This window comes from Amycolatopsis sp. NPDC051758, from assembly GCF_044453095.1.
Taxonomy (GTDB): Bacteria; Actinomycetota; Actinomycetes; order Mycobacteriales; family Pseudonocardiaceae; genus Amycolatopsis.
Map to the genome: position 1 here is coordinate 446,457 of NZ_JBITCJ010000005.1, position 55,101 is coordinate 501,557.

General features: G+C 71.1%; 56 protein-coding genes, 1 tRNA gene and 1 pseudogene (2 of these 58 running past the window's edge). 31 read left to right on the top strand and 27 right to left on the bottom strand.

The features are described from left to right. On the top strand, positions 1-571 hold the 3' end of the coding sequence (locus tag ACIA5G_RS25595; RefSeq protein ID WP_395927384.1) for a DUF222 domain-containing protein. 659 nt of this gene lie to the left of the window's left edge; only the last 571 of its 1,230 coding nucleotides appear in the window; its start codon lies beyond the left edge, outside the window; its stop codon occupies positions 569-571. A 135-nt stretch (positions 572-706) separates the two neighbouring features. On the opposite strand, the pseudogene ACIA5G_RS25600 reads toward ACIA5G_RS25595, so the two are convergent. The 7 genes and pseudogenes from ACIA5G_RS25600 to ACIA5G_RS25630 form a co-directional block, all read right to left on the bottom strand. Continuing rightward, positions 707-1,576, bottom strand: a pseudogene (locus ACIA5G_RS25600) (UDP-N-acetylglucosamine--N-acetylmuramyl-(pentapeptide) pyrophosphoryl-undecaprenol N-acetylglucosamine transferase); the annotation flags it as partial. Next, positions 1,539-2,156, bottom strand: coding sequence for a D-Ala-D-Ala dipeptidase VanX (gene vanX / locus ACIA5G_RS25605; RefSeq protein WP_395927386.1), 618 nt, complete (start codon positions 2,154-2,156; stop codon positions 1,539-1,541). The pseudogene ACIA5G_RS25600 and the gene vanX, both read right to left, overlap by 38 nt. Further along, a complete protein-coding gene (gene vanA / locus ACIA5G_RS25610; RefSeq protein ID WP_395927388.1) occupies positions 2,153-3,184 on the bottom strand; it encodes a D-alanine--(R)-lactate ligase in 1,032 nt (343 codons plus the stop codon). The genes vanX and vanA overlap by 4 nt, the downstream gene beginning before the upstream one ends. Next, entirely contained in the window at positions 3,181-4,218 is a 1,038-nt protein-coding gene (locus ACIA5G_RS25615; RefSeq protein ID WP_395927390.1) for a D-isomer specific 2-hydroxyacid dehydrogenase family protein, read from the bottom strand. Before ACIA5G_RS25615 ends, vanA begins: the two co-directional genes overlap by 4 nt. Positions 4,219-4,305: 87 nt before the next feature. Further along, the gene (locus tag ACIA5G_RS25620; protein ID WP_395927392.1) at positions 4,306-4,800 is read right to left on the bottom strand and encodes a polyketide cyclase; all 495 of its coding nucleotides are present in this window, start codon (positions 4,798-4,800) and stop codon (positions 4,306-4,308) included. A gap of 84 nt (positions 4,801-4,884) precedes the next feature. Next, positions 4,885-5,751, bottom strand: a complete 867-nt coding sequence (locus tag ACIA5G_RS25625; protein WP_395927394.1) for a hypothetical protein — start codon at positions 5,749-5,751, stop codon at positions 4,885-4,887. A gap of 62 nt (positions 5,752-5,813) precedes the next feature. Then, the gene (locus tag ACIA5G_RS25630) at positions 5,814-6,440 is read right to left on the bottom strand and encodes an HD domain-containing protein (RefSeq protein WP_395927396.1); all 627 of its coding nucleotides are present in this window, start codon (positions 6,438-6,440) and stop codon (positions 5,814-5,816) included. Positions 6,441-6,511: 71 nt separating this feature from the next. Between ACIA5G_RS25630 and ACIA5G_RS25635 the strand changes: the two genes are divergently transcribed. From ACIA5G_RS25635 to ACIA5G_RS25690, 12 genes are all read left to right on the top strand, one after another. Further along, entirely contained in the window at positions 6,512-7,465 is a 954-nt protein-coding gene (locus ACIA5G_RS25635) for a GlxA family transcriptional regulator (protein ID WP_395927398.1), read from the top strand. Between the two features lie 40 nt (positions 7,466-7,505). Further along, positions 7,506-8,678, top strand: a complete 1,173-nt coding sequence (locus ACIA5G_RS25640) for an ROK family protein (RefSeq protein WP_395928006.1) — start codon at positions 7,506-7,508, stop codon at positions 8,676-8,678. Positions 8,679-8,907: 229 nt separating this feature from the next. Further along, positions 8,908-10,080, top strand: coding sequence for an ROK family protein (locus ACIA5G_RS25645; protein ID WP_395927400.1), 1,173 nt, complete (start codon positions 8,908-8,910; stop codon positions 10,078-10,080). Beyond that, positions 10,077-11,579 carry a sugar ABC transporter ATP-binding protein gene (locus ACIA5G_RS25650; protein WP_395927402.1) on the top strand — a complete coding sequence of 501 codons (1,503 nt, stop codon included), beginning with the start codon at positions 10,077-10,079 and terminating at the stop codon, positions 11,577-11,579. Before ACIA5G_RS25645 ends, ACIA5G_RS25650 begins: the two co-directional genes overlap by 4 nt. Next, entirely contained in the window at positions 11,576-12,586 is a 1,011-nt protein-coding gene (locus ACIA5G_RS25655) for an ABC transporter permease (protein WP_395927404.1), read from the top strand. Before ACIA5G_RS25650 ends, ACIA5G_RS25655 begins: the two co-directional genes overlap by 4 nt. Before the next feature lie 21 nt (positions 12,587-12,607). Further along, positions 12,608-13,663: a substrate-binding domain-containing protein gene (locus tag ACIA5G_RS25660; protein ID WP_395927406.1), complete on the top strand. Its 1,056-nt coding sequence runs from the start codon at positions 12,608-12,610 to the stop codon at positions 13,661-13,663. Positions 13,664-13,694: 31 nt separating this feature from the next. Continuing rightward, on the top strand, positions 13,695-14,837 hold the full coding sequence (locus tag ACIA5G_RS25665) for a Gfo/Idh/MocA family protein (protein ID WP_395927408.1): 1,143 nt from the start codon (positions 13,695-13,697) through the stop codon (positions 14,835-14,837). Beyond that, positions 14,834-15,838, top strand: coding sequence for a sugar phosphate isomerase/epimerase family protein (locus tag ACIA5G_RS25670; protein WP_395927410.1), 1,005 nt, complete (start codon positions 14,834-14,836; stop codon positions 15,836-15,838). The genes ACIA5G_RS25665 and ACIA5G_RS25670 overlap by 4 nt, the downstream gene beginning before the upstream one ends. Before the next feature lie 9 nt (positions 15,839-15,847). Then, positions 15,848-16,702 (top strand): TIM barrel protein, encoded by an 855-nt coding sequence (locus tag ACIA5G_RS25675; RefSeq protein WP_395927412.1) that lies wholly within the window; start codon positions 15,848-15,850, stop codon positions 16,700-16,702. 19 nt (positions 16,703-16,721) lie between these two features. Beyond that, positions 16,722-17,699: a multicopper oxidase domain-containing protein gene (locus ACIA5G_RS25680; protein WP_395927414.1), complete on the top strand. Its 978-nt coding sequence runs from the start codon at positions 16,722-16,724 to the stop codon at positions 17,697-17,699. 11 nt (positions 17,700-17,710) lie between these two features. Further along, entirely contained in the window at positions 17,711-21,655 is a 3,945-nt protein-coding gene (locus ACIA5G_RS25685; RefSeq protein ID WP_395927416.1) for a ThuA domain-containing protein, read from the top strand. Between the two features lie 57 nt (positions 21,656-21,712). After that, positions 21,713-23,536, top strand: coding sequence for an OmpL47-type beta-barrel domain-containing protein (locus ACIA5G_RS25690; RefSeq protein ID WP_395927418.1), 1,824 nt, complete (start codon positions 21,713-21,715; stop codon positions 23,534-23,536). A 4-nt stretch (positions 23,537-23,540) separates the two neighbouring features. Here the strand turns inward: ACIA5G_RS25690 and ACIA5G_RS25695 are convergent, their stop codons facing one another. Further along, a complete protein-coding gene (locus ACIA5G_RS25695) occupies positions 23,541-23,948 on the bottom strand; it encodes a hypothetical protein (RefSeq protein WP_395927420.1) in 408 nt (135 codons plus the stop codon). A 53-nt stretch (positions 23,949-24,001) separates the two neighbouring features. Then, a complete protein-coding gene (locus ACIA5G_RS25700; RefSeq protein WP_395927422.1) occupies positions 24,002-24,586 on the bottom strand; it encodes a TetR/AcrR family transcriptional regulator in 585 nt (194 codons plus the stop codon). Positions 24,587-24,662: 76 nt separating this feature from the next. Between ACIA5G_RS25700 and ACIA5G_RS25705 the strand changes: the two genes are divergently transcribed. The 5 genes from ACIA5G_RS25705 (at position 24,663) to ACIA5G_RS25725 (ending at position 29,899) form a co-directional block, all read left to right on the top strand. Next, positions 24,663-25,526 (top strand): SDR family oxidoreductase, encoded by an 864-nt coding sequence (locus ACIA5G_RS25705; protein WP_395927424.1) that lies wholly within the window; start codon positions 24,663-24,665, stop codon positions 25,524-25,526. Between the two features lie 86 nt (positions 25,527-25,612). Then, positions 25,613-25,996 carry a DoxX family protein gene (locus ACIA5G_RS25710; RefSeq protein WP_395927426.1) on the top strand — a complete coding sequence of 128 codons (384 nt, stop codon included), beginning with the start codon at positions 25,613-25,615 and terminating at the stop codon, positions 25,994-25,996. A gap of 25 nt (positions 25,997-26,021) precedes the next feature. Beyond that, positions 26,022-26,915 (top strand): RNA polymerase sigma-70 factor, encoded by an 894-nt coding sequence (locus ACIA5G_RS25715; RefSeq protein ID WP_395927428.1) that lies wholly within the window; start codon positions 26,022-26,024, stop codon positions 26,913-26,915. Between the two features lie 164 nt (positions 26,916-27,079). Next, positions 27,080-27,502, top strand: coding sequence for a hypothetical protein (locus tag ACIA5G_RS25720; protein WP_395927430.1), 423 nt, complete (start codon positions 27,080-27,082; stop codon positions 27,500-27,502). Between the two features lie 66 nt (positions 27,503-27,568). After that, on the top strand, positions 27,569-29,899 hold the full coding sequence (locus ACIA5G_RS25725) for an ATP-binding protein (RefSeq protein WP_395927432.1): 2,331 nt from the start codon (positions 27,569-27,571) through the stop codon (positions 29,897-29,899). Here ACIA5G_RS25725 and ACIA5G_RS25730 read toward each other — a convergent pair. The 8 genes from ACIA5G_RS25730 to ACIA5G_RS25765 form a co-directional block, all read right to left on the bottom strand. Further along, positions 29,896-31,494 (bottom strand): esterase/lipase family protein, encoded by a 1,599-nt coding sequence (locus ACIA5G_RS25730; RefSeq protein WP_395927434.1) that lies wholly within the window; start codon positions 31,492-31,494, stop codon positions 29,896-29,898. The two genes, ACIA5G_RS25725 and ACIA5G_RS25730, sit on opposite strands and share 4 nt — an antisense overlap. A 99-nt stretch (positions 31,495-31,593) precedes the next feature. Beyond that, positions 31,594-32,412, bottom strand: coding sequence for a hypothetical protein (locus tag ACIA5G_RS25735; RefSeq protein WP_395927436.1), 819 nt, complete (start codon positions 32,410-32,412; stop codon positions 31,594-31,596). Further along, the gene (locus tag ACIA5G_RS25740; protein ID WP_395927438.1) at positions 32,409-33,038 is read right to left on the bottom strand and encodes a hypothetical protein; all 630 of its coding nucleotides are present in this window, start codon (positions 33,036-33,038) and stop codon (positions 32,409-32,411) included. The genes ACIA5G_RS25735 and ACIA5G_RS25740 overlap by 4 nt, the downstream gene beginning before the upstream one ends. Before the next feature lie 47 nt (positions 33,039-33,085). Further along, positions 33,086-34,051: a hypothetical protein gene (locus ACIA5G_RS25745; protein WP_395927440.1), complete on the bottom strand. Its 966-nt coding sequence runs from the start codon at positions 34,049-34,051 to the stop codon at positions 33,086-33,088. A gap of 286 nt (positions 34,052-34,337) precedes the next feature. Continuing rightward, positions 34,338-34,892 carry a GTP-binding protein gene (locus ACIA5G_RS25750; RefSeq protein WP_395927442.1) on the bottom strand — a complete coding sequence of 185 codons (555 nt, stop codon included), beginning with the start codon at positions 34,890-34,892 and terminating at the stop codon, positions 34,338-34,340. Between the two features lie 16 nt (positions 34,893-34,908). Next, complete coding sequence (locus tag ACIA5G_RS25755; protein WP_395927444.1) at positions 34,909-35,280, bottom strand: DUF742 domain-containing protein; 372 nt, start codon at positions 35,278-35,280, stop codon at positions 34,909-34,911. Beyond that, positions 35,277-35,702, bottom strand: coding sequence for a roadblock/LC7 domain-containing protein (locus ACIA5G_RS25760; RefSeq protein WP_395927446.1), 426 nt, complete (start codon positions 35,700-35,702; stop codon positions 35,277-35,279). The genes ACIA5G_RS25755 and ACIA5G_RS25760 overlap by 4 nt, the downstream gene beginning before the upstream one ends. A gap of 53 nt (positions 35,703-35,755) precedes the next feature. Beyond that, positions 35,756-38,173, bottom strand: a complete 2,418-nt coding sequence (locus tag ACIA5G_RS25765; RefSeq protein WP_395927448.1) for a nitrate- and nitrite sensing domain-containing protein — start codon at positions 38,171-38,173, stop codon at positions 35,756-35,758. Positions 38,174-38,729: 556 nt separating this feature from the next. Between ACIA5G_RS25765 and ACIA5G_RS25770 the strand changes: the two genes are divergently transcribed. The 4 genes from ACIA5G_RS25770 (at position 38,730) to ACIA5G_RS25785 (ending at position 41,355) form a co-directional block, all read left to right on the top strand. After that, on the top strand, positions 38,730-38,978 hold the full coding sequence (locus ACIA5G_RS25770; protein ID WP_395927450.1) for a hypothetical protein: 249 nt from the start codon (positions 38,730-38,732) through the stop codon (positions 38,976-38,978). A gap of 163 nt (positions 38,979-39,141) precedes the next feature. Beyond that, a complete protein-coding gene (locus ACIA5G_RS25775) occupies positions 39,142-40,542 on the top strand; it encodes a fatty acid desaturase (RefSeq protein WP_395927452.1) in 1,401 nt (466 codons plus the stop codon). After that, positions 40,542-40,733 carry a ferredoxin gene (locus tag ACIA5G_RS25780; protein WP_395927454.1) on the top strand — a complete coding sequence of 64 codons (192 nt, stop codon included), beginning with the start codon at positions 40,542-40,544 and terminating at the stop codon, positions 40,731-40,733. The genes ACIA5G_RS25775 and ACIA5G_RS25780 overlap by 1 nt, the downstream gene beginning before the upstream one ends. Positions 40,734-40,743: 10 nt before the next feature. After that, positions 40,744-41,355, top strand: coding sequence for a TetR family transcriptional regulator (locus tag ACIA5G_RS25785; RefSeq protein ID WP_395927456.1), 612 nt, complete (start codon positions 40,744-40,746; stop codon positions 41,353-41,355). Positions 41,356-41,358: 3 nt separating this feature from the next. Here ACIA5G_RS25785 and ACIA5G_RS25790 read toward each other — a convergent pair whose 3' ends face one another. The 4 genes from ACIA5G_RS25790 to ACIA5G_RS25805 form a co-directional block, all read right to left on the bottom strand. Next, positions 41,359-42,195 carry a haloalkane dehalogenase gene (locus tag ACIA5G_RS25790; protein WP_395927458.1) on the bottom strand — a complete coding sequence of 279 codons (837 nt, stop codon included), beginning with the start codon at positions 42,193-42,195 and terminating at the stop codon, positions 41,359-41,361. 12 nt (positions 42,196-42,207) lie between these two features. Beyond that, entirely contained in the window at positions 42,208-42,654 is a 447-nt protein-coding gene (locus ACIA5G_RS25795) for a MarR family winged helix-turn-helix transcriptional regulator (RefSeq protein WP_395927460.1), read from the bottom strand. A gap of 74 nt (positions 42,655-42,728) precedes the next feature. Next, a complete protein-coding gene (locus tag ACIA5G_RS25800; protein WP_395928008.1) occupies positions 42,729-43,955 on the bottom strand; it encodes a kynureninase in 1,227 nt (408 codons plus the stop codon). After that, positions 43,952-44,323, bottom strand: coding sequence for a DUF5997 family protein (locus ACIA5G_RS25805; RefSeq protein ID WP_395927462.1), 372 nt, complete (start codon positions 44,321-44,323; stop codon positions 43,952-43,954). The genes ACIA5G_RS25800 and ACIA5G_RS25805 overlap by 4 nt, the downstream gene beginning before the upstream one ends. A gap of 42 nt (positions 44,324-44,365) precedes the next feature. Here ACIA5G_RS25805 and ACIA5G_RS25810 point away from each other — a divergent pair, with 42 nt between their 5' ends. Continuing rightward, positions 44,366-45,076, top strand: coding sequence for a LysR family substrate-binding domain-containing protein (locus ACIA5G_RS25810; RefSeq protein WP_395927464.1), 711 nt, complete (start codon positions 44,366-44,368; stop codon positions 45,074-45,076). A 3-nt stretch (positions 45,077-45,079) separates the two neighbouring features. On the opposite strand, the gene ACIA5G_RS25815 is transcribed toward ACIA5G_RS25810, so the two are convergent. After that, positions 45,080-45,361, bottom strand: a complete 282-nt coding sequence (locus tag ACIA5G_RS25815; protein ID WP_395927466.1) for an isoamylase — start codon at positions 45,359-45,361, stop codon at positions 45,080-45,082. A gap of 206 nt (positions 45,362-45,567) precedes the next feature. Here ACIA5G_RS25815 and ACIA5G_RS25820 point away from each other — a divergent pair, with 206 nt between their 5' ends. Next, complete coding sequence (locus ACIA5G_RS25820) at positions 45,568-46,083, top strand: hypothetical protein (RefSeq protein ID WP_395927468.1); 516 nt, start codon at positions 45,568-45,570, stop codon at positions 46,081-46,083. A 64-nt stretch (positions 46,084-46,147) separates the two neighbouring features. Beyond that, a complete protein-coding gene (locus ACIA5G_RS25825; protein WP_395927470.1) occupies positions 46,148-46,366 on the top strand; it encodes a hypothetical protein in 219 nt (72 codons plus the stop codon). A 587-nt stretch (positions 46,367-46,953) separates the two neighbouring features. Here the strand turns inward: ACIA5G_RS25825 and ACIA5G_RS25830 are convergent. Continuing rightward, entirely contained in the window at positions 46,954-47,949 is a 996-nt protein-coding gene (locus tag ACIA5G_RS25830; RefSeq protein WP_395927472.1) for a hypothetical protein, read from the bottom strand. Between the two features lie 177 nt (positions 47,950-48,126). Here ACIA5G_RS25830 and ACIA5G_RS25835 point away from each other — a divergent pair, with 177 nt between their 5' ends. From ACIA5G_RS25835 to ACIA5G_RS25845, 3 genes are read left to right on the top strand one after another with little or no spacing between them, the layout of a single operon-like run. After that, the gene (locus tag ACIA5G_RS25835) at positions 48,127-49,086 is read left to right on the top strand and encodes a hypothetical protein (protein ID WP_395927474.1); all 960 of its coding nucleotides are present in this window, start codon (positions 48,127-48,129) and stop codon (positions 49,084-49,086) included. 45 nt (positions 49,087-49,131) lie between these two features. Continuing rightward, positions 49,132-49,932 (top strand): metalloregulator ArsR/SmtB family transcription factor, encoded by an 801-nt coding sequence (locus ACIA5G_RS25840; RefSeq protein ID WP_395927476.1) that lies wholly within the window; start codon positions 49,132-49,134, stop codon positions 49,930-49,932. After that, positions 49,929-50,528, top strand: a complete 600-nt coding sequence (locus tag ACIA5G_RS25845) for a dihydrofolate reductase family protein (RefSeq protein ID WP_395927478.1) — start codon at positions 49,929-49,931, stop codon at positions 50,526-50,528. The genes ACIA5G_RS25840 and ACIA5G_RS25845 overlap by 4 nt, the downstream gene beginning before the upstream one ends. A 184-nt stretch (positions 50,529-50,712) precedes the next feature. On the opposite strand, the gene ACIA5G_RS25850 is transcribed toward ACIA5G_RS25845, so the two are convergent. After that, positions 50,713-50,786: transfer RNA gene (locus ACIA5G_RS25850), tRNA-Ile, on the bottom strand. 186 nt (positions 50,787-50,972) lie between these two features. Between ACIA5G_RS25850 and ACIA5G_RS25855 the strand changes: the two genes are divergently transcribed. Beyond that, the gene (locus ACIA5G_RS25855) at positions 50,973-51,263 is read left to right on the top strand and encodes a hypothetical protein (protein ID WP_395927480.1); all 291 of its coding nucleotides are present in this window, start codon (positions 50,973-50,975) and stop codon (positions 51,261-51,263) included. A 25-nt stretch (positions 51,264-51,288) separates the two neighbouring features. Here the strand turns inward: ACIA5G_RS25855 and ACIA5G_RS25860 are convergent, their stop codons facing one another. After that, entirely contained in the window at positions 51,289-51,747 is a 459-nt protein-coding gene (locus ACIA5G_RS25860) for a hypothetical protein (protein WP_395927482.1), read from the bottom strand. Between the two features lie 119 nt (positions 51,748-51,866). Between ACIA5G_RS25860 and ACIA5G_RS25865 the strand changes: the two genes are divergently transcribed. Next, positions 51,867-52,847 carry a teichoic acid biosynthesis protein C gene (locus tag ACIA5G_RS25865; RefSeq protein ID WP_395927484.1) on the top strand — a complete coding sequence of 327 codons (981 nt, stop codon included), beginning with the start codon at positions 51,867-51,869 and terminating at the stop codon, positions 52,845-52,847. A 98-nt stretch (positions 52,848-52,945) separates the two neighbouring features. Here the strand turns inward: ACIA5G_RS25865 and ACIA5G_RS25870 are convergent, their stop codons facing one another. Continuing rightward, positions 52,946-53,920, bottom strand: coding sequence for a bile acid:sodium symporter family protein (locus ACIA5G_RS25870; RefSeq protein WP_395927486.1), 975 nt, complete (start codon positions 53,918-53,920; stop codon positions 52,946-52,948). A gap of 96 nt (positions 53,921-54,016) precedes the next feature. On the opposite strand from ACIA5G_RS25870, the gene ACIA5G_RS25875 reads away from it, so the two are divergent. After that, positions 54,017-54,850 (top strand): LysR family transcriptional regulator, encoded by an 834-nt coding sequence (locus ACIA5G_RS25875; RefSeq protein WP_395927488.1) that lies wholly within the window; start codon positions 54,017-54,019, stop codon positions 54,848-54,850. Here ACIA5G_RS25875 and ACIA5G_RS25880 read toward each other — a convergent pair whose 3' ends face one another. Beyond that, on the bottom strand, positions 54,851-55,101 hold the end of the coding sequence (locus tag ACIA5G_RS25880; protein ID WP_395928010.1) for a sigma-70 family RNA polymerase sigma factor. 343 nt of this gene lie beyond the right edge of the window; only the last 251 of its 594 coding nucleotides appear in the window; its start codon lies beyond the right edge, outside the window; it ends in the stop codon at positions 54,851-54,853.

Genomic DNA, 55,101 nt, shown 5'->3' on the forward strand with positions numbered 1-55,101 from the left:
GCAGGAACGCTACGGCGACGCCTTCTCCGACGCCATCGACCTGGCCTTGAACACCCCGGACCTGCCGACGCAGGCCGGTGAACGAGCCCACGTCATGGTCGCGATCTCACTGGAGGACTTGAAGTCTGGCGTCGGCCGGGCCACTCTCGGCGACACCGGCCGCATCTCGGCGGCCGAGGCCCGGATCCACGCCTGCGACTGCAAACTCCTCCCCGCGGTGTTAGGCAACAAGAGCGAACTGCTTGATCTCGGCCGCTCACGCCGCTCGGTCCCGACCAGCCTTCGCCGCGCCCTCTATCTACGCGACCGCGGCCGTGCCTTCCCCGGCTGCCACCGCCCACCCCGGCACTGTCAGGGTCACCACATTCGCCACTGGGCTGATGGCGGCCCCACCGACCTGGGCAATCTGGTCCTGATGTGCGCCCATCACCACCGGCTGCTGCATCGCTCCGGCTGGGAAGTCCGCATCGCCGCTGACGGCCTACCGGAGTTCCTGCCGCCGGTGTTTCTGGACAAGCGCCGAAAACCTCGGCGCAACAACCTTCACCAACCCTTGCCGTTCGCGGCGTGAACAACCGAACACGGGAAAGGCCCGCAGCCAACCGGCTACGGGCCTACACCCACGTCGCGAGCCGTTGAGCCGGTTGAAACACCGTTCGACCACATGCGTAATTTCCAGGGGGCAGCGGCTTGAGTGCCACAGGACACGTCGCTCGGCGATTGTGGTGAGCACGTGCCGGGCCAAGACGATGTCAGCGTCGGCCGCGGACGAGTGGGCCGACATCGCCGCGAGGCACGTGGGATCCGTGAGCAGCGGGATCAGCTTGGTCTCGACCCAGGCCGGGTCGAGGGCGGCGTCGTCGACGAGCAAAGCGCCGCTGGCTGCGACGACCGGTTCGGCGCACGTCATTGCGCCCGAGCGGCAAAGCGCGGCCCGGTGATGTGCAGCACCTGGACGCCGGCCGCTCGCAGTGCCGGGGCCGCGCCGGACACTGCGGTGTTGATCGTCCGGGCGCCGCTGTGAACCGCCGGTGACCATCAGCACCCGGCCGTCGGGGTGCAGGCCGAACCGCTGCCGGGCGGTGTTGCGCAGCGCGTGGCGGTCGAGTCCGGTGATCGCTGTGCGTCGTCAGCCGGGCCGCGAGCCGGTTGGCCATGCCGAAACGGGCGTTCGCCTTATGGACGAGGATCGGCAGGCCGCGCCGGCGGGCGGCGAGGTGGGCGGGCCCGGCCGTGTAACCGCCGAAGCCCACCACGACCTCGGCTCGCACGCGGTCGAGCACCGCCCCGGCCGCCGGCACCGACTCGCGCAGCCGGCCGGGTGGCCGCAACAGGGCCCGGTTCAGCTCACGTGGCAGGGGCACCGGCGGGATGAGCTCGAGAGGGTAACCGCGGGCGGGACGAGCGTGGTGTCCAGGCGGAGGGCGTTGATCTCCGCCGTCGGCACCACCCGGCGCAGTGCGTCGGCGAAGTTCATCGTGGGCTCGATGTGCCCGGCCGAATGGCCGCCGGCGACCACTATGCGCGGCGTTCGTGGGTCAGGCCCTTCCGACGATGGGAAAGTCGAAGTAGTCATCCGGGTGCGGCTCGTCCTTCAGCGTGTAGTGCCACCATTCGAAGTTGTACGCGCGGAAGCCGCAGTCCTCCATGACGGAACGAAGGTGCTGCCGGTTCCTCGCTTCGACCGGGGTGATCCCCGGGGCGCCGTGGTGGGAGATCGGATCCATCAGGTCGTGGTCGCCGCCCATCGGGGCGAGCTCGCCGGTGGCCAGGTGGTAGAGCGTCAGATCTACGGTGCTGCCCCGGCTGTGGCCCGATCTGGTGGCCACGTAACCCCTTGCGAACATGTCGGCCTTGGTGATGTTCGGGTAGTGCCGCGGCTTCGTCCGGCCGTCCTCTGGCTGCGCCGACCAGCGCAGGAAGCAGTCCACGGCGCGCTGTGGGCGATAACCGTCCCAGATCAGCAGGCCGAAGCCCAGGGAAGCGGCCTTCTCCTGCGCGTTCTCCAGGGCCGCGCACAACGCCCTCGTGCCGACGATGCGGTTCACGACGTAACCGTCCACGGGCTTGCCGGTGAAGTTGTCCCAGGTGGCGTACTTGGCGTCCCAGCGTATGCCGGGGGCGAACTCGTCCAGGAAGACGAAGTCGTCCTTCATCGGGCCTTCTCCGGCACGGCCAGCGCCACGATCCGGTCGATCACCTCGGCGAGCGGCAGCCCGGCGGCGGCCATCATCGCCGGGTACCGGCTGTAGGAGGTCAGGCCGGGCAATGTGTTGACCTCGTTGAGGACCACGGTGCCGTCGTCCTTCAGGAACATGTCCACACGGGACAGTCCCCGGCAGCCCAGGGCGCGGTAGATGGCCTTCGCCGTTTCCTGGACGAGCTCGCGGGTCTCCGCCGAAACGCGGGCGGGCACCGTGATCGTCGAGTTTTCGGAGCCGCTTTCCGGCTCGCTCTCCTGGTGGATCCGGAAAAAGCCGTGGGACAGCGAAATCTGGTCCAGCTCGCCGGCGATCAGGTCCTGGTTGGTGCCCAGGATGGCGCAGCCGACCTCGCTGCCGGCGACGGCCTCCTCGATCAGCACCTTCGAGTCGTACTGCCTCGCGGTCGCCACCGCGCTCGGCAGTTCTTCCGCGCGGGACACCTTGCTGACGCCGAACGACGACCCCGACCGGGCAGGCTTGACGAAGACGGGGTAGGTGAATTGGCCGGGATCAGGATCTTCGTTCGCTGTGAGAGTCCAGAAGTTCGGCGTGGTGATGCCTGCGCTGCCGGCGACGACGTAAGTCAGGGACTTGTCCATGCACAGTGCGGAACTGGAGATGTCGCAGCCTGCGTAGGGAATGCCGGAGAGCTCGAGCAACCCCTGCATCGCGCCGTCCTCGCCGAGCTTGCCGTGCAGGACGGGGAGCACGACGTCCAGGCTGATCGTTTTGTAGCCGCCCTCTTCCAGGACCAGCAGCCCGTGGACGCTCCGGTCCGGGGACAGCACGGTCGGTCGGCAGTTGCCGCTTTCCCAGTCGTCGTCCGGGTTGTCACACAGCTTCCAGTCGCCGGACTTCGTGATCCCGATCCAGAACGGTTCGTACTTCTCGGGGTCGAGGTGCTTCGCGACCTCCTGGGCGGACTTGACGGACACGGGGTGTTCTTCGGAGGTGCCGCCGAAGATGAGGCCGATCTTCATATCCAGTGCTGCTTTCCGCTCGCGAATTTCCGGCAGTTGACGATGGAGTTTTCGACGGTGTCGCTCAGGGCGCGGTCCGTGTGGTAGGCGGTGTGCGGGCTGATGAGCACGTTCGGCAGCGCTTGCAGCCGCAGCAACTGTTTGTTTTCAAGCGGTTTGTCCCGGTGGTCGGCGTAGAATATTCCTTCTTCCCCTTCGACGACGTCCAGCGCCGCGCCACCCAGGCTGCCGCTTTCCAGCGCCGAAATGAGCGCCTCGGTGTCCAGCAGGGAGCCGCGCCCGGTGTTGACGATGAACGCGCCGGGCTTCATCCGCGTGATGCGCCGGCGGTCGAGGAGGTGGTGCGTGTCCGCGGTGAGTGGCGTGTGGAGCGTCACGATGTCGCTCTGTCCCAGCAGTTCGTCGAGCGGGACGTAGTCCACAAAGGGCTTGGGGCGGTTGTCGTGGGCCAGGATGCGGCAGCCGAAACCGCGCAGCCGGTCCATGACCGCGGAGCCGATGCGTCCGGTGCCGACCACTCCGACGGTCAGATCGCGCAGTTCCTTCCCGCGGACCGCGTTCAACCGGTAGTCGTGGACGTCGGCGCGCCTGATGACGGACTTGGCGTGGCGCACCGCCATCAGGATCAGCATCAGGGTGTAGTCGGCGACGCCGTCGGGCGAATAAGCGACGTTTTCGACCGAGATGCCGACGCTTTCCGCGTACGTCACATCGATGTGGTCGTACCCGATGCTCCTGGTGGAGATGTACACGACGCCCGCTCGGCTGAGCGCAAGGAGAGTGGAGTTCGTGATGGGGTTCTTGTGACCGACGCTGAGGCAGCGGTTTCCGGCTGCCAGCGCGATGGTGGCTTCGGACACCGGTGCCTCGGTGAGGGTCGGCACCACGCCGAACCGCGGCGCCGTCTCCCGGAACAGGGCGGCTTCGTCCGGCGTGCAGCCGTACACCGTGATTCCCGTGGCCGGGTCCGCCGGACCGGACCAGGGTGCTCGGGTCCGGCGGACCGCGGTCCGTGCCGGTTCGCTGGGGGGCATGCCGCCAGTCAAGGCGGTGCGGTGTTGCCGGTGCGTATGCGGATTCGGATATGCCGACGATATGTTACTGGCGGGTAATGAGTGGGCTCAGGCGTGCTGCGGGGACGGTGCCGCGGCGAGCTCGGCCAGGTGCCGCAGCGAATTCGGGAGGTGCTCGGGGCCGAACGGCGGGAACTGAATGCCGCGGTCGCGGACGAACTGCGGCACCGCCGACCAGTCGTAGGTGTGCTTGACCTCGGTCTCGGCCGGACCGCGCGGCGTGAGGTCGTACCGCCAGGTCCAGCCGCCGAACTCCAGCTCGCCGTTGTCCTTGCGGTACCCGGTGAGCCAACAGATGGCCCGCGGCGCGTCGAGCACCTGCACCTTGTTGACCACCTGGTAGTCGCCGTCCGGGTGAGCACCGTGGTGCATGTCCATCCGGAAGAGCTGCCCGACCTCGGCCAGCGGCGCCCGGTCGGCGGCTTCCTGGACCCAGCCGGTCCCGTCGATCGCGGCGTGCGTCGCCGGGTCGGCCAGCACCGCGAAAACCCTGGTGACGGGCGCCGCGACGATCAGGGTGGCGCTCACGTTCTCCTCGGCCATGGTGTGCACTCCTCGTCATCCGGGGGCCTTGCACTGACTCGACGAACGCGCCGGCGCCATTCCGACAGGGCGCTCGAAAGATTCTCAGTCGCGCCGGGCGGGCAGCCAGTCGGCGCGGACCGGATGGCGCCGCAGGGCGACGAAGACCGACTTCTCCTCCGCGGGACGGGCCGGGTCGAAGAGGACTTCCGCGCCGCCGGGGCCGATCGTCAGCTTCGTCTCCCGGCTGCGGCGGGTCGCCCAGCGCCGGACGCCTGCCGCATCCGGGTAGGTCACCGTCACCGTGGAGGCGACCACTCGGGTACCCGACTCGTCACCCCCGAGGTGGAGCTTGACGTCGACGACGTCGGCCGGGATCCGGTAGCCCTGCGTCAGCAGCCGCTCGAGGGTCCGGGCCAGCTCGGCGTTCCGGCGGGTGGCCGCCACCGCGTACGCCAGCGCCAGGAGGGTCAGCCCGAGCAGCAGTGCGGGGCCCCACCAGTCGGCGTAGTAGAACGTCCACGCCCAGAAGCCCCACGGCTCGTCGTGGTGGAACACCGGGTCGACCGCCGTTCCGACGGCGAGGGGCGGGAGCCAGTCGCGGGCCGAAACCCCCGTGCCGACCGTGCTTCCCGCGAGCGCCAGGACGGCGGGGAACGCCGGTCCGGACGAGCGGCCCTGGTAGCGGCGCACCGCGGCGCCGGCGAGGGTGGCCGCGAGGATGCAGCCGAAGACGCCGAAGGTGCCCCCGACAACGATGTACGGCGGCTCCCCGTCACCGCGGTCGTCGAAGACGCTGTCGACCGCCATGGTCCGGAACTGCTCCAGGAACCCGCCGAACCCCAGGCCGGCCAGGCCGCCCAAAAGGACCGTCGCGACCGAGGCCACCACCGCGCCCGCGAGCAGCCACGGGTGCCCGCGCCACCGTTCGAGGCGCTCGTGCCGGGCCCGGGCCGGATCCACTGTGTTCACCACGTCCACCTCCGTTCGGTAGCACCCAGCCTGCGGGCGGCCGGGCGCTACCGAACCCGGGTTCAGCCCTCCCAGGGTGAGCCGGCGCGTTCCAGCTCGGTGACGCCGGCCGCCCGGCGTTCGCGCAGGAGCTCACCCGCGATCGAATACCGCGGTGCGGCCGCTTCGGCGCGGGCGGCGTGCTCGACGATGGCGTCGACCAGGGTGCTGACCATCGAGAGCCGCGGGTAGGCGGCGTGGATGTCCTCGTGGGAGCCGGCGACGACGTGGGCGTTGCGGCCGAAGTCGATTCCCACGCCTTCGCGGGTCAGGTAGGCCAGCAGCCCGCGGCGTTCGGCGATGCCGGGTGAGGTGTGCAGCGCGATCGCCTCCCAGACCCGGTCGACGTCGGCTGCTGCGACGCCGTGGCCGGTCAGCAGTTCGGCGGCGAGGTCGGCGCCTTCGACCTCGAAGCGCGTGCGGCCCGGGGCCAGCGTGCCGACGCCGAGGTCGTGCAGGACCGTGGCGGCGAAGAGGAGTTCGGCGTTGTAGGCGGGGTCGTCCAGGCAGCCCTCGTGCTCGGCGAGCTGCCGGGCGAACAGGAAGCTCCGGATGCTGTGGTGGGCCACGGACGGGCTCTCCGTGCTGTGCACCGTGGAGAGGATCTTGTCGGCCAGCGGCCCGGTCGGCAGCGCGAGGATGTCGGTCACGGCACCGACGCTAGGAGCGTAGAACCGCGAGCGACAGTGGCCCGTAGGACGGTCACCGCTAGGATCGTGCCATGAAGCGGCGCAACGTCACGGTGCTGGCCCTCCCGGGGGTGATCGGCCTGGACGTCGCGATCCCGGTGCAGGTCTTCGGCTCGGACCCGCACTACGAGCTGACGGTGTGTGCGCAGCAGGGCTCGGTGCCGGTGACCGGCGGCGGCTTGACCGTCACCGCGGACGCCGGGCTCGAAGCGCTCGAGGGTGCCGGCACGGTGATCGTCCCGGGCTACGACGACGTCGGCACACCACTGGCCTCCGAAGTCGTGGATGCGTTGCGGGCCGCGCACTCCCGGGGCGCGCGCATGGTTTCGATCTGCACGGGAGCGTTCGCGCTCGCCGCCGCCGGCCTGCTCGACGGGCGGCCCGCGACCACGCACTGGCAGCACACCGCCGAGCTGAGCGCCCGGTACCCCCGCGTGCGCGTGCTGCCCAACTGCCTGTATGTCGACGACGGGGACATCCTCACTTCGGCCGGCGTGACCGCGGGAGTCGACCTGTGCCTGCACCTCATCCGCGGGGACGAAGGGGCCGCGGCGGCCAACTCCTGCGCCCGCGCCCTCGTCGCCCCGCCGAGACGCGCCGGCGGCCAGGCGCAGTACATCGAGCGGCTGCGCCCGGAAGCGACCGGCGACCTGCTCGGCCCGCTGCGGGAGTGGATGCTCGGCAACCTCACGCATCAGCTCGACGTCGACACGCTCGCCGGCCGCGTCCACCTTTCGCGGCGCACCTTCCTGCGGCGGTTCCGCGAGGAGACCGGGACCTCGCCGATGGCCTGGCTGACCAGCGCGCGTCTCGACCGGGCGCGGGAACTGCTGGAGACCACCACCGTCCCGGTGGAACACCTCGGCCGGCACACCGGGCTGGGCAGCACCGCCACCGTGCGGGCCGCGTTCCACCGGCACCTCGGCACCTCACCGCGGGAGTACCGGGCGCTGTTCCGCCACCGCGGCGAAACCGCGGGCCCGTAGGCTCACGCGAATGAGCGCGGTATCCACCCCGGAGCAGTCGATGGTCGAAACCCGGCACCAGACCCGGTTGCTCACGCTGCTGCGGGACGAGGGCCCGATGTCGCGGGTCGAGCTGGGCGAGCGGCTGGAGCTGCCGCGGGCCCGGGTCGGCGCCGAGGTGTCGCGGCTCGACGAGGTCGGCCTGGTCGAGACGGCGGGGCCGTCGGCCAGCCGCGGCGGGCGCCGGTCGACGCTGGTCCGGCTTGCGGGTGACCTGCGGGTGCTCGCGGTGGACGTCGGCGCGACGTCGGTCGGTGTGGCGGTGACCGACGCCTCCTGCGAGGTGCTCACGCACACCGTCGAAGACTGCGACGTCCGGCAGGGGCCGCACCCGGTCCTGCGCCGGGTCGCCGAACTCGCGGCGAAGGTCCGGGACGAGGCGCCCGGCAAGCTGGTCGCCGCGGGCATCGGGCTGCCGGGGCCGGTCAGCTTCGCCGAGGGTATGGCGGTCGCCCCGCCGATCATGCCGGGCTGGGACCGGTTCAACGTGCGGGACCACCTCGGCGGGCTGTGGGGCTGCCCGGTGGCGGTGGACAACGACGTCAACGCGATGGCGCTGGGGGAGCGGCACGCCGGGGTCGCGCGCTCGACCGACGACCTGATGTTCGTCAAGATCGGCACCGGGATCGGCTGCGGGATCGTGCTCGGCGGCAAGGTCTACCGCGGGGTCGCCGGCACGGCGGGCGACATCGGGCACATCCGGCTCGACGACTACGGCCCGACCTGCGCCTGCGGGGAGGTCGGCTGCCTGGAGGCCTACTTCGGCGGGGCCGCGCTGGCCCGTGACGGGCTGGCGCTGGCGCGCAGCGGCCGCTCGGCCCACCTCGCCGAGGTGGCCGCCGAACGCGGCATCGTCACCGCCCGTGACGTGGGCCGGGCCGCCGCGGCGGGTGACTTCGGCGCCGTCAACCTCATCCGGGACGGCGGGCGCCGGCTCGGCCAGGTGGTTGCGTCGCTGGTCTCGTTCATCAACCCGGGGATGGTGGTGATCGGCGGCGGGGTGGCTCAGCTCGGCCATCAGCTGCTCGCCGAGCTGCGCAGCGCGGTGTACCGGCGCTCGCTGCCGCTGGCCACCGGGAACCTCCCGATCGTGCTGTCCGAGCTCGGTGACACGGCGGGTGTGATCGGCGCCGCCTGGTCCGCGACCGACCGGGCCTTCACGCTCAGCAGCTGAGCGGGTCTCCGTCGTAACGCTCGATCCGAGCAGACTTTCGCACTTTGAATTCGAAAGTCTGCTCGGATCCGTGCGTCTATCCGGGTGAAACCGGGCCTTAACACCTCTCCATCACCTTGACGGGTGATCGGTGTCACCCTACTTTCGCTTTCTGCGTGACAAAGTCTGTTCCGCGCGCATCACCCGTGGGGGCATCGTGGCCGTGACCGGTACCAGGCGAGCCGATCCGGTGAGCCCGCGTACGGCGAACCTGGCCGCGGTCCTGCGAGCACTGCGCGCGGGTCCCCTCTCGCGCACGCAGCTGGCTGCCCGCTGCGGGGTCGCGAAGTCGGCGGTCCCCGGCCTGCTCGCCGAGCTCGCGGACCGGGGCCTCGTCCGGCCCGCCGGTGTCCTCCCCGGCAACGGCCGGCCGAGCCGGCTGGTCGAACTGGACGGCGAAGACGCGTACGCGCTGGCCCTGGGCATCGAAGCCGACCGGCTGTCGGCGGTGGTGACCGACCTGTCCGGCCGCGTGCTCGCCGAGCACGCGGAGACCGTCGACGTCGCCGCGGCCGGGCTCCAGCGCGGCATGGACGAACTCGCCCACCTCGCGCACCGGGTGCTGCCCGGCCCGCCGGTCGGCGTCGCGATCTCGGTGCCGGGCCTGGTCGATTCGGCCGCCGCGGTGCTGCGGTTCGCCCCGGCCCTGCGCTGGCGCGATGCGGAGATCGCCGGCCTGATGGCGGCCCGGCTGAACCTCCCCGTCGACGCGGTCGCCGTCGACAACGAAGCCAACCTCGGCGCAGTGGCGGAAACGGTGGCCGGGGCCGGGGCCGGGGTGAGTGAACTCTTCTACCTCAGCGGCGGCACGGCGGTCGGCGGCGGGCTCGTGTCCGGCGGCGCGGTCCTGCGCGGCGCGCGCGGTTTTGCGGGCGAGGTCGGGCACATCGCCGTCGACCCGTCCGGGGAACGGTGCACCTGCGGCCGGACGGGGTGCTTGGAGACGAAGGCGAACCTGGCCGCGGTCGCGCGGGCGGCCGCGGCGCCCGGCGATCCGCTGCAGGATCCCGCTCTCGGTGTGGAAGGCCGGGTCGCGCTGCTCAAGGAACGCCTGCGGCGCGGCGACCAGCGAGCGGCCACGGCGGTGCACGAACTCGGCGTCGCGCTCGGCATCGCCCTGTGCTCGGTGGTCGACGTGCTCGACCCGGACGTCGTGGTGCTCGGCGGGTACTTCGCGGAGCTCGGCGACTGGCTGGTGGAACCGGTCCGCGTCGAACTCGCCGCCCGCCCGCTCGGGCACGCCCGGGTGGTGCCGTCCGAACTCGGCCTCGAAGCCCCGCTGCGCGGCGCCGCGCACGTCGCCGCCGAACGGCTCTTCGCCGACCCGACCCTCGCCCCCGGCACCGAGGAGGCCTCGGTATGACCCTGCTTTCCGTACGCGGGATCGTGAAGTCCTTCCCCGGTGTGCGCGCGCTCGACGGCGTCGACCTCGACGTCGAACCCGGCGAGGTGCACTGCCTGCTCGGGCAGAACGGCGCGGGGAAGTCGACGCTGATCAAGGTTCTCTCCGGCGCGCACCGGCCGGACGCGGGTGAGATCACCTGGCAGGGTGAGCCCGTCTCGCTCGGTTCGCCGGTCGACGCGCTGCGGCTCGGCATCGCCACCATGTACCAGGAGCTCGACCTGGTGCCCGGGCTTTCGGTGGCGGACAACATCTTCCTCGGCCACGAGCGCGCCCGCCTCGGGTTCACGCGGATCTCGCAGGCGCGGGACGAGGCGGCCCGGCTGATGGCCCGGCTGGGCCACGCGAACATCCGGCCGTCGGACGAGGTGGGCAAGCTGTCCGCGGCCGGCCAGCAGCTGGTGTCGATGGCCCGCGCGCTGGCCCACGACGCCCGGCTGCTCGTGATGGACGAGCCCACCGCCGCGCTGGCCGGCGAAGAGGTCGACAACCTCTTCCGCATCGTCGGGGAGCTGACCGCGGACGGCGTCTCGGTCGTCTACATCTCGCACCGGCTCGAAGAACTGCGCCGGATCGGGCACCGGGTGACCGTGCTCAAGGACGGCCGGACCGTCGGCACCGGGCTGCCCGCCCGCACCACGCCGACCGCGGACCTGGTCGCGCTGATGGCCGGGCGCAAGGTCGAGACGGTGTTCGGGCCGCGCCACGACGGGCACGCGGACCGCACCAAGCCCGTGCTCGAGGTGGACCACCTCTCCCGGGCCGGGGAGTTCGAGGACGTCGGCTTCACCGTCCACGCCGGCGAGGTCGTCGGCATCGCCGGGCTGGTCGGGTCCGGCCGCAGCGAGCTGCTGGAGACGATCTTCGGCGCCCGCCGGGCGGACAGCGGAACCGTGACGATGCAAGGGAAACCGCTGAGGCCCGGCAGTGTGCTCGCCGCCGTCAAGGCCGGGATCGGCCTGGCGCCCGAGGAGCGCAAGAGCCAGGGGCTCCTGCTGGACCTGCCGGTGGTGCACAACGTGACGCTGGCCAGCCTCGGCCGCTACGCGAAGTTCGGGTTCACCGAGCGCGCCAAGGAGCTGGACGACGCCGGCGCGAGCCTGCGACGCCTCGACCTGCGGCCCGCCGATCCGCGGCGGATCGTGCGCACGCTGTCCGGCGGCAACCAGCAGAAGGCGGTGCTGGCGCGCTGGCTGGTCCGCGGCTGCCGGGTGCTGCTGCTCGACGAGCCGACCCGCGGGGTCGACGTCGGCGCCCGCGCCGAGCTTTACCAGCTGATCGACGAACTGGCCGCCAGTGGTGTGGCGATCGTGCTGGTGTCCAGTGAAATCCCCGAAGTGCTCGGGCTGTCCGACCGGGTGCTGGTGCTGCGCGAGGGCCGCGTCCTCGCCGACCGGCCGTCGGCCGGGCTCACCGAAGCCGGGGTGCTCGACGTGATTCTCGAGGGGAGCGCGGCATGACCGACACCGAAGCACCACCTGGGCAGGCGCCGAGAGCGGTGTCCGAGCCGGGCCGGCGGCGGTTCGCCTTCCGCGCCGACCCGCGGCTGCTCGGCCTGGCCGGCGTGCTCGTCGTGCTGTGCCTGGTCGGCCAGCTCACCCGGCCCGAGCTGTTCTTCACCGAAAGCAACATCTCCACGATCCTGCGGCTGGCCGCGGCGATCGGCGTGGTCAGCGTCGGGATGACGTTCGTGATCATCAGCGGCGGCATCGACCTGTCCGTCGGCTCGATCGTCGCGCTGTCGAGCGTCTGGCTGACGACCCTGGCCACGCAGTCCTACGGGCCGTGGGTGATGGTCCTCTGTGGACTTGCGGTCGGGCTCGGCTGCGGGCTGGTCAACGGTGTGCTCGTCTCCTACGGCAAGGTCGTGCCGTTCATCGCGACACTCGCGATGTACGTCTCGGCCCGCGGGCTCGCCGAGCGGCTCAGCGGCCGCCGCACCCAGGTCGTCGCCGACCAGGACTTCCTGACCTTCTTCCGCGGCGACCTGCTCGGCATCCCGGTGCTGATCTGGCTGTTCGCGCTGGTGTTCGCGGTCGGCTGGGTGGTGCTCAACCGCACCACCTTCGGCCGCCGGACCTACGCGGTCGGCGGCAACATCGAGGCGTCGCGGCTGGCCGGGATCAACGTCAAGCGCCACCTCGCGCTCGTTTACGGCGTCGCCGGGCTGTGCTGCGGGATCGCCGCGCTGATGGTCGTCGCGCGGACGACGGCGGGCGCGTCGACCAACGGCATGTTCTACGAGCTCGACGCGATCGCGGCGGTGGTCATCGGCGGCACGCTGCTCACCGGTGGCCGCGGTTCCCTGATCGGCACCCTCATCGGTGTGCTGATCTTCACGGTGCTGTCCAACCTCTTCACGCTCAACAACCTGGACACCGACATCCAGAACATCGCCAAAGGCGTGATCATCGTGCTCGCCGTGCTCTTGCAGTTCCGGGCCAGGAAAGCCAGGACCGGGTCGTAGTAGTCACCTCTGGAGGTCGTCATGACCGAACACCCCTTCCTCGGCCGCCGGGGATTCCTGCTGGGCGGTGCCGCGGTCGGCGCCGGCGCGCTGCTGGCCGGCTGCACGTCGAACACGCCCGCGAACTCGGAGTCCAACGCGCCGGTCGCCAACGCGGGCAACAACGCCCAGCCGGGAAAGCCGATCACGATCGGCTTCTCCGCGCCGGCCGCCGACCACGGCTGGATCGCGGCGATCACCAAGAACGCCAAGGCGCAGGCACAGAAGTTCAGCGAGGTGAAGTTCAACGCGACCGAGGGCACCAACGACGTCAACCAGCAGATCTCCCAGGTGGAGACGCTGATCAACGCGAAGGTCGACGTCCTGGTGATCCTGCCCTTCGACGGCAAGGCACTCACCTCGGTCGGGCAGCAGGCGATGGACGCGGGGATCCCGGTGATCAACCTGGACCGCGTCTTCGACACCCCGCTCGCGTATAGAACCTGGATCGGCGGCGACAACTACCGGATGGGTGTCAACGCGGGCAACTACATCGCCGCGGAGCTCAAGAAGAAGAACGCCGCGAACCCGATCATCGGCGAGGTCGCCGGGATCGACTCGCTGCCGCTGACCCAGGAACGCAGCAAGGGCTTCGCGGACGCGCTCGGGCGGGCCGGGTTCAAGGTCGGTCCGCGCGTCTCGGCGCAGTTCACGTCGGAGTCGGGTGAGCAGCAGACGGCGAACCTGCTCCAGGGCGCGCCCAAGCTGGACGCCCTGTGGAACCACGACGACGACCAGGGCATCGGCGTCAACGCCGCGATCGACACCGCGGGCCGCAAGGAGTTCATCATGGTCGGCGGGGCCGGCTCGAAGAACATGATGAACCTGATCAAGGCCGACGCGTCGCCGATCAAGGCGACCGTGCTCTACAGCCCGTCGATGGCTTCGACGGCGGTCGCGCTGGCCCGCCTGCTCGGGCAGGGCAAGGGGATCGGCGACCTCGCCGAGCACGACATCCCGGCCGAGATCACCACGTACTCCGCGGTGGTCACCAAGGAGAACGTCGACCAGTACCTCGACGTCGGCTTCGACTCCTGACCGGACTGTTCAGGGAAACCAAAGGAGGGGTATGAGCCCGGCACGGGAAACCATCGGGATCGGGATGGTGGGCCACGCGTTCATGGGTGCGGTGCATTCGCACGCCTGGCGCAGCGTCCACCGGTTCTTCGATCCGCCGCTGGTGCCGAGACTCGCCGTCCTCGCCGGCCGCGACGAGACCCGGGCGAAGGCCGCGGCGGAGCGGTTCGGCTGGGAAGCCGTCGAGACGGACTGGCGGAAGCTGATCGCCCGCGACGACGTCGGCCTGGTCGACATCTGCACGCCGGGTGACAGCCACGCCGAGATCGCGATCGCCGCGCTGGAGGCCGGGAAGCACGTGCTGTGCGAGAAACCCCTGGCCAACTCGGTCGCCGAGGCCGAAGCGATGGCCGAGGCGGCGCGGAAGGCCCGTGACCGCGGGGTGCGGGCCATGGTCGCCTTCAACTACCGCCGGGTGCCCGCGCTCGCGCACGCCAGGAAACTGGTCGCGAGCGGGGCACTCGGGGAGATCCGGCACGTGCGGTCGGTCTACCTGCAGGACTGGCTGTCCGATCCGGAGGCGCCGATGACCTGGCGCCTGCGCAAGGAGTCCGCCGGCTCGGGCGCGCTGGGGGACCTCGGCGCGCACATCGTCGACGCCGCGCAGTTCGTCACCGGTGACGTGATCACCGGCGTCTCGGCGCTGACGAACACGTTCGTGAAGCAGCGGCCGGCCGAGAATGGCGGGACGGACGACGTGACGGTCGACGACACCGCGTTGTTCCTGGCCCGGCTGTCCGGGGGAGCCGTGGCGAGCTTCGAGGCGACCCGGTTCGCGCTGGGCCGCAAGAACGCGATGCGGCTGGAGGTCAACGGCTCGAAGGCGAGCCTGGCGTTCGACTTCGAGTCGATGAACGAACTGCAGTGGTACGAGGGCGGCGGCACCGAGGCCGGCTTCCGGCGCATCCTCGTCACCGAACCGGAGCATCCGTACGTCGGGGTGTGGTGGCCGCCGGGGCACCTCCTCGGTTACGAGCACACGTTCACCAACGAGGTCGCCGACCTCCTGGAAGCCATCGGCGCGGGCACCGATCCCGAGCCGAGCTTCGAGGACGGCCTGCGTGTCCAGCGCGTGCTGCACGCTGTGGAGGAAAGCGCTTCCGCGAAGGCCGTGTGGACCGAGGTGTCCCGATGAGCCGTCCGGTCACCCTGTTCACCGGCCAGTGGGCGGACCTGCCGTTCACCGAAGTCTGCAAGCTCGCCGCGGACTGGGGGTACGACGGCCTCGAGATCGCCTGCTCCGGTGACCACTTCGAGGTCGACCGCGCACTGTCCGAAGAGGACTACGTGCCGGGACGGCTGGCGCTGCTCGCCGAACACGGGCTCAAGGTGTGGGCGATCTCGAACCACCTCGTCGGGCAGGCCATCTGCGACGACCCGATCGACCACCGGCACCGCGCGATCCTCCCGTCGCGCATCTGGGGTGACGGCGAGCCCGAGGGTGTCCGGCAGCGGGCGGCCGCGGAAATGGCCGACACCGCGAGGGCGGCGGCGAAGCTCGGGGTGGACACGGTGATCGGGTTCACCGGGTCGAAGATCTGGAAGTACGTCGCCATGTTTCCGCCGGTCACGGCCGATGACATCGATGACGGTTACGCGGACTTCGCGCGTCGCTGGCACCCGATCCTCGACGTCTTCGACGAGGTCGGCGTCCGGTTCGCGCACGAGGTGCACCCGTCGGAGATCGCCTACGACTACTGGACGACCAAGCGGACCCTCGAGGCCGTGGACCACCGGCCCGCGTTCGGGCTGAACTGGGACCCGTCGCACTTCGTGTGGCAGGACCTCGACCCGGTGGGGTTCATCCTCGACTTCGCCGACCGGATCTACCACGTCGACTGCAAAGACACGAAGAAGCGCTTCGACGGCCGCAACGGCCGGCTCGGTTCGCACCTGGCCTGGGCGAACCCGCGGCGGGGCTGGGACTTCGTGTCCGTCGGCCACGGCGACGTCCCCTGGGAGGACTGCTTCCGGGCGCTGAACTCGATCGGGTACACCGGGCCGGTTTCGGTGGAGTGGGAGGACGCCGGGATGGACCGCCTCCGCGGCGCGGCGGAGGCGGTGAAGTACCTGCGCGAGCACCTGTTCGACCAGCCGTCGGCGGCTTTCGACGCGGCTTTCAGCAACCAGAAATGAGGGAGTTCCATGTGCGGTGACCTGCCAGAACAGCACTCCCGGCGGACATTCCTGAACGTGGCGACGGCGGCGCTCACGGTGGGCGCGGCGGCGATCGTGCTGCCCGGCACCGCGGACGCTTCCCCGGCTCGCCGGCGCGTTCCGCTCGACAAGATCAGCATCCAGCTCTACTCGCTGCGTTCGCTGCTGCAGAACGACCCCGAAGGCACGCTCTCCGCGCTGGCCGACATCGGCTACCGCAAGGTCGAGCTGGCCGGCACCTACGGTCGCAGTGCCGCCGAATTCCGCGCCATCCTCGACCGCAACCACATCAAGGCCTCCTCGACGCACGTGGGCATCGACGGCGACCTGAACCAGACGATCGCCGACGCGAAGATCCTCGGCAACCGCTCCGTCGTAGTGCCGTACGCGAACTTCGGCACCATCGCCGAGTGGGAGGCTTTCGCGGGCCGCATGAACACGGCCGCGGTCGCCTTCAAGAGGGCCGGGCTCGCGCTCGGTTACCACAACCACGACCACGAGTTCGCCCCGATCGGCGGGGTGGTCCCGTACGACGTCCTCACCAAGAAGACGGACAAGCGGCTCGTGCACCTGGAAATCGATCTGTTCTGGGCGGTGAACGGCGGGGCCGACCCCGTCGAGCTGTTCCGGCGCAACTACCCGCGCGTCACGCAGTACCACGTGAAGGACCGGACCGCGGACGGGCAGATGGTCGACCCCGGCACGGGTGTCATCAACTTCCCGCGCATCTTCGCCGCTTCCTGCCACAACATCGGCGAGTACATCGTTGAGCACGACCAGCCGACCGACCCGTTGAACACCGCCAAGGTCGGTTTCGAGTACCTCCGCACCGTTCGGTTCTGAGACCCCGGGGGAAATCCACATGCGAGTGTCACGTCGGTCGATGCTGGCCGGAACCGCCGCGGGGGTGCTCGTCCCCGCCATCGGCGCCGCCGACACGGCGTCGGCGGCGGGTCTGACCCGCAAGATCACGATCTACGCGGAAGCGCTTCCCGGCGGCCTCTACGGCTACGGCCTGGAGCCCGGCAAAGCGACGATTCCGGGGCCGCTGCTGGAGATCTACGAGGCCGACACCCTCGAGATCGAACTGGTCAACCGGACCGACCAGCGGCTGTCGATCCACCCGCACGGCGTCATCTACGACACCGCGTCCGACGGCGCCCCGCTCAACGCGTCGTTCAACAAGCCGGGCGAGACCCGGACCTACACCTGGAAGACGCGGACCCGCTACGAAGCGAGCGGCGGGTTCTGGATGCCGGGCAGCGCCGGGTACTGGCACTACCACGACCACGCGATGGGCACCGACCACGGCACCGGCGGTCTCGCGCGCGGGCTCTACGGCGGGCTGATCGTGCGCAAGCGCGGCGATCTGCTGCCCAGCAGGCAGTACACCGTCGTGTTCAACGAAATGATGATCAACCACGAGATGGCGCCCGACACGCCCATGTTCGAAGCGCGGCTCGGCGAGCGCGTCGAGTGGGTCTGCATCGGGTACGGCAGCCTGCCGCACACGTTCCACCTGCACGGGCACCGCTGGGCCGACACCCGAACCGGGATGCTGAGCAGCGCCACGGACAACGCCCAGATCGTCGACAACAAGAACCTCGACCCCGGCAGTTCGTTCGGGTTCCAGGTGATGGCCGGGGAAGGCGCCGGGCCGGGGGTGTGGATGTACCACTGCCACGTCCAGACCCATTCCGACGGCGGGATGGTGGGCCTGTTCCTGGTCCGCAACCCCGACGGCAGCCTGCCCGACGGAGCACAGGAAGCGATCGACCGGTTCAAGGAGCACGGCCACGCCGGGCACGACATGAACCCCGACGGCCGGACACACGCATGAGGAGGGGAGCCATGAAGAGACGATGGTTCGGCCGGCGCGGGGCGCTGGTGCTCGCGATCGGGGCGGTCCTCGCAGCGGGGGCCCCGGTGATCACGATGCCGGTGGCCCAAGCGGCGCCGGCGGCGAACGTCGCGGTGAACGTGCTGGTCTTCCACGGCGCGGCAGCCGACCAGAAGGACCCGGTGCTCCGCGCGGCGGACGCGATCGCGCGGCTCGGCCAGGACAACGGCATCACGGTCACGGCGTCGTCCGACCCCGCCGTGTTCACCGCGGCGAACCTCGCCCGCTACCGCGGTGTGGTGTTCCTGTCCGCGCAGGGTGTGACGCTCGCGCGTGAGCAGGAAGCCGCGCTGCAGGCCTACATGAAGGCCGGCGGCGGGTTCCTCGGCATCTCCGACGCCGCCCGCGCGCAGGACTCGTCCCAGTGGTTCACCGGCTTGATCGGGGCCCGCCCGGTCGGCGCCCGGCCCACCCCCGAGGCTGTGGCGGCGGTGACCGCGAGCGCGGAGAACCCGCCGAACGAGACCAAGGAAAAGCTGGCCGACAACAACGAAAACACCAAGTGGCTGACGTTCGCGACCACCGGCTGGGCCGCCTACAAGCTGACCACCCCGGTCGCGGTCAGCAGCTATTCACTGGTGTCGGCGAACGACTTCCCCGGCCGCGACCCGAAGAGCTGGACCCTGCAGGGCTCCGCCGACGGGGCCACCTGGACCAACCTGGACACCCGCACGAACGAGACGTTCACCGACCGGTTCCAGACCCGGACCTTCACCTTCGCCAACACCACGGTCTACCCGAACTACCGGCTGAACATCACCGCGAACGCCGGTGAGCCGCTCATCCAGCTCGCCGACCTCAAGCTGTTCAAGGACACCTCGACGACCCCGCCGCCGCCCGAGCCCGCGCCGCAGCAGGCCGTCGTCGACGTGCTCGACAACCAGCACCCGGCCACCGCCGGGCTGCCGCAGAACTGGACACGCACCGACCGCTGGCTCAACTGGGAGTCCAACCCGGTCGGGACCGTCCACACGGTCGCGCAGGTCGAGGAGAAGGGTTACAACCCGGGGGTCGGCGCGAACGGCGCGTTCCACCCGATCTCGTGGTGCCGCGACTACGACGGCGGCCGGTCCTTCTACACCGGCATGGGCCGCACCGAAGCGTCGTACGGCGAAGACCAGTTCCGCAGTCACCTGCTCGGCGCGCTGCGCTGGACGACCGGCATGGTGCGCGGCGACTGCCAGGCCGGCATCGCCGCGAACTACAAGATCGAACGGCTGACGGGCAAGAACGCGGCCGGCCAGCTCGACCAGATCGGCGAGCCGCACGGGCTCACCATCGCCCCGGACGGCAAGATCTTCTACATCGGCAAGGCGGCCTGCCCGACCGGGCCGATCGTCAGCTGGGACGACCCGAACGTCGGCCTCGGCTGCGGCACGGTCCACCAGTGGGACCCCGTCACCAAGAAGGTCAAGCTGCTCACGACGTTGCGCGTGATGGGCAACCGGGGCAGCGGTGACGAGCTCGTCAAGAACGAAGAGGGCCTGCTCGGGCTGACGCTGGACCCGAAGTTCGCCGAGAACGGCTTCATGTACGCCTACTGGATGCCGCACGACTCGATCGACCGCGACAAGCGGATCGGCAAGCGCACGATCTCGCGGTTCACCTACAACGCCACCGCGCAGACGCTCGACCAGGCCACGCGCAAGGACCTGCTGTCCTGGGACGTGCAGATCCACAGCTGCTGCCACGCGGGTGGCGGCATGGCGTTCGACAAGGACGGGAACCTGTACGTCGGCTCCGGGGACAACAACTCCTCGGGCGGTTCGAACGGCTACTCGGGCAACAACTGGACGCTCGACTACAAGGGTCTTTCGTTCCAGGACGCGCGCCGCACGGCGGGCAATACGAACGACCTCGGCGGCAAGATCCTGCGCATCCACCCGGAGGCGAACGGGACGTACACCATCCCGCAGGGCAACCTCTTCCCGAACGGGCCGGCGGACAAGACACGCCCGGAGATCTACGTGATGGGCGTCCGCAACATCTCGCGGCTGCAGATCGACCCGGTGCACAACTGGATGACCGCGGGCTGGGTCGGCCCCGACGCGTCGTCGCCGAGCCCGGAACTCGGGCCGGCGAAGTACGAGACGGCGACGATCATCACCGAGGCGGGCAACCACGGCTGGCCCTACTGCATGGGCAACCGGCAGCCCTACCGCGACCGCAGCAGCACGAACGCCGCGGAGCTGACCGGCTGGTACGACTGCGACAACCCGGTCAACACCTCGCCGCGCAACACCGGCCTGGTGAACCTGCCGCCGATCAAGGACAACATGATCTGGTACTCGCCGGACGGCGGCGGCCCGGTCTTCCCGAAGCGGCCGGGCAGCTCGATCCCGACGTACAACGCCGCGGACGCCACCTACACCCAGCCGTACCTGCGGGGCGGCGGCCAGGCGGTCATGTCCGGGCCGACGTACCACCGTTCGCTGGTCAACCCGAACAGCGGCGTGGCGTGGCCGGCGTACTGGGACAACAAGTGGTTCATCGGCGACGAGTCGAACTCCCAGAACCGGGTCGCGGTGACCGTGGACCCGGCGGGCGTGCCGACGCACCAGCCGCCGGTGTTCGCCGAGACGTTCCGGCAGATCATCCCCGGCGGTGCGGGGGACAACCGGGTGCAGAGCTGGATGGACGCCAAGTTCGGGCCGGACGGCGCCCTGTACGTGCTCGACTACGGCAACGGCTTCTTCTCCTTGGACGCCAACCAGAAGCTGCTGAAGATCAGCTACACCGGCGGCGCGCCGACCCCGGCGCCCGCGGCGTCGTCGACGATGGTGCAGAACAAGGCGCTGACGGCGGCGTTCACCGGCTCGAAGTCCGGCGGGGTGTCCTACCGCTGGGAGTTCGGCGACGGCTCGGTGTCCACCCAGGCCGACCCGCGGCACACCTACCCGCGGACCGGGATCTTCACCGCCAAGCTGACCGTGACCTACGCGAACGGCGAGGCGGTGACCACCCGCACCGCGGTGAACGTCGGTTGTGTGGTGGCGGATCCCGGTCCGGTGGTGACCTTGGGTGACGCCATCACGAAGGTGCCCAACCGCAACGCCGGTGGTGGCTGCACGGTCGACGACTTCATCAACGACGAAGGCACGTGGAGCACGCACGCCGCGTTTGTCAACCACGTCGAGCAGGCCACCGAGACACTCGACGAACTCGGGGTGCTCAGCAGCGCCGAGGCGGCCGAGCTGAACGCGGCGGCGGCGGCGTCACCGATCGGGAACCCGGGGACCACCGGGTACGAGGCGCTCTTCGACGGCACGGCCGACTCGCTACGAGCCTGGGAACAGGCGCCGTCCGGGCAGTTCACGTTGCAACCCGACGGGTCGATCCGCTCGGCCGGCGGGCTGGGCATGCTCTGGTACGCCCAGCGGCAGTTCGGCGACTTCTCGGTGAAACTCCAGTTCAAGGACATCGCCCCGGATCCGAACCGGGCCAACAGCGGGGTCTTCGTCCGGTTCCCGGACCCGCGGACCCCGCTGGACCAGCGGCCTCCGGGCAGCTGCGGCACGGTCGGCTCGGCCCGGACGTCGCAGGCGTGGGTCGCGATCTACTGCGGTCACGAGATCCAGATCTACGACGGTGACACCGGTGAACCGCAGAAGACCGGGTCGGTCTACAACTTCGACCCGCGCCCGCTCGACCAGGCGGGGGCGCGGCCGAAGGGGACATGGAACGAGTACGAGATCAAGGTGGTCGGGCAGCACTACACGATGACCCGCAACGGCGTGGTGATCAACGAGTTCGACAACACGCCGGGTCAGCAGTCGTCCCGGGCCGGTGATCCGCCGACCGATCTGCGGCAGTTCGTCAGCGGGTTCATCGGGCTGCAGAACCACAGTGACAACGACCTGACCGAGTTCCGCAACATCCGGGTGCGGCAGCTGTAGCGCGACGGGGGCCGGGCACGCGCCCGGCCCCCGTTCCTCCCAGGAAGGTTTCCCGCGATGTCCCCACGCCTGATCGCTGTGCTGCTGGCCGCTTTCCTGGCCTTGCTCGGGTTCGCCACCCCCGCGGTGGCCGCGCCGGTCCAGACCCTGACCTGGACCGGGAACAACAGCACCACCGAATACGCCTCCGCGCCGACGGGCGCGCTGCCCGGCGAGACCACGATCGTCTTCGAGAACAGCGAAGCGACCGGCAACACGACGGGGATGTCGCACACCCTGACGTTCGACACCTCGACGCCGGGCTACAACCACGACGTCTCACTCAACATCCTGGCCAACCCGTTCGACCCGCAGAACGGGCGGCACGAAGCGGTCGTGACGCTCACCCCGGGCAAGTACCGCTACTTCTGCACCATCCCCGGTCACACCGCGATGGTGGGGGAGTTCGTCGTCTCCGACGGCACCGGCGACACCACCGCGCCGACGGTGACCGCCGCCGTGACGGGTGACAAGGACCCGGCCGGCAACTACGTCGGGTCGGCGACGGTCGCCTTGACCGCGACGGACGCGGGCTCCGGGGTCGCCTCGGTCGAGTACCAGCTCGACGGCGGGACCTGGACGCCCTACTCGGCGCCGGTGGTGGTGTCCTCACTCGGCATGCACATGCTCCACTACCGGGCAACGGACGTCGCGGGGAACGAGTCCGCCGAGGGCATGGAACACTTCACGATCGTCGAGCGGCAGGGGGACGGCACCCCGCCGACGGTGACCGCTTCACTTGCGGGCACGCAGGACTCGTCGGGCAACTACGTCGACGTCGCGACGGCGACGATCACGGCCACCGATGCCGACTCCGGGGTCGCCGCCGTTGAATACAAGCTGGACAACGGCGCGTGGACCGCTTACACTGCACCGGTTCCGGTGACGGCGGCGGGCATGCACATGCTCTCCTACCGTGCTCGTGACGTCGCCGGGAACACCTCACCGGAGGGGATGGCCCACTTCACGGTGGTGAAGAGCGACACCACCGCGCCGGTCGTCACGGCTGCCGTGAGCGGCACGCAGGACGACGACGGCAACTACGTCGGCAAGGCGGTCGTCACGGTCACGGCTTCGGACACCGGATCCGGTGTCGGCGCGGTGGAGTACCGGGTGGACGGCGGGGCGTGGACCGCATATGCCGCACCGGTCCAGGTGACCACGCCGGGAGCGCACACGGTGGACTACCGCGCTCGGGACGTCGCCGGCAACACGTCTGCGGTGGGGAGTGTGTCCTTCACGGTGGTCGCCGGCGGGGACACGACGGCGCCGACCGTGTCCCTGGCGGTCAGCGGTAAGCAGAGTGGTGATTGGTCGTACGTCGGCCAGGCGACGGTGACGCTGACCGGCACCGACGCAGAGTCCGGTGTGGACTTCGTCGAGTACAAAGTGGACAGCGGCGCGTGGACGCGGTACGCCGCGCCCGTGGTGGTGTCCGCGCTCGGCGCGCACACGGTCCGCGCGCGGGCCACGGACGTCGCCGGGAACGCCTCGGCGGAGGTGTCGGGGGCGTTCACCGTGGTCGCGGCCCCGCCGCCACCGGACGCCTGCCCGAACTCGGACCTCCGCGACACGGTGGTGATCGGCGGGATCGACAGCCAGGTCGAGAACACCGACATCGGCAACGGCTGCACGCTCAACGACGTCATCGACGAGAACGCGGAGTACGCGTCGCACGACCGGTTCGTGAAGCACGTGAAGGCGGTGACGCAGGAGCTGGTCGGCAACGGCGTGCTGTCCTCGGGTGACCGGAACCGCATCGTGACGGCGGCGATCGAGTCCGACATCGGTGGTGCGCCTGCCGCTGCCGGCCGTGGGCCCGATGTGAAGAAGAAGCTGTAGCAGCTCAGGGGAAGGTCTTCCGGAGCAAGGTGACGTCCTTGCTCAGGACGGCGAGCTCGAGGCGGTGGCCGCCGGCGTCCAGGACGGCCACCGTCATCGCCGTTGCGAGGAACAGGCCGTGGCCCGGCTCGGCGGAGTGCGTGCCGAGCCACGAGACGGACCGCGGGGACAGGGTGACGGGGTCGCCCCGGTTCAGGCGTGGCCGCCAGATCGCGCCGTCCGGGGCCAGGCGCAGGGTGCCGTGGGCCCAGCTGCCGGAACCGGGCGGCCGGCGCAGCGAGCAGGGCAGCTTGACGTCCGCCCCGGCGGCGAAGTCGCGCTGCCGCCGTTCGGCCTTCTTGCGGGCTCTCCGGCGCGTGGTCGCGCCGTCGACCAGGCCGCCGAGCAGGCCGTCGATGAGGACATCCAGCATGTCCGCAGGATAGTGCGGTTCAGCTCACCAAGTCCGTGAGACGGGCGTGGCCCCTAGGGAGCCGTCCCGGTGCCGGACCGGATCGCGCTGACCAGCATGTGCACCAGCTCGTCCCCGCCGACCTGCCACTTCTCCTTCGCCAGGTGGCCGCTGAGCTCCAGGCCCGCGATCCCGTGCGCGCTCGACATCAGCAGTGCGCCGTAGCGGCGAGCGTCGGGTTCGCCGACCAGGCCGCCGACGATGGCGAGGAACAGGTTCTCGACCCGGCTCGCGGCTTCGACCGCTTCCGGGTTGTCCGCCGGGGTGCTGAACATCAGCGCGTACAGGTGCGGCCGGCGCCGGCCGACCTCGATGAGCTTCACCAGGGCTCGTTCGAGCCGGGTGCTCGGGGTGGCACCCGGCTCGGCACGCAGCTGTTCCACGTCGTCCGCGAGTGAGCTCCAGGCGTCGACGGCGAGCTGGGTCAGCAGGTGCGCCTTGTCCTCGAAGTGCCCGTAGGGCGCGCCGCGCGAGACGCCGGCGCGGGCCCCGACCGCGCGGAGCGTCACCGCCTCGGGCCCGCCCTCGTCGAGCAGTTCGGACGCGGCACGCACGAGGGCGCTCCGGGTCGCTGCGGCGGCTTCGGCTCGTGTCACCATGCGCCGATCGTAGTTGACAGTGTCATATGAAGTCGCCATAGTGGTTAATATGACAATGTCACATGAAACTGAGATAATGGTGGTCACCGGCGCTTCGACCGGCCTGGGCACCGCCACGGCCCGCGAGCTCGCCGCCCGCGGTTACCACGTCCTCGCCGGTGTCCGCCGCGAACATGACGCCGACACGATCCGGGCCGAGGGCATCGAGCCGGTCATCCTCGACATCACGCGGCCCGAGCACATCGAAGCGCTCGTCGGCCGCATCACCGCCGACCCGCACGGCCGCCCGCTCCGCGCCCTCGTCAACAACGCGGGCATCTCGGTCAACGCCCCGGCCGAAGCCCTGCCCCTGGAAGAGTGGCGGCGGCTGTTCGAGGTCAACCTGTTCGGGCACGTCGCGATCACCCAGGCGCTGCTGCCGTTCCTCCACCGCAGCCACGGCCGGATCGTGAACATCAGCTCGGTCGGCGGAAAGGTCGCGCTGCCCACGTACGGCGCTTACGCGGGCGCGAAGTTCGCGCTCGAGGCGGTCAGCGACTCGCTCCGCCGCGAACTCGCCCCGCACGGAGTCCAGGTCGTCGTGGTCGAGCCCGGCGCGGTGAAGACCGAGATGGCCGACCGCGGCGCGGCCACCGCCACCGGGCTCGCCGAGCTGATGAGCCCCGAACACCAGCAGCGCTACGGCAGACTCGTCCAGGCCGTGGTCGCCCACTCGCTGGCGTTCACCCGGAAGGGCCTGCCGGCGGACAAGGCCGGCGCCATCGTCGCCGACGCCGCCACCGCACGGCGGCCCCGCACCCGCTACACCGTCGGCCGCGACGCGGCTTTGCTGGTGCGCCTCGCGCGCGTCCTGCCCGATCGGGTCCTCGACCGGGTCGCCGCGGCGAACCTCCGGTCGTACCTGCCGAAGGACGGCCGGGTCGTCAGTCCCGTGCGGTAGGCCCGGGGAGTGACGTGGCTCATGCCCTGTCACAGCTTCCGGGCCGGCGGTGTCTTGAGGCCGAACCTGGGAAGAAGGAGAACCTCATGGACCTTGCACTGTGGATCGCCGCCGGACTGCTCGCAGTCGTCGCGCTGGCCGGCGGTATCAGCAAGACATTCGTGCCCAAGGAAAAACTGGCCGCGGCGCCGGGCGGGGAGTGGACCGGAGACGCCGGCGCCGGCTTCGTCCGGACCCTCGGCGTCCTCGAGCTCCTGGCCGCCGTCGGCCTGATCCTGCCCGCGGTCGTGGGCATCGCGCCGGTCATGGTGCCGGTGACCGCCACCTGCTGGGTCCTGCTGATGATCGGTGCGATGATCACGCACGCCCGGCACGGCGGGTACAAGCTGGTGGTGCTGAACCTGGCCTACCTCGCGGTGGCGGCGTTCGTCGCCTGGGGCCGCTTCGGTCCCGAGTCCTTCACGGCCTGAGCGACGACGAGCGAAGGGGACACCAATGAGCGAGCACGCCGACGCGGCGACCGAAGCCTTCGTCGCCCACCGCAACCTGCTCTTCACCGTCGCCTACGAGATGCTCGGCTCGGCGGCCGACGCCGAGGACGTGCTCCAGGAAACCTGGCTGCGGTGGGTGAAGGTCGACCCGGCCGAGGTGCGCGACCAGCGGGCCTACCTGGTCCGGATCACCACCCGGATGGCGCTCAACCGGCTGCGCACGATGAAGCGCCGCAAGGAGGCCTACGTCGGGCCCTGGCTGCCGGAGCCGCTGCTCACCGCGCCGGACGTGGCCGAGGACGTCGAGCTGGCCGAGAGCGTGTCGATGGCGCTGATGCTCGTCCTCGAGACGCTGTCGCCGACCGAACGCGCCGTCTTCGTGCTGCGCGAGGTCTTCGAGGTCGGCTACGACGAGATCGCGGACGCCGTCGGCAAGACGCCCGCGGCCGTCCGCCAGATCGCCCACCGCGCCCGCAAGCACGTCGACGCCCGGCGGCCGCGGGAGGCGGTCTCCGCGAGCGAGACGCGGGCGGTGCTCGAGTCGTTCCAGCGGGCGCTCGAAGGCCGCGACCTCCAGGGCATGCTGGACGTCCTCGCGCCCGACGTCGTCCTGCTGAGCGACGGCGGCGGGGTCAAGCAGGCCGCGCTGCGCCCGGTGACCGGCGCGAGCAAGCTGGTCCGCTTCGTCCTCGGCGGCATCGGCCGGACCGAAGCCGCGCTGACCAGCGAACCGACCGTCGTCAACGGCAGTCCCGCGCTGGTCCTGCGCCTGGACGGCGAGATCGACGGCGTCATGGCCATCCAGCTCGAGAACGCCCGCATCACCGGCGTCTACTACGTGCGCAACCCGGCGAAGCTGACCCGCGTCGAGTCGGAGACGCCGCTGACCCTCCGGTGACCGCGGACGGTGCCCGGCCCGGCGCGCCGGGTGAGGACAGGTATGGAGTCGGGTACTTGTACGGGTGCGCCCGGCGGTGCCGCGGACCAGGCTTGACCGGCCGTCGTTGACCGTGGGAGGTCGGAGAACACATGGTGCCAGGCCGGTCGCGTCCCGTCCTCCGGGTGGTCGCCCCAGCGGATGTCCCGGAGCCGCGACCGGCGCCTTCCCGGGGTCGTGATCGCTACGCCGACCTCGAAGACCGGCGGCTCGCGGCCATCCTGGCCGCCGAGGACACCGCCGAAGAGCACGGGCTCAGCCCGCACACCCGGAGCACCTGCTACGTCCACCGGTGCTGGGTCCACCAGTGTGTCGCCGACGTGCTGCACGTCCTCGTCGTCACCGGTCACCGGTGGTGCCGCCGCTGCGAATGCCCGGTCGACGTCGCCGTCGACGAGACCCCGCCCGGCGCGGTGCACCTGTTCTGCCCGCGGTGCGGCCAGGCCGGGTCGGCGGCCAACCGCGAGGTCCGCAAGGCCTGCCTGGCGAGCCTGGCCGCGATGCACGGCGGCGCCGCGCCGACGCTCTACCGGCTCCCCGATGCGTGACGCCATCCGGGGGACGACGGCGCGGTCGGATTGACCCGTCCGCGCGGTCGTCCTTACGGTGCACCCGTGGGCAAGCCGGGTGCGACGTGCGGGAAGGGCAACCTGCCCGCGGACACCACCAGCTTCATCGGCCGCAAGCCCGACGTCGCCGAGGTGAAACAGCTGCTGACCCGGGCGCGGCTGGTCACCCTGACCGGCGTGGGCGGGGTCGGCAAGACGCGGCTGGCCGTGCAGACCGCCGCCGGGCTGTCCCGCGCGTTCCCGGACGGCGTCTGGCTCGTCGAACTCGCCGGGCTCCAGGACCCCGCGCTGGTGGCGCACACGGCGCTCGAGGCGCTGGGCGTGCACGACGAAACCGGCCGCAGCCCGGCCGCCGTGCTGGCCGAGCACCTGCGCCACCGCCGGCTGCTGGTGATCCTGGACAACTGCGAGCACCTCCTCGACGCCTGCGCGGCGCTGGCGCACGACCTGCTGCGCGCCGCGCCCGGGCTGCGGCTGCTCGCGACCAGCCGGGAGCGGCTCGCGCTGGCCGGCGAGCACCTCTGGCCGGTTTCCCCGCTGCCGCTGCCCGAGCCCGGGCAGCCGCTGCTGGACGGGGCGTGGCTGCAGTACCCGGCGTTGACGCTGTTCGCCGAACGCGCGAGCTCGGTCGACCCGTGGTTCGCCGTCACCGAGGAGAACCAGGAGCGCGTCGCCGAGGTGTGCCGCCTGCTGGCCGGCATCCCGCTGGCCATCGAGCTCGCCGCGGTGCGGCTGCGGGTGCTGACGCTGGCGGAGCTGGAGTCCGGGCTGGCCGACTGCTTCCGGCTGCCGGGGACGGTGAAACGCGGCGGGGAGGCCCGGCACCAGACCCTGCTGGCCTCGATCGACTGGAGCTACGCCCTGTGCGGCCCGGCCGAGCGGCACCTGTGGGCGCGGGCGTCGGTGTTCCTCGGCGGCTTCGACCTGCCGGCGGCCGAGCGCGTCTGCGCCGGCGCCGGGCTGCCCGCCGGTGAGCTGCCGGCCCTGCTCGCCGGGCTGGTGGAGAAGTCGGTGCTGCTCCGGGAGGCCGACGGCGACCGGCAGCGGTTCCGGCTGCTGGAGCCGTTGCGGCAGTTCGGCCGGGACAGGCTGGCCGATGCCGGGGAGACCGGCCCGGTCCGGCGCCGGATGCGGGACCACTACCTCGACCTGGCCGAGCGGAGCGAACGCGCCTGGTTCGGCCCGGAGCAGCCGGAGATCTTCCGGCGGACCCGGCTCGAGCACGCCAACCTGCGGGCCGCGCTGGACTACAGCCTGACCGTGCCGGCCGAGCTCGAAACCGGCCTCCGGCTCGCTTCGACGCTCTGGTTCTACTGGGCGGGCTGCGGGGTGTTCGGCGAAGGCCGCCACTGGCTCGACCGCGCCCTTGCCCTCGCCCCCGAACCGAGCGGGGAACGGGCGAAGGCGTTGTGGGTCAACGGTTACGTCGCGACGCTGCAGGGTGACCACGACGGCGCGGTCACGATGCTGGAGGAGTGCCGCGCCTACGCGAGGCGGACCGGCGACGACGTCGCCCTCGCGTACGCAACGCACCGGCTCGGCTGCAACCTGCTGGTCGGGGACTACGTCGGTGACGCGAAGACGCTCTTCGAGGAAGCGCAGATCCGCTACCGGAAGCTCGGCGAGCTCAACAGCAACGTGATGCTGGCCGGCATCGAACTGGCCATCGCCTCGATCTTCCTCGGTGATCTCGACCGGGCGGCGGAACTGTGCGAAGAGGCGTGCCAGACCGGTGTCGCCCACGGTGAGCAGTGGGCGAGCGCGTATGCGATCTACGTCCAGGCCCTGGTCGCGCTGAGCCGCGGCGACCTCGACCGCGCGGCCGAGCACGGGCGGCACTGCCTGCGGGTCAAGAGCACGTTCCACGACCTGCTGGGCATCGTGCTCGCGATCGAGGTGCTGGCGTGGAACGACGCCGCGCGGGAGCGGTGGGAACCGGCCGCCACCATGCTCGGCTCGGCCCACCCGATCTGGCAGGCGGTCGGCTTCCCGATGTTCGGGTCCCGCTACTTCGGCGCCCCGCACGGCGAATGTGAAGCGCAGGTCCGCCGGGCACTCGGCGACGGGCCGTTCGAAGCGGCGTTCCGGCGCGGCCGCGAGTTCGGCCTGCCGGAGGCGATCGCCTACGCCCTCGGCGACGTCACGCCGTCGGCCGCGGCCGAGCAGGCCCGGCCGTCGCCGCTGACGGACCGCGAAGGCGAAGTCGTGGCCCTGATCGCGGACGGCCGGTCGAACCAGGAGATCGCCGACCGGCTGGTCATCTCCCGGCGGACGGCCGAGGGGCACGTCAACCGGATCCTGCGGAAACTGGGCTTCGACTCCCGGGCGCAGGTGGCCGCGTGGGCCGCCCGGTCTTCGCAGGTGACCGCGCCCTAATCGGCCGGTTCGATCGCGACGCGCCAGACCGCCTCGAATCCGGTGCCCTTCGTCTCGAAGGTCCAGCCGCGGCCGGTTTCCTGCGCAGCCCAGACTTCGGTCTCGCGAGCGTCCGCCGCGGCGGCCTGCGCCTGTCCCGGCCCGCTTTCGCCGTGCGGGCCGAGGTACTTCTCGCCGGTGTGGATCAGCAGCTCGCCCGGCAGCGCCTGCACGTAGTACTGCTTGCGGAAGACGACGTTGTCCGAGAAGCCGATGCCGTAGGAGTCGCGCTCGGCGACGTAGACGTCGAGCCGGAAGACCATGTCACGCTGGTCGCTGTCCGGCTTGGCCCGCGTGTCGACCCAGCCTTCCCAGACGAGCCGGTCGGGGCCGGCCCACACCGTCGCCGGTCCCTTCTCGACGGCCAAAGCCTTGCTCAGCACCGTTTCCAGCGCCGCCTGGTCGTCCGTGAGGTCGGGTTCGCGGAACGGGCCGTAGCAGTTTTCCGCTTCGGCGCTCTGGTGGAACAGCTCGAAGTCGACGTACCGGGGCTTGATCGAGACGCCGAGGTAGAACTCGCTGTGGCTGAACAAGTCCTTGCCCCGCAGCACTTCGGCTGTGTCGAGCCAGAGCCGGACCCGGTGCGTGCCGTGGAAGAACCGCATGGCGATCTCGTAGGCCTCGCGCGAGGTCACCAGCGAGTCGCTGCCGCCGTGGCACTTGTGGACGAACGTCCGGGGCGCGCCCGGCAGCTGCGCGGAGGTCTGCTTGACCAGGCCGTCACTGTGGTTGTAGCTCAGCGTTCCCTCGGCGAAGAGCGTCGCGAGCCGATTGCCCGCCGAGGCGACCTTGACGCCGTAGCTGCGGAAGTCGGTGCCGACGACGGTGAGGATCCGCCGCGGGTCGAACCACTCGCGGATGTCGAGGAACTTCGTCTGCTCCGGATCGAACGCGGCCAGCTCGTCGGCCGCGTTCCGCACACCCGGGACGCCGTCGACGAGCCACCGGGGGAGGGCCTGGAAGGCGATGCCGCGGTGGGGTGTGCCGAGGGTGACGATCCGGTGGACGAGCGCCGCCGGATCCCGGCCTTCCTGGTGCATGAACCGGAGTGCTTCGCGGACGACGAGCCCGCCCATGCTGTGCGCGACGATGTCGACCCCGTCGAACGCGGTCTTCCCCATCCGGGTCAGGATGTCGATCAGCCGGGCCAGCCCTTCGCCGTACCGGCTGACGGCCCGCGGTTTGAGGTCGTAGTAGCGGTAGACCCAGAGTGTGCCGGCGACGTCCTCGTCCACCACCCGCCGGGCGACCGACGGATCCAGCACCACACTGCCCTCGATCAGGTCGCCGGCGTAGTTCTGCGGATCCGGCGGCGCGTCGACGTCCTCGGCGTAGTAGCCGACGACGTTGGTGGCGTCCCGGTAGCGGTACAGCGAGGATTTCATGGCCCGCAGCACAAAACCCTCGTAGATGTAGTTCTCCCCGCGCCGGCCGGGGTAGACCGTGCCTTCGTTGAACCCCTGGTAACCGCTGGCCTGCTCGTCCCCGATGTCGGGCCCGCCGAACCCCCGCACGAGAACGAGCGGACGAAGCCTTCTCGGTTCCGGCGTGGACATGGCAGCCTCCCGGCTCCTGAAGCGAACGAAGTGCTTCAGAAGTCGGAGGCGCGCACGTGGTGTTAGACCTGCGGGCGGGGGTTCACTCGAATGCCCTAGTCAGCCGAGTCGTTTGTTCCAGTCCTCGAAAGCCGCGACGAGGTCTTCCGGCGCCCCGGTCTCCCGCAGCCGCCGCGTCTCGACCTCGATGTACCGCCGGTACAGCGGCACCAGCCCCGCCGCCAGCTCCGGTCCCGCCTCGGCCGGGTCCAGCGGATGCCCGCCCCGGACCCGCTCCGCGAGCCGGACCAGCGAAACAGCCGGCGCGTCCGGCTGGGACGCGTACCACTCGATCGCTTCGTCGTTGTTCGCCGCGCGGCCCGTGTCCGTTGTCGCCGAATACAGGAAGCGGACCGGGAACAGCACCGCCTTCGTGAACCACACCTTGTCCGCGAGCAACCGGCGCGGCTCGTGGAACTCCGCCGTCACCGCTTCCGCTGCCAGGACCGTGATCGCGAAGCCCGCGCTTTCCAGCAGCAGCTCCGAAGCCGCCGGGCGGGCCACTTCCGCGAGGACGTCCGAGCCGAGCAGGACGAGGCCGTGGTCGGCCAGCTGCAGGCGGTCGAGCGCCGGGAAGCGGCCGTCGTCGCGACCTTCGCGCAACGCCGGGAGGGACGCCCAGAACACGGAAAGCTTGCCGTGCAACGGGCTTCGCTCCTGCAGCGCCTTGGTCGTCGCCGCGATGGCTTCGCCGCAGGAGCCGGGCTCGGTGACGACGAGGGCCAGGTCGATGTCGCTGGCCGCTGCGGAGTAGCCGCCGTAGGAGAGGCTGCCCAGCAGGTACGCGCCGATCAGGCGCTCGCCCAAGGCTTCTTGGTAGGCCTGGGCGGCTTCGGCGGCGACGGCGCGGGCCGCGGTGGCCGGTTCGGTCGTGGTCATGCGGCCACGGTATCGCGGAGCGCGCACTCGGCGATGCGGTTCGAAACCACACCGATCACCTGCCACGCCCGGTCCAGCACCTCGGTCACCGCGTCGACGGTCCAGTCACGGCGTTGCCGCAGCAGTTCGTACCCCATCTCGAGGTGCTCGACGTCGGCTTCGTCGTGCAGTTCGAAGTACTCGTCGTCGGGGAACGCCTTGGTGCCCGCCTGGCTGAACACGAGGCTGCCGGCTTCGAGGGCCAGGTGCGCCAGCACCGCGCGCTGCACCCCGGGCAGGGTCGCGAACTGGTCGACGAACCACGACGCGCCCGCTTCGATGACGGGGTCCCAGACCAGCTGCCGGTCGTCCGCGCGGGTGCGGGCGAGGATCTTGTCGTGGCCGATCTCCTCCTGCTGGTGCTCCAGCGCGAGCGCCCGCAGCTCCGGGTCGCTCTCGGAGACGACCCGCGCGCTGATCATCCGCTGGAACGCGTTCGACCACGGCTGCAGGTAGGTGAGCACCGCCTTCTTCGTCTCGGCGGAGGTGCCTTCGTCGGTCAGCAGCCGGATCAGCTCCGACGACTCGTATTCCCGTTGCCGCTGCTCGTTGTGGCGGGCGATGCGCTCGACGTCCTGCTGGGTCACGATCGGCTCCTTACTTCTGCTGCGCGGAGATCATCTTTCCGGTGCCGTCAGCCAAGATCAACCGGCGAAAGCGGGGGTGGCGCGGGCGAGTCGTAGACGGGGAGCCGGAAGTACGTGGTCACGTCGCCGCGCCGGCCCGATGTGCGGTAGCTCACCAGCTCCAGGAACCCCCGGCTGCCGGCCAGCGGCCCGGGCGCCAGCGCGGCGGCCAGGGTGCGGAACCCGCCGGGGTCGACACCTTCCCGGTGCAGCAGGGCGGCGGCGCGCTCGACGGCTTCTTCGTCGTCGGCCGAGAGGTCCGGCAGCCGCAGGTACGTCGTCGACTCGGCGGTGCGATCCAGTCCGGACCGGAACGCCAAGCAGCTCAGCGCCGCTTCGCCGGCGTCGGCACGGTTGCCGGTCAGTGTCCGGTATGCCGCCCGCGCCCGTTCGGTGTCGTGGTGCGAAGCCACCGAGGCGACCCGCTCGACCTCCGCGAGGCCGGCGCCGTGGTTGCGGTAGTAGATCTTGACCCGGGCGTCCGCGACGTCGGCGAGGTCCACCGCGAAGAATTCGATTTCCCGGTCACCTTCGATGTTTTCGACGCGACGGCGGGCGTCGTCCCACGCCGTGGACATGCCGAGCCGGTCCATGGCCTCGGTGACGGCGGCTTCGCGGTGCTGGTGCGGCCACTGGTACAGGCCGAAATACGTCTTGTGGACGATCCCCGACGGCGGGCGCCAGGCGAGCGAGTGCCACACCGGCGCGGGTGACGGCCGGCCCGCCCACGGGGTGAACGTTTCGCGCACCGCGGCGTCGAAAGCGCTGTCACCGGGGAAGGTCACGTCGTGGCCGAGGCTGTCGAACAGCACCCGTAGCTCGGGGCGCCCGCCCGACCAGTTCACCGACATCTCGGCCGGGAACCCGTCGCCCGCCACATAGGACGGGTGGGCGGGCGCGAGCCCGATCCGTTCGTGGGCCCACCGCGGCAGCAGGGCGCGCAGCATCAGGGTGGTCCGGACGGACTGCTCCACCGGAACCGCGAGCGCGTCGCACGCGGTGGCCCACAGTCCACACAGAAAGTCACCGAAGAGCCGGCCCCGTGCCGGATAGTTTTCCCTTATATATTCGGGAAAGTCCGGCATACGACTGGTCACGAGCGGATGTTATCAGTTTGCTGCTTGCTCAACTAAAAGGCTGCACCCGGGTGGTCCAACCAATTGCGCCATGTGGGTAAGCCGGTGTCCGGGGTGGACACGGAGGGGCACATCGGACACCGGCGACGTCCGGACCGGACACCGGGTGGACAAAGCGCAGGTCTCAGACCCGGGCCGGCACCACCGTCATCGCGTGCTTTACCAACCGGATAAGCGCGAGCTTGCTCGAGTCACGGTCGCGTGCGTCACACATGACGATGGGCACACGGTCCGGGACGACCAGGGCTTCGCGGATCTCGTCGGGGGTGTAGCGCGGCGCGTTGTCGAAGCAGTTCACCGCGACGACGAACGGGATCTTCCGGCGCTCGAAGAAGTCGATGGCGGCGAAGCTGGTTTCCAGCCGCCGGGTGTCCACGAGCACGATCGTGCCGATCGCCCCGCGCGCCAGGTCGTCCCACATGAACCAGAAGCGCGCCTGGCCCGGCGTGCCGAACAGGTACAGCACGTGGCGGGGCGAGATGGTGATCCGGCCGAAGTCGAGCGCGACCGTCGTCGTCTTCTTCCGCTCGACGCCGGAGAGGTCGTCGATCCCGGCGCTCGCCTCGGTCAGCACCTCTTCGGTCGTCAGCGGCGGGATCTCGCTGACCGAGCCGACCATGGTGGTCTTCCCGGCGCCGAACCCGCCCGCGACGATGATCTTGACCGGCGTGGGGACCATGTCCGTCCCCGTGCCGTCAGTACTTGATGAGGCCATCGAGAACCGCCTGGAGTGTTTCGAGGTCCGGCGACTGCGCCGGGTGGTGGGTGGGGGAGCGCGTGATGACCAGGCCGCGTTCGATCAGGTCGCCGACGAGCACGCGCACGACCCCCAGCGGGATCTTCACGTAGACCGCGATCTCGGCGACGGACACCGGGTGCCGGCACAGCTGCACGATCGACTGGTGCTCCGGGCCCAGCCCGGCCGGCTCCTGCTCCGACCGCAGCGTCATCACCTGCGTGGAGAGGTCGAGCCGCGCGCTGTCGGCCGGGGTCCGGCCGCTGGTGATCGTGTACGGCCGGACCAGCGGCCCGGCGGCCTCGTCGTACCAGCTTTCGTCCCCGCTCATGTGGCCTCCCGTAGGACGTGCGCCGCTTCGCGCGGCGCCGACGCCATGTAGTCCCCGACCCGCTTGACCAGGCGGCTCATCTCGTAGGCGATCATCTCGACGTCGACGTTGTCCGCGGCCAGCACGGCGAGGCAGGCGCCCTGGCCCGCCGCCGAGACGAACAGGTAACCGCGCTCCATCTCGATCATGTTCTGCAGCACGGGGCCGCGGTTGAACTGCTTGCTGACCCCCTTGGCGAGGCTCTGCAGGCTGGAGGCGATGGCCGACAGCTGGTCCGAGTCGTCCTTGCCCATGCCGGCCGACTTGCCGATGAGCAGCCCGTCGGCGGACAGCACGATGGCGTTCTGCGCGCCGACCACACGGCTCACGACGTCGTCGAGCAGCCAGTTGAGATCGGGTTTGGGGTTCCCGTACTCGTTCATGCGTCAGAAACCTTGACTTTCCTCTGTGGACTTTCCCTGTGTGCTGTCGCGGACTAGACGTCGTCCGGCCCGACGCGGCCCCGGCGTGTGCCCTTGTGGAACGCGGCGAGGGTGCGGGCGGTGCCTTCACCCGGCGCCACGACCTCGTCCTGGCTGTCGTCGGGTTCGGTTTCGAGCTGGGCGACGAGGTTCTGCTGGGGCTCGCGCCGGGGCAGCCGGGGCCGGTCGTCGGCGGCCGGCCGGAGCCGGTCGCGGGCCGGGGGCTCCACCGCCGCGGCGGGCGGCGGCTCCGCGGCCGGCGGCGGCGCGGCGGGCGCGGGGTCGGGCGGGGTGAGCGCACGTGCCGGGTACGGCCTCGGCTTGGCGTCTCGCTTCATCGGGATCTGGCCGGTGAACGAGCTGGGCGTGTCCATGGAACGGAGCGGGCTTTCTGCTGCCTGCGGCGCGGGGCCGCCCACCGGGGCGAGGACCGCGGTGGTCTCCGCCGGGGTGGATCCGGGTTCCTCGACCGGAGTCTCCTCCTGGCCGGCCAGGTGGTGGGTGGGGATGAGCACGGTGGCGCGCAGGCCGCCGTACCGGGACGGGTCGAAGGTGACGGTCATGCCGAGCTTCGCCGCCAGGCGCGCGACCACGAAGAGGCCGAGGCTGGAGTCGGCCCGCAGGGCCATCGCGTCGAACTCGGGCGCCTCGGCCATCATCGAGTTGGCCCACTCGCGGACGCCGTCCTTCATGCCGAGGCCCTGGTCCGACACGTCGACGACCACACCGCGGGCGACCAGGCGGCTGGTCACCTCGACCGGCGAGCCGGGCGGCGAGAACGACGTCGCGTTGTCGACGAGCTCGGCGACCAGGTGGATCGTGTCGGCGACCGCGGCGCCGAGGATGGCGACGTCGGCCACCTGCTCGACCTGGACCCGCGCGTACTGCTCGGTCTCCGAGACGGCCGCGCGCAGCACCTCCATCAGCGGGACCGGCTTGCGCCAGCGGCGGCCCGGCTGCTTGCCGCCGAGGATGATCAGGTTCTCGGTGGTGCGGCGGGCGCGCGCGGCGAGGTGGTCGAGCTGGAACAGCGACGCCAGCTGGGTCGAGTTGTCCTCGCGGGCTTCCATCTCGTCGAGGATCTGCAGCTGCTGGTGGACCAGGACCTGGTTGCGGTGCGCGATGCCGAGGAACACGTTGTGCACACCGCTGCGGGCCTTCGCCTCGCTCGCCGCCGCGTTGACGGCGGTCAGCTGGGCGGTGTTGAACGCCTCCGCCACCTGGCCGATCTCGTCCCGGCCGTGGTCGAGCTGCGGGAGCTCTTCGGCCAGGTCGACCGATTCGCCGTTCTTCAGCCGCTCCACGATGTTCGGCAGCCGGTTGCGGGCGAGGTCGAGGGAGTCGTTGCGCAGCCGTGCGAGGCGCGTCATCAGCGCGCGGTCGACGAGCGAGCGGGACACCCGGACCGCGACGATGATCGCCGCCAGGGACGCGAGCAGCGCCAGGATGCTGCCGATGATCACGTTGCGCAGCTGGGCGTCACCGGAGTCGATCGCGGCCGCGGAAACCTTGTCCGCCTGGGTGATGGCGAGGTCGTTGAGGCCGGTGGCGACCTGGCTCGTCGCGTTCTGCCAGTCCGTTTCGGACACCGGCACGGAGTTCTGCTCGCTGGGCGACCAGGGGCCGTGCTTCACGATCGCCTCTTCGGCGGTCCCCAGCTGCCGCCACGCCGTGCTGGTGGTCAGCGCCTGGTACCGGTCGCGGACGCCGGGGTCGAGGAACGGCGCGATCTGCTCCAGCTGGGTCCGGTAGGTGCCGGACAGCTGCGCGAACTGCGCGAAGTCGTCCGGCGCGAACGTCCCGGCGGAGAAGGCCGTCGACACCAGCGACGTCTCGCGCGACATCGTGTCACCGGCGCGGAACACCGAGGTCGCCGTGATGCCACCGGTGGCCGCTTCGGAGTCCGGCACGACGCGGGCCTGGGTGTCGAACAGGTTCGACGCCGTGTCCATCACGCCGTTGTAGTAGGTGTTGACCTGCGCGCGGTCGATGCTGCGGAAGCTGATCTGCGAGCGCAGCACGGGCAGCTGGTCGAACTGGGACTTCAGCTCGTTGACCTTGGCCGCGATCTCGTCCGGCGCGTTGGAGATGGTCGCGGCGAACGCGTCCTTCAACGCGGCGAGCTTCTCGTCGGTGGCCTTCTGCTGCTCCTGCAGCCGGCCCGGGCCGAGCGCCGGGTCGTCAAGGTACTGCAGCGCGGTCTGGCGTTCCTTCTGGAACTCGGCCAGCGCGGTGGCGGCGGGGATCGACACCTCGCGCACGGAAGCCGCGACCAGCCGGACGTAAACGCCGTTGAAGAGGAAGTAGGAGGAGACCGCGATCCACAGCACCAGCAGCGTCACGCTGGGAATGAGAACGGTCCTGGTCAGCCTTTTGCGGATCGACTTGTCGTACGGCTTGTCCGACTCGTCCTTGTCGTCTTTGTTCAGCACGGCGGTTCACGAACTCCTGAGTGACGGTCGGCGAAGAATGGGGACCCGGACGAGGAAGCGGCCACGACGAGGGGATACAGCTGCCGCCGTCACCCGTCTTCGCCTCACCCTCCGTGTTGCCGCGGTATCGATCAGGATCCGTTTTTTACCATGAACGAGTGGGGGACGGTGGTCCTGACCCGGCTGACGGACGGTTGTCCGCCGGTGCGCGAACGGCGTTTACCGTGCGCGGTGAGGTGATTACCGGCATTTGCTCAGGTAACGGCCCCGGACGGTAATTCGGCCTACCGCACACTGGGCCGAACGGGTGAAAGTGAAATCTCACGACCTGGCCACGCCCGGAGTTCGCGGCGCGGGAAAGAAGGGCACGGGTGGTGCCCCGCCGTCCCTTCGGCGGCGCAGGTCGGGTGCGACGCTGCGTCACACACGCCGGAAGATGATCTTCGTCACGGAGTTGTGGCGGAGGCCGGAAAATCCGTGCGCCGGCGCGCCTTTGTGGCGGATACGGTGCGCGCGGGACGGAGCGGAGCACCGTTGCCCGGAATGCCGGCGGCCGATGGTCTTCGCCGGGCACGACTTCGCGGCGCCGCCGCGCCGGGATCGCTCGGGCTGGGCCGCGGTCGCCGCGGCGCTCGAAGCGGGGCTGAGGTACGAGGGCTTCGAGCCGTGTGGCTGCGGCCGGGAGCCGAAGTTCCGCCCGCGGACCACGGCCCAGGTGCGTGCCCGCCGGCGGGTCGCCCGGCGCGAAGGCCGGTCGGACGTCGACGCGCTGACCGCGCGGGACCCGCACGACCTCATCGGCTGAGTGCGGGCACCCTGCTGCCCGGAGGGCTCTCGCCGGCCGGGAAACACCCCTGAAGATCTTCCTCGGGTAAGCGCGCCGGCAGCTCTTTACATCAAACAAGCTATTGTCAAGCGCGATGTACATCCTCTATCGTTCTGTAAACCAGCCAACGGAGGAGGGTGTCATGAGCGAGGTGACCGGGACCGTGCCCGCCGGCTCGACCGAGCGGTGGCACGACCGCAAGCGGTACCTGTGGCTGATCGGCCTGGTGGTGCCGTCACTGGCGTTCCTCGCCATCGGGCTGCACGCGGCCACCGGCTGGGCCGGGTGGTTCTGGATCGGGCCGGTCGTGATCCTCGTCGTGGTGCCGCTCATCGACCTGCTCGCCGGGCTGGATCGCAGCAACCCGCCGGACGACGTCATCGAGCGGCTGGAGCAGGACCGCTACTACCGCTGGATCACCTTCGCCTTCCTGCCCGTGCAGTACCTCGGCTTCGCCGCCGCGTTCTGGCTGGTCGCCCACGGCGGTCTCGGCGTCGCGGACAAGATCGGCCTCGCCGTGTCCATCGGGTGCATCGGCGGGATCGGCATCAACACCGCGCACGAACTGGGGCACAAGAAGGAGAGCCACGAGCGCTGGCTGTCCAAGATCGCGCTGGCGCAGAGCTTCTACGGGCACTTCTACATCGAGCACAACCGCGGCCACCACGTCCGCGTCGCGACCCCGGAGGACCCGGCGAGCAGCCGCGTCGGCGAAAGCTTCTACCGCTTCTGGCCGCGCACGGTCTTCGGCTCACTCAAGTCGGCGTGGCGACTGGAGCGCAAGCGCTACGCGCGGCGTGACCGGCACCCGTACCGGATCGGCAACGACGTCCTCAACGCGTGGCTGATGTCGGCGGTGCTGTGGGCCGCGATGGTCGCGTGGCTCGGCGCCGGTGTCCTGCCATACTTGGTGATCCAGGCCGTCGTCGGGTTTTCGCTGCTGGAGGTGGTCAACTACATGGAGCACTACGGCATGCTGCGGCAGCGGGTCGGCGGCCCCGGGCGGCGGCGCTACGAGCGGGTGGCGCCCGAGCACAGCTGGAACTCCAACAACATCGCCACGAACGTCCTGCTCTACCACCTGCAGCGGCACAGCGACCACCACGCCAACCCGACCCGCCGCTACCAGACGCTGCGTGACTTCGCCGAATCGCCGGTGCTGCCCACCGGGTACGCCGGGATGATCGTGCTGGCGCTGGTCCCGCCGCTGTGGCGCCGGGTGATGGACCCGCGGGTGCTCGCCCACTTCGACGGCGACATCTCCCGCGCCAACATCCAGCCGTCCAAACGGGACAAGATCTTGGCGCGTTACGGAACCCGTGTCACGGCTGCCGCCCCGGAGCTCAGCGACACCCGGGGCGACGCCACGGAAGGCGGCATGTGCCCGGGCTGCGGGTACGTCTACGACGAATCGCGCGGCGACCCGCGCGAAGGCTTCCCGGCCGGCACGCCGTGGTCGGCGATCCCGGACTCCTGGTGCTGCCCCGACTGCGGGGTGCGCGAGAAGGTCGACTTCGTCGCGCCGGGCCGGGTGGGTGCGTGATGCGGATCGAAGCGGACCTCGACAAGTGCATCGGCGCGGGCATGTGCGAGTCGCTGTCGCCGGACTTCTTCGAAGTGGGCGACGAAGGGCTCGTCGTGCTGCTCGAGGAGCAACCCGGTGAGGACCGCCGTCAAGAGGTCGGCTCGGCCGTCAGCTCCTGCCCGGTGCTGGCCCTGAAACTGCGGGACTGAAACGACGATCATGAGTGCGGCACTCGCGCCCGAGGGCGGACAGCACCGGCAGCCGATCATCACCGCGGCGATCGAGCTGACCGCGCGGTCGGGCTGGCCGGCGGTCACCATGGCCCGGCTGGCGGAGGTGGTCGGCGTCAGCCGCCAGACCGTCTACAACGAGATCGGCTCCAAGGCCGCGCTGGCCGAAGCGATGGTCTCGCACGAGCTCGGGCGGTTCCTCGCGGTGGTCGACGCGGCCTTCGACCGGCACCGGACCGACCTCGTGGAGGCGATGTACGACGCCGTCCGCGCGGTCCTGGAGCTCGCCGAAGACAATGTCCTGCTGCGCGCGATCGCCTCCACGGCGCACGGCGCGGCCAGCGAGCTCCTGCCGCTGCTGACCACCCGGGCCGGCTCGCTGCTCGCGCAGGCGAAGGCGATGCTGACCGTGCGTGTGCTGGCCTACCGGCCGGCGCTCACCGAGGAGCAGGTCGCCGTGGTGATCGACCTGGTCGTCCGCGCGGTGCTCAGCCACGTCGTGCAGCCGTCGGACACCCCGGCGCGCACCGCGGACGCGCTGGCGTGGGTCGCGGCCCGCGTGCTCGGCGCCGACGTCGCCCCGGCCCTGCGTCACACCTGACGGTCAGCGGAGGCCGTGCCGGTCCAGCCACGCGGAGATCTCGGCGCCGATCTCCTTGGGCCGGTCCTCGTGCGCGTGGTGCCCGGCCTCCCCGCAGGCGACGACGTCCAGCGCGACGATGTTCTCCTCGCACCAGCGGGTCATCCGCTCGCCGATGAGCAGCGTGGGCGAGCCGTCGAACGTCATGAGCAGCTTCGGCGTGCCGGTGCTGGTGGCCAGCCACTCGTCGTAGGCCTCGATGCGCGTGACGAGCCCGGCCGGCTCACCACCGAGCGGCAGCTGCCGTGCCCAGGCGAGCACCGGACGGCGGCTCTCGGGGGTCGGGAACGGCGCGAGGTAGGCGGCGAGGTCGTCGTCGCCGACCGGCGTGCGGACCCCGCCGGTGAACGCCTGCCGGATGAACAGGTCCTGGGTCAGCACCATGTCTTCGCCGATCCCCGGTGTGCGGATCTTCTTCGACCGCTCGGCCGCCTGGGGTGACAGGTCGTCCCAGGCCATCGGCTTCACGATGGTTTCGAAGAACGCGAGCCCGCGCACCCGCCCCGGGTGGCGGGCGGCGTGGTCGAAGGCGAGCGCGCCACCCCAGTCGTGCCCGACGAGCACGACGTCGTCCAGGCCGAGCGCGTCGAACCAGGTGTCGAGGTACCGCGCGTGGTCGGCGAAGGTGTAGTCGATGTCGGGCTTATCCGAGCGGCCCATGCCGATGAGGTCGGGCGTGATGAGCCGCCCGCCGCCGACGTGGGGGAGGACGTGGCGCCAGCCGTGGGACGAACCGGGATTGCCGTGCAGGAAGACGATCGGGGCGCCGTCGCCGGATTCTTCGTGGTGGAGTTCGGGCATTTCCTTGTCCCTTCAGGGATCCAGCGGGGTGTCGAGCAGCAGGGTGAGCTCGCGGACGAAGGTCTCGGTGCGCTCGCCGGCCCGCCCGCCGAGGGGGGCGAGGAGCCGGTCGAGCAGCCCCCGGACGGTGCTGATCGCCGGCCGCACGACCTCGCGGCCGCGGTCGGTGAGCGTCAGCCGGACGGTCCGCGTGTCCGCGGCGTCCCGGGTGCGTTCGATGAGCCCGTCGGTGTCGAGGGCACGGGCGAGCTTGGAGACGTAGAGCGCTTCGAGCCCGGTCTCGTCGGCCAGTTCACGCTGGCTCGGGGTGCGCCCGGCGCGTTCCAGGCCGAAGAGTGTCGAGAGGAGGACGTACTGGGCGTGCGTCAGCCCCATCGGCGCCAGGGCGCGATCGACGGCTACGCGCCACTTCATGGAGAGTCGCCAGACGAGGTGGCCCGGGGTGGGTGAGCCGCTCATGAGAAATACAGTACATGGCTACTAAGTACATGGCTACTATTCGGGACGGCACGCGCCCCGGCCTCGAAGCGGGCTCAGCCGGCGAGTTCGCGAATCCGTTCCATCGCCCGCCGCACCTCGGCGAAGCCGGTGGTCAACGGGCTCAACCCGACGCGGATCCCGTCAGGACGGCGGAAGTCGATGAGCACCCCGTGCTCGATGAAGACCCGCGCAAGCCGTTCGGCGTCGGGATGGCGGAGCGTCACATGCCCGCCGCGGCGGGCGTCGTCGCGGGGGGACGCCACGGTGAACCCGAGTGGGACCAGCCACGCGTCCGCGAGGTCGAGCACCCACTGCCCCAGCGCCACGGCTTTCGCCCGCACCCGCGAGATCCCCGCTTCGGCCAGCAGCGCGACACCCTCCTGGACACCGACCATGCCGAGCACCGGCGGAGTGCCGGACAGCGCCCGCCGGATGCCGGGCGCGGGCACGTAGTGCGCTGCCATGCCGAAGGTGTCGGCCGCGCCCATCCAGCCCGTGATCGGCTGGCCGAACGCTTCGTGGTGCCGCGAACTCACGTAGAGGAACGCGGGCGCGCCGGGCCCCGCGTTGAGGAATTTGTACGTGCAGCCGACGGCGAAGTCGGCGCCGCCGGCGTCCAGCTCGACCGGGATCGAGCCGGCGCTGTGGCAGAGGTCCCAGACGGCGAGGCCGCCGCGCTCGTGGACCACCCGCGTGATCGCGGTGAGGTCCGCGATCACCGCCGAGCGGTAGTCCACATGGGACAGCACGACCGCCGCGGTCCGCGGGCCGGTGACCGCCGCGACGTCCTCGGCGCGGACGCCGTCGACCGGATCCGCCTCGATCCACCGGACCGCGCGGCCGAGTTCGGCGGCGACACTCTCGACGAGGAACCGGTCGGTCGGGAAGTTCGCGGTGTCCGTGACGATCTCGTCGCGTCCCGGCCGGAGCGCGGCCGCCGCCCGGAGCACCTTGTAGAGGCACACCGACGTCGAATCGGCGACGATCGTCTGCCCGGGCGCCGCACCGAGCGCGACGCGGCCGAGCTCGTCACCGATCTGCTCGGGCAGCGCGAGCCAGCGCTCCTCCCACGATCGGATGAGCCGGGCGCCCCACTCGTCGCCGACGACCTCCTGCAGCCGCTCGGCGGTGGCGCGCAACGGGCGGCCCAGCGAGTTGCCGTCGAGGTAGGCGACCACACCGGGATCGGTGATCGGGACGAACCGGTCCCGGAACCCGGCGAGGTCGTCGGCGGCGTCGAGCCGCTCGGCTCGCTCGGCGGAGACGTCCGCGGCGGTCAGTTCTTCTCCTCCTTGACCCGGGCCGCTTCCTTGCGCACCTCGGCCTGGGTGGCGCGCTCGCGCACCAGCCACTCGGGGCTCTCCGTCTTCAGCGCTTCGATCTGCTCGGTGGTGAGCGGGTCGGTGATCCCGCCGCGGGTGAGGCCGCCGATGGAGACGCCCAGCTTCGCCGCGACGACCTGCCGCGGGTGCGGGCCGGTGCGGCGCAGCTCCCGCAGCCACTCGGGCGGCTCGGCCTGCAGCGCGTTCAGCTCGTCGCGCGAGACGACGCCCTCCTGGAACTCCGCGGGCGTGGCTTCGAGGTACACACCCAGTTTCTTCGCCGCCGTCGCGGCCTTCATGGTCTGGGTGGTTTTGTGCGACGTCATGCCGTCCAGGGTAGCCAGCGTCACTCCCGGTAACCTGACCCGGTGACCGACCCCGCCTCTTTCAAGCTCGCGTACGTCCCGGGAGCGACCCCCGCCAAGTGGGTGCGGACCTGGGGTGAGCGGGTGCCGGCGGTCCCGCTGGTCCTCGTCCCGGTCGCCGCCGCCGACGCGACCGGCCTGCTGCGCGAGCGCGGCGCCGACGCGGCACTGTTGCGGTCGCCGATCGACCGCGACGGCCTGCACGCGATCCCGCTCTACACCGAGACGACGGTGGTCGTGGTGCCGAAGGACCACCTGGTGGCGGCGGCCGACGAAGTGTCCGTCGTGGACCTGGCGGACGAGGTCGTGCTGCACCCGCTTGACGACACGCTGGAGTGGCCGCAGCTGCCGGGCCGCGCGGCGATGGAGCGGCCAGAGACGACAGCCGACGCGATCGAGCTGGTGGCGGCCGGTGTCGGCGTGCTGCTCGTCCCGCAGTCGCTCGCCCGGCTGCACCACCGCCGTGACCTCACCTACCGGCCGGTCGGGGACGCGCCGCAGTCGAGCGTCGCGTTGTCGTGGCTGGAGGACGAGACGTCCGACCTGATGGAGCAGTTCATCGGCGTTGTGCGCGGCCGCACGGTCAACAGCACGCGCGGACGCCCGCAGCAGGAGCCGGCGGAACGCAAGCGCCCGAAGCCCGTCGCGAAAAAGCCGGTCCGGCGAAGCGGCGGCGGACCGGCGAAGCGCGGGAAGCCGCGCCGCCGGTCCTGACCGTCAGTTCGTCGAGCAGACGCAGTTGCCGCCGTCGCGGTCGGGCAAATCGGGGTCGTCGAACCAGAAGCCGTTCTCGCCGAGGTAGCGGAACTCGAGCACGGTGCCGGGCGCCACGTCGACCGACGTCGAGCGGCGGCCGTTGGAGCGCGGGGTGAGGTGGTGCCGGCCGGGCGTCCAGTCGTTGAACGACCCGACGACGCTGACCCGCCCGGGCGGCGCGCCGATCGGGAGGCTGAAGGTGACGCGCTGGGTGCCGGCCCGGCTCTTGCTGATCTTGATCACTCGGTGGCGGCCTTTCGCGGGTAACGGTCGGAGGACGTGCTCGGCACTGAGCGCCGACATGATCGCATAGTTGTGACGGTTTGGTCACGCGCAGTGCCCGAAGGGGTTACGACGCCGCTCAACGGTTCGCCACCGACCGGGTGGTCCTGCCGCGAACCATGATCATCTTGCTGCCGGAGCTGTGCTCCGGTGCGAGACTGGCTGCCGTGACCGTCACCGTTGATCGTCATGTCGAAGACCCGTGTGCCTGGCTCGGCGCCGTCACCCACGACCTCGCCGGCCTCCACCCGGCTGACACCCGCGCGGTGCTCCGCGCGGTGTGGGACGGGCTGGTTGTCGCCAGGCTGGCCGGGCTGCACGCCGCCGCGGTTTCGCCGCGCTGGCAGGCCCGGCAGCGTCACGCCGAAGCGGTCGAGTTCGATCTCGCCGTGCAGCTGGCGCGCGACTGGACCGCCGGCAGCGGCCTGGCCATCCCGGCCGGGCTGCCGGGAGCCGCGGTCGACTGGCCCGTCGAGCGGGCCGACGCCGCGGTCGCCGCGATCGTCTCCTTCTGCGGCACCGCCGAAGCGGCGCTGCGCAAGGCGGGCGAGCTGACCCCGGTGTGGGAGGACAGCCTCCTCGGCCCGGTCGCCCTGACCCATTGGCTCGCCGACTGCTGGCGAGGCGGCCACACCGGCTGCCCGTTGCGGCTGCCGGCGCCCCCGCCGCCCTGGTGGCGCTGAAGCCCGTGTCCGTCAGGTGATGGCTGGGCCGGCCGAAGCCGGCGCCGGGCGAGAGGAGGCCGGGGTGACCGAAGCATCGGCCCCGCTCTCGAGACTCACGGACGCCGCACGAGCGGCCGTGCAGGCGCTGTTGCTGACGGAGCTGACAACGGCGTGGACCCGAGCGCGGGCAGCGGGGTGCCCACCGGCGCTGCTGACTGAAGTGTTCGAGGCACGCCGGAGCCCGATGTCCGCGGACGGCGAGTGGTGCGAGCCGGGGGTGGCCGGGGAATGCGGTGGTTAGCCGGTTGGCTGCCGCCGGTCGCCGAGTCCCGGCCCGGACGGTGGTGGTCGGTGGCCGGGAACGGTGGCCACCGGCCGGACCGGGTCGGTGAGTGCGGTGGCCGGCCGGTCGCCGGCGGCGGGCCGCTGCCGAGCCGGGCGAGTCGCCAGGTGTCGGCGTGCGCGCGGCGGTAACCCGGTGGCTGGGCGCTTCCGGCGCGGTCGGCGTGACCCGGCCGAGCCGAGTGCGGTCGGCGGGTGCGCGGCGAACCGATCGTGTGCGCGCGGCGGTAACCGGGTGGCTGGGCGCTGCCGGCGCGGTCGGCATGGCCCGGCCGAGCCGGGTCCGGTTGGCGGCTGCGCGGCGAACCGATCGTGTGCGCGCGGCGGTAACCGGGTGGCTGGGCGTTGCCGGTGCGGTCGGCGTGACCCGGCCGGGCCGGGTCCGGTCGGCGGCTGCGCGGCGAACCGACCGTGTGCGCGCGGCGGTCACCCGGTGGCTGGGCGCTGCCGGCGCGGTCGGCATGACTGGGCCGAGCCGAGTCCGGTCGGCAGCTGCGCGGCGGACCGACCGTCGGCCGCCGCGCACTCGCACCTGCGCCACCGGCTTCAGCGGTCCAGCACCGCCAGCACCGTCGCCACGATCCGCTCCAGCCGGGCCGGGTCGGCCAGGGCTGCGCTCAGCCAGTCGTCACGGGCGGATCCCTGGTGCAGCACCAGGTCGGGCCGGTCGCCGAACAGCAGCCGGACGATCGCGGTGACCGCCAGCGCCGGTTCGTGGCCGCGGTCGAGGCGGGCTTCGATCGCCTTCAGCGCCTGCTCGGCCAGGCCCGCGAGGCGGGCGTCCTCGATCTCGTGCGGGCGGGCCAGCTCCAGCGCCGGGAGGTCGGCCGGGCTGTCCGCCGGCGCCGGGGCGACCGGGGCCTGCTTGTGCCCGAGCGGGCGCTCGACGTGCGCCGCGTGCCACTTCGGGCGGGTTCGCATGGCGGCCAGGACCTTCCGCACTTCGCGGTCGAGCGTGTCGCGGTCGGCCACCGGCTCGCCGGTGACCTCCGCGCGCCGGGCGGCCCAGCCGTCCAGGGGCCACAGCTCGGCGCCCGCGGTGGCCGGCACCCCGGCCCACGTCATGATCTGGACGGCCAGGTCGCACAACCACGGATCACCGCCGAGCGCGTCGCCCAGCCAAGCCGGGAGACGAGGTCGTTGCAGGGCCCCGATTTCGCCGCGCCGCCGGCGGTGCGCGTCGACCGTCGCCGGGTTCAGGCGGGTGGCCAGCCAGCCTTCGAGGTTCTCGATCGGGTCGACGGCCCGCCGCAGCGCGTGCTCGACCACCGCTTCGACGTCGTCGTGGAAGCGGTCGAGGCACTCGGGCCGCAGCCAGCGGAGCCCGCGGGCGCAGTCCGGGTGCCGGCGCTGCCGCTCCAGCGGCTTGGTGATCCGCGTGAAGACCAGCGGCCAGGCCACGGTGTACACCGCGCCGCGCAGCCGGGCGAGGTCGCCGGGCCGGGCGGCCGAAGCCGCGTCCGCGAGCAGGCCGTCGCGGGCCAGCCGACGCAGCCCCGCGACGTCGGCCGGCCCGATCGCCGGGTGGGTGGTGTCGAGCAACGGTCCTCCCCGGAGTCGTCGACCGGGAAATGGTCGAACAGCGGGAGAACCGGCAAAGGCCCGCGCCAGGCCGAATCCGGGCCGCACTGGCCACGCGCTGGCCAACCGGGAATCACCTGATCAGCGCAGCTGATACCCCCGATCGCGCCGGAGCCCGCGTGCCACAATCGAATTCCCATGGCACACGAGGACGGTCTGCTCCGGGAACTCACCACCCTGCGCCGGGGCTGGGGGCTGGAAGCCGAACGGCTGCGCACCCGGCTCGGGCCGCTCGTCACGCAGTGGTGCGAAGTCCACCGGACGGCGAACGACCGCGAAGCGCGACGCGTTTTGCGGGAGGCGATCACGGCCGCCATCGCCGAGTTCCCGGCCGACGACCGGCTGGCGGTGAACGTCGCGCTGGGCATCGCCCCCGGCACGCAGCACCCCCTGCTCAGCGCCCGGGTCGAGGTGCTGGCCGAACGGCTGCGCGTCTCGGCGCGCACGGCGCGCCGGCGGATCGACCGCGCCTTCGCCCGGCTCGCCGCCGAGATCGAGGCCGGCGCCCGCCCCGGCGAAGGTGTGCCCGACCCGGAGAAGGGCTGGTTCGTCAAGCGGGTCAAGGCACTCGTGCGGCTGGACACCGACGAGCCGGAGCTGATCGAGGAACGGCTGATCGTCGCGACCCGCGACGGGCTGAGCCGGATCGCCACGCAGTTCACCGTGCCCCGCACCGAAGACGGCCGCGACGGCGAGCGGCAGGTCGACGTCGACGCCCAGCACGGCGTCCGGATCACCGGCGCCAACCGGCAGGGGCAGCGCCACTTCCGCTGGCTGCTCGACCTGCCGCGCCCGCTGTCCCGCGGCGACAGCCACACGTACTCGCTGGTGTACCGGATCCGGGACGGCCGGCCGATCCGCCCGTCGTACGCGTTCGTGCCGCTGGTGACGTGCGAGTCGCTCACCGTGCGCGTCCGCTTCGACCCGGAGAGCCCGCCGCGTGCGGTTTGGCGGCTGGACCGGGTGCCGCCGTCGGTGCTCACCGACCCGCCCGAGCCGGGCGCGACACTGCCCCTGGACGGCGCCCACGAAGTCGCGCAAGACTTCGCCGCGCCCCAGCTGGGTTACGCCTATGGCCTGCGCTGGTTGGCCAATTGAAATATTCCTTGACATGAATATTCCCGTCAATGAATACTCCGACCCATGGATCGGATCGCGGCAGCACTGGGGGACACGGCGCGGTGGCGCATGGTGGAGCTCCTCGCCGAACGTCCCCGGTCGGTCGGCGAACTGGCCGAGCTGACCGGGCTGCGGCAGCCGCAGACCACCAAGCACCTGCAGACCCTGGCCCGCACCGGGCTCGTCACCGTCTTCCCGCTCGGGCAGCGCCGCGTCTACGCCCTCGAGGCGGAACCGCTGACCGCGCTGGCGGCCCGGCTGCGCGAGCTGGCCGAAACCACCGAGGCGCACGCGGGGGAGCGGGACGTCATCGCGCGGTACCGGGTCGCGATCGAGGAGGAGTCGGCGGACGCGGACCGGGACCGGTGGGCCGACGGGCGCACCTTCGCGTTCGAGCGGGTGCTGGCCGCGCAGCGGGACGCCGTCTGGCGGCACTGGACCGACCCGGACCTGCTGGCGACCTGGTGGGTGCCGCCGTCGATGACGGTCACCGCGTGCGTCCTCGAGGCGCGCGCGGGCGGGCTCGCCGCGCTCGACTACCGGGACGCCGACGGCGTGTACCGCTCCAAAGGGTGGGTCCGCGTCGCCGACGCGCCCGGCCGCCTCGCGTTCGACCTCGCGGTGACGGGGGAAGCCTCGTTCACCGGCCACTACGACCTCGAGCTCACCGCGGTCCCGGAAGGCACGCGGCTGCGGCTCGGCTTGCGGATCACCGCCACGACCGTCGACGCCGTCCCCGCCATCGCCGGCATCGAAACCGGCTGGGGCCAGGTGCTCGACCGCCTCGCCGGAGTACTCGCCCTGGGAAAGGACCGATCACCATGACCGACTCCACCGCTCGCAGAGTGACCGCGAACCTGAGCCTCACGCTCGACGGCCGCTACACCGGCCCCGGCGGGCCCGCCGACATGGGCGCGATCCTCCCGTACGCGACCACCGAAGTCGCCCGGGGCCACCTCACCCGCATCTGGGAGAGCGCGACGACGGCGGTGCTCGGCCGCCGCAACGCCGAGGGTTTCCTGGGCTTCTGGCCGACGGTCGCCGTGGACGAGAACGCCGACCCGCGGGACCGCGGCTACGCGAAGTGGCTGGTGGACGCGGAGAAGGTGGTCTTCTCGACCACGCTGACCGCGGCGCCGTGGGAGCGCACCCGCCTGGTGAACGCCCCGGCCGCGGACGTCGTCACCGACCTGAAGGCCGTGGGGTCCGGCGACATCCTCGTCAACAGCAGCGCGAGCATCATCAAGGCGCTGCTCGCGGCGGACCTGCTCGACCGGCTGTATCTGATGATCTGCCCGGAGATCACCGGCGGCGGTCCCCGCCTGTTCGACGACGGCCTGCCCGCGTCGCGGTGGCGGCTCACCCACCACGAAACCGGCGAACTCGGAGAGCTGGCCGTGGTTTACGAACGGGTGCGCTGACGTCCACTGTGGATGGTGGGAGGCAACGGGCGGGATCAGGCCCGACCGGGTGGACCTGACGTGTCGGCGTACGAACCGGGCAAGGCGACACGCGTTGCGTACCGGGGGTCCGGGGGTTGCCCCCGGGTAGATACTGCGGGCACCGGCGAAGGTGCGCAAGCACCGAGCAGCCGGAGCCGCCTCGTGGGGCGGGCGGGGCTCGAACCCGCGGCCAAGGGATTATGAGTCCCCTGCTCTAACCAACTGAGCTACCGCCCCCTGGCCTCGGCGCGCAGGCGGCACGAGGATTTTGCATGTGCAAAGAAGACTCAGTTCGCTTCAAGTTATCACAGCGGCCATCCGGGGAGATCCGGTAGGCCAAACAGGTTGAAACGTCCGCCGACCGGCGGATGCTCGTCTAGGTTGCAAGGGCGTCGCCGCTGAACGGAACGGCGGGAGGAAGCGATGGTCACTGCACCGCGGGCCACCCCGTCCCGCCACCGGGCGATCCAGCTGGCGCTGCTCGACGCGCTCGTCGCGGGGGCTGGTTTGGGTTACCTCGCGCACCAGTACCGGGAGGCGCTCGTGGCGAACTCCGCGGCCATCGGCCTGGCGCTGCTCCTGCTGTTCGCACTCGGGTACGTGATCCGCGCCGCCGCGCGAGTCCTGTCGCGCGCGGGCTCGCGCGTCGACGCCATCTTCGCGGACGAGCTGCGGGGCAAGCCTTCGCCTTGGCCGCGTGGAAACCGTTGGTAGCCAAGGCGAAGACTGCGGATTCCGCTTAGTTGCCACTGCCAGGGGTGGTCGTCGGCGGAGGGGTCGTCATGGTCGTGGGCGGTGTTGTCATGGGAGTGGTTGGAGTCGTAGTCGGCGGCGGCGCCGCCGGAGTGCCGTAAGCCGCGTAGGTGAACCAGATCTGACCGAACGTCTTCGGCGTGGTCTGCGTGAACATCGCCCGCACCTGGAACGTGCTCGCGGTGTACGACCCCAGCACCGTGTTGAGCACAAAAGCGTTGAACGGGCTGGGCGTGTTCGGCGACACGACCACCGCCTCCGGCACCTTGCCGAGGCTGTGCGTGACGGTGCAGAAGCCGTTGCCGTCGGTCACGCAGGTGGCCTGCGCCGCCTGGACGATCGGCGCGGGTGACGGCCCGACGGCGGCCGACGCGCCGGCGAAGACCACCGCGCCCGCCGTCACCACCAGGGCGCCGGCCAGTGCTGCGAATGCGGTTCGTGCCATCACGATTCCTCCCCTGGGCGAAACGACGACTCCGGAGTCGCTCGGCCGTCCGCCGTTGTTACCCGGGATGTATCCCGGTTTGTACGTCGTGTGTACGCCGGCGGGGCAGTCTCACCCCCATGAACTTCCTTCCGATCACGACCGGCCGGCCGCTGTCCCGGCGGTCGGTGTTCCGCGCGGGCGCCGCGACCGCCGTCGCGCTCGGTGCCGGTGCGGTGTTCGCCGGGACCGCCGCCGCCGACGTTCCGGTGTCGCCCTACTTCGACATCACGCAGCCGTCGTACGACCTGTTCCGCAGCAAGATGCTGCACGAGTCGCACCACGTGATGCAGGGTTTCGCCTTCGACAACGTGAACCGCCGGCTGTTCGTCGTCCAGGCGCAGAACGGCACCTCGGGGGACGACCTGTGTGTCAACCAGGTCAGCTTCAGCGGTGAGCTGCTCGGCTCGATGCACCTGGCCCACGCCGGCCACGGGGTGTCGATCGGCGTCGAGGCGGTCGGCACCGCGTCCTACATCTGGATGGAGTGCGACGCCGACGGGACCACCACCGACGCCCGCGGCACCGCGCTGGCGCGCTTCAAGTTCGTCGACGGTGGCACGCCTTCGGTGAAGAAGTTCCTCACCGGCAGCAAGACGATCACGTGCGCCACCGACCCGGTGTACAACCGGATCGCCGTGCGCCGCAGTGAAGGCGGCAAGATGTGGTACAGCGTGTACCCGCTCGCGAGCGCCGCCGCCGGCGACTTTTCGGCGCCGCTGGCGCACTTCGCGCAGCCGGCGCTGAGCACGACGAGCGTCACCTTCCAGGGGTACACGATCCTCGGCAGCTACCTGTACACATTGGACGGTGAAGGGCACGCCGACGCCGCCGACATCAACTCCTACGTCACGCGGATCGACATGAACACCGGCGCGGTGAAGAGCCGCGCGCTGACCAAGGCCGGCGAGTCGCTGGTCTACCGCGAGCCGGAGGGCATGGCGATCTACCGCACGGCCGCCGGCGAAACCCGGCTGTTCCTCGGTTTCGGCTCGCGCAGCAGCATGGACAACATCAACCGTTACGCCAACATCTTCTACAAGAACGTCCTGGTGGGCTGAACGTGAAACTCGCGAGCACGATCCTGGCCGGCGCGCTGGCCGCCGCCGCGTTCACCGGGGACGCGGCCAGGGCTCGGGCGGCCACTGTTCCTGACCCCTTAGGCGGCCACGAGCTCCTCGGCCTGCGAAGCGGCGTAACGACGGGCCAGCGTCGCGCAGACGATCAGCTGGATCTGGTGGAACAGCATCAGCGGCAGCACGATCAGCCCCACCTGCGCGTGCCCGAACAGGACCGTCGCCATCGGGAGCCCGCTGGCCAGGCTCTTCTTCGACCCGCAGAACACGATGGTGATCCGGTCGGCGCGGGCGAAGCCCAGCAGGCGGGCGCCCCAGCCGGTCGCGCCCAGCACCGCCGCGAGCAGCACGCCGCAGACCAGCACGAGCACCAGCAGGTGGCCCACGTCGAGCCGGTGCCAGATGCCTTCGGTCATGCCCGCGCTGAACGCCGTGTAGACGACCAGCAGGATCGAGCCGCGGTCGAACACCTTGAGCGGGGCCGAATGGCGCCGGATCCAGTCGCCGATCCAGCGGCGCGCGAGCTGGCCGGCCACGAACGGCGCGAGCAGCTGCAGCACGATCCCGAGCACGGCCGAGCCGTCGACCCCGGCGCCGTCGCCGGCGAGCAGCAGCGCCACCAGCAGCGGGGTGAGCACGATCCCGGCCAGGTTGGACAGTGACGCGCTGCAGATCGCCGCCGCGACGTTGCCGCGGGCGATCGAGGTGAACGCGATCGACGACTGCACGGTCGAGGGCAGCACGGCCAGGAACAGCACGCCGGCGGCGAGCTCCGGCGGCAGCACCGACCCCGGCAGCAGACAGAGCGCCAGGCCCAGCAGCGGGAACAGGACGAACGTCGCGGCGAGCACCACCGCGTGCAGCCGCCAGTGGCGCAGCCCGTCGAGGGCCTCCTGGGTGGACAGCCGCGCGCCGTACAGGAAGAACAGCAACCCCACGGCGATCGTGGTGGCGGTGCTGAACCCACCGGCCACGGCCCCCGAAGCGGGCAGCAGGGTGGCGACACCGACGGTGGCGAGGATGGCGACGACAAACGGGTCGAATCGGAACCGGGACATGGATCTCCTTCCAGACCCATTCTCGGCGACACCCTGCTCATTGTGAACCCCGATGACCGGACTGACTGTTATCGCCGATCGCGATAAAGTGGGCGGGTGCTGGACCCGCGTCTGTGCCGTTCGTTCCTCGCCGTCGCCGAGACGCGCAGCTTCACCGCGGCCGCGCGCCGGCTGGGGGTCGGCCAGCCGACCGTCAGCCAGCACGTCCGGCGGCTCGAGCGTGACGCGGGCGGCATGCTCTTCGCGCGCGACACCCACACCGTCGAGCTCACCGCGCGCGGGCAGGCGATGCTGGGCTTCGCGCAGACCGTCGTCGACACCGAGGAACGCGCGGAGCGGCACTTCCGCGGCGCCGAGCTGCGCGGCCGCGTGCGCTTCGGCGTCTCCGAGGACTTCGCGCTCGGCGAGCTGCCGGAGATCCTGCACCGGCTGCGCCGCAGTCACCCGCTGGTGGACGTCGAGCTGACCGTCGAGCTCTCGGACGTCCTCGCGCAGCGGCTCCGCGCCGGACAGCTGGACCTGGTGCTGGGCAAGCGCCGCCCGGGCGCGCACCACGGCCGGCTGCTGTGGCGCGAGCCGCTCGTCTGGATCGGCTCGGCGGCGACGGTGCTGGAGCCCGGCCAGCCGGTGCCGCTCGTGCAGTACCCGATGCCGTCGATCACGCGGCAGCTCGCCGTCGAGTGCCTGGAGCGCGCCGGCCTCGAATGGCGGGCCGCCTGTCAGACGTCGAGCCTCACCGGCCTGCGCGCCGCGGCGGCGGCCGGGCTGGGGGTCACCCTGCACGCGCGCAGCCTCGTGCCGGCCGACCTCGTCGAGCTCGACGGCCTGCCCGAGCCCGGCGACATCGAGTTCATGCTGCTGGCGCGGGAATCCATGGAAGGGCCGGCGGCGGCGCTGGAGGAGTTCGTCCTCGAGCGCGTCCGGCGTTGATCACTCCTCCCCGGTCAGGAGTCTTCGGAGCCGGCCGAGCGCGCGGTGCTGGGCGACGCGCACGGCGCCGGGCGTCGAGGCGACCGCCGCGGCCGTCTCCTCCGCGGACAGCCCGACGACCACCCGCAGCACGACGATCTCGCGCTGCTTCGGGGGCAGCACGTCCAGCAGCCGGGCGAGCCGCTCGTTCAGCTCGAACTGCAGCGCCCGCTGCTCCGGGCCGGCGTTTTCGCTGACGCCGTCGGGGACCT

Excerpts from the sequence above, each read along its gene's own strand:
- ACIA5G_RS25735 (WP_395927436.1), bottom strand. The coding sequence starts at position 32,412 with ATGACCACGACCGAACCGGCCACCGCGGCCCGCGCCGTCGCCGCCGAA.
- ACIA5G_RS25805 (WP_395927462.1), bottom strand. The coding sequence starts at position 44,323 with ATGACGTCGCACAAAACCACCCAGACCATGAAGGCCGCGACGGCGGCG.
- ACIA5G_RS25865 (WP_395927484.1), top strand. The coding sequence starts at position 51,867 with ATGAACTTCCTTCCGATCACGACCGGCCGGCCGCTGTCCCGGCGGTCG.
- ACIA5G_RS25700 (WP_395927422.1), bottom strand. The coding sequence starts at position 24,586 with ATGGTGACACGAGCCGAAGCCGCCGCAGCGACCCGGAGCGCCCTCGTG.
- ACIA5G_RS25710 (WP_395927426.1), top strand. The coding sequence starts at position 25,613 with ATGGACCTTGCACTGTGGATCGCCGCCGGACTGCTCGCAGTCGTCGCG.
- ACIA5G_RS25840 (WP_395927476.1), top strand. The coding sequence starts at position 49,132 with ATGGATCGGATCGCGGCAGCACTGGGGGACACGGCGCGGTGGCGCATG.
- ACIA5G_RS25845 (WP_395927478.1), top strand. The coding sequence starts at position 49,929 with ATGACCGACTCCACCGCTCGCAGAGTGACCGCGAACCTGAGCCTCACG.
- ACIA5G_RS25780 (WP_395927454.1), top strand. The coding sequence starts at position 40,542 with ATGCGGATCGAAGCGGACCTCGACAAGTGCATCGGCGCGGGCATGTGC.
- ACIA5G_RS25655 (WP_395927404.1), top strand. The coding sequence starts at position 11,576 with ATGACCGACACCGAAGCACCACCTGGGCAGGCGCCGAGAGCGGTGTCC.
- ACIA5G_RS25795 (WP_395927460.1), bottom strand. The coding sequence starts at position 42,654 with ATGAGCGGCTCACCCACCCCGGGCCACCTCGTCTGGCGACTCTCCATG.
- ACIA5G_RS25785 (WP_395927456.1), top strand. The coding sequence starts at position 40,744 with ATGAGTGCGGCACTCGCGCCCGAGGGCGGACAGCACCGGCAGCCGATC.
- ACIA5G_RS25870 (WP_395927486.1), bottom strand. The coding sequence starts at position 53,920 with ATGTCCCGGTTCCGATTCGACCCGTTTGTCGTCGCCATCCTCGCCACC.
- ACIA5G_RS25665 (WP_395927408.1), top strand. The coding sequence starts at position 13,695 with ATGAGCCCGGCACGGGAAACCATCGGGATCGGGATGGTGGGCCACGCG.
- ACIA5G_RS25705 (WP_395927424.1), top strand. The coding sequence starts at position 24,663 with ATGGTGGTCACCGGCGCTTCGACCGGCCTGGGCACCGCCACGGCCCGC.
- ACIA5G_RS25620 (WP_395927392.1), bottom strand. The coding sequence starts at position 4,800 with ATGGCCGAGGAGAACGTGAGCGCCACCCTGATCGTCGCGGCGCCCGTC.
- ACIA5G_RS25860 (WP_395927482.1), bottom strand. The coding sequence starts at position 51,747 with ATGGCACGAACCGCATTCGCAGCACTGGCCGGCGCCCTGGTGGTGACG.
- ACIA5G_RS25670 (WP_395927410.1), top strand. The coding sequence starts at position 14,834 with ATGAGCCGTCCGGTCACCCTGTTCACCGGCCAGTGGGCGGACCTGCCG.
- ACIA5G_RS25685 (WP_395927416.1), top strand. The coding sequence starts at position 17,711 with ATGAAGAGACGATGGTTCGGCCGGCGCGGGGCGCTGGTGCTCGCGATC.
- ACIA5G_RS25640 (WP_395928006.1), top strand. The coding sequence starts at position 7,506 with ATGGTCGAAACCCGGCACCAGACCCGGTTGCTCACGCTGCTGCGGGAC.
- vanX (WP_395927386.1), bottom strand. The coding sequence starts at position 2,156 with ATGAAGGACGACTTCGTCTTCCTGGACGAGTTCGCCCCCGGCATACGC.
- ACIA5G_RS25660 (WP_395927406.1), top strand. The coding sequence starts at position 12,608 with ATGACCGAACACCCCTTCCTCGGCCGCCGGGGATTCCTGCTGGGCGGT.
- ACIA5G_RS25855 (WP_395927480.1), top strand. The coding sequence starts at position 50,973 with ATGGTCACTGCACCGCGGGCCACCCCGTCCCGCCACCGGGCGATCCAG.
- ACIA5G_RS25750 (WP_395927442.1), bottom strand. The coding sequence starts at position 34,892 with ATGGTCCCCACGCCGGTCAAGATCATCGTCGCGGGCGGGTTCGGCGCC.
- ACIA5G_RS25770 (WP_395927450.1), top strand. The coding sequence starts at position 38,730 with ATGGTCTTCGCCGGGCACGACTTCGCGGCGCCGCCGCGCCGGGATCGC.
- vanA (WP_395927388.1), bottom strand. The coding sequence starts at position 3,184 with ATGAAGATCGGCCTCATCTTCGGCGGCACCTCCGAAGAACACCCCGTG.
- ACIA5G_RS25755 (WP_395927444.1), bottom strand. The coding sequence starts at position 35,280 with ATGAGCGGGGACGAAAGCTGGTACGACGAGGCCGCCGGGCCGCTGGTC.
- ACIA5G_RS25675 (WP_395927412.1), top strand. The coding sequence starts at position 15,848 with ATGTGCGGTGACCTGCCAGAACAGCACTCCCGGCGGACATTCCTGAAC.
- ACIA5G_RS25695 (WP_395927420.1), bottom strand. The coding sequence starts at position 23,948 with ATGCTGGATGTCCTCATCGACGGCCTGCTCGGCGGCCTGGTCGACGGC.
- ACIA5G_RS25835 (WP_395927474.1), top strand. The coding sequence starts at position 48,127 with ATGGCACACGAGGACGGTCTGCTCCGGGAACTCACCACCCTGCGCCGG.
- ACIA5G_RS25635 (WP_395927398.1), top strand. The coding sequence starts at position 6,512 with ATGAAGCGGCGCAACGTCACGGTGCTGGCCCTCCCGGGGGTGATCGGC.
- ACIA5G_RS25680 (WP_395927414.1), top strand. The coding sequence starts at position 16,722 with ATGCGAGTGTCACGTCGGTCGATGCTGGCCGGAACCGCCGCGGGGGTG.
- ACIA5G_RS25690 (WP_395927418.1), top strand. The coding sequence starts at position 21,713 with ATGTCCCCACGCCTGATCGCTGTGCTGCTGGCCGCTTTCCTGGCCTTG.
- ACIA5G_RS25650 (WP_395927402.1), top strand. The coding sequence starts at position 10,077 with ATGACCCTGCTTTCCGTACGCGGGATCGTGAAGTCCTTCCCCGGTGTG.
- ACIA5G_RS25615 (WP_395927390.1), bottom strand. The coding sequence starts at position 4,218 with ATGCCCCCCAGCGAACCGGCACGGACCGCGGTCCGCCGGACCCGAGCA.
- ACIA5G_RS25790 (WP_395927458.1), bottom strand. The coding sequence starts at position 42,195 with ATGCCCGAACTCCACCACGAAGAATCCGGCGACGGCGCCCCGATCGTC.
- ACIA5G_RS25760 (WP_395927446.1), bottom strand. The coding sequence starts at position 35,702 with ATGAACGAGTACGGGAACCCCAAACCCGATCTCAACTGGCTGCTCGAC.
- ACIA5G_RS25715 (WP_395927428.1), top strand. The coding sequence starts at position 26,022 with ATGAGCGAGCACGCCGACGCGGCGACCGAAGCCTTCGTCGCCCACCGC.
- ACIA5G_RS25775 (WP_395927452.1), top strand. The coding sequence starts at position 39,142 with ATGAGCGAGGTGACCGGGACCGTGCCCGCCGGCTCGACCGAGCGGTGG.
- ACIA5G_RS25730 (WP_395927434.1), bottom strand. The coding sequence starts at position 31,494 with ATGTCCACGCCGGAACCGAGAAGGCTTCGTCCGCTCGTTCTCGTGCGG.